The organism is Pseudoxanthomonas sp. OG2, assembly GCF_014192765.1.
In the GTDB taxonomy this organism is placed as follows: domain Bacteria; phylum Pseudomonadota; class Gammaproteobacteria; order Xanthomonadales; family Xanthomonadaceae; genus Pseudoxanthomonas_A; species Pseudoxanthomonas_A beigongshangi.
This window is the reverse complement of the sequence record NZ_JACHYM010000001.1, coordinates 1-57,671: the sequence shown is the minus strand read 5'-3', so window position 1 is coordinate 57,671 and position 57,671 is coordinate 1. Positions and strand designations below refer to the sequence as shown.

Annotated in this window: 44 protein-coding genes, 1 pseudogene and 1 riboswitch (1 of these 46 running past the window's edge); of the genes and pseudogenes, 20 read left to right on the top strand and 25 right to left on the bottom strand. The window is 67.1% G+C overall.

Annotated elements, in window-relative coordinates:
* Positions 1–2,301, top strand: partial view of a TonB-dependent receptor gene (locus FHW78_RS00225; RefSeq protein WP_183636250.1) — the 3' portion only. It extends 369 nt beyond the left edge of the window; only the last 2,301 of its 2,670 coding nucleotides appear in the window; its start codon lies beyond the left edge, outside the window; the stop codon is at positions 2,299–2,301.
* A gap of 88 nt (positions 2,302–2,389) precedes the next feature.
* Here the strand turns inward: FHW78_RS00225 and FHW78_RS00220 are convergent, their stop codons facing one another.
* From FHW78_RS00220 to FHW78_RS00210, 3 genes are all read right to left on the bottom strand, one after another.
* Positions 2,390–2,821 (bottom strand): CBS domain-containing protein, encoded by a 432-nt coding sequence (locus FHW78_RS00220; protein WP_183636248.1) that lies wholly within the window; start codon positions 2,819–2,821, stop codon positions 2,390–2,392.
* A 274-nt stretch (positions 2,822–3,095) separates the two neighbouring features.
* Positions 3,096–3,632: a DUF6151 family protein gene (locus FHW78_RS00215; protein WP_183636246.1), complete on the bottom strand. Its 537-nt coding sequence runs from the start codon at positions 3,630–3,632 to the stop codon at positions 3,096–3,098.
* 69 nt (positions 3,633–3,701) lie between these two features.
* The gene (locus FHW78_RS00210; RefSeq protein WP_183636245.1) at positions 3,702–4,664 is read right to left on the bottom strand and encodes an alpha/beta hydrolase; all 963 of its coding nucleotides are present in this window, start codon (positions 4,662–4,664) and stop codon (positions 3,702–3,704) included.
* A gap of 1,116 nt (positions 4,665–5,780) precedes the next feature.
* Between FHW78_RS00210 and FHW78_RS00205 the strand changes: the two genes are divergently transcribed.
* From FHW78_RS00205 to FHW78_RS00190, 4 genes are all read left to right on the top strand, one after another.
* Positions 5,781–8,327, top strand: a complete 2,547-nt coding sequence (locus FHW78_RS00205; RefSeq protein WP_183636243.1) for a TonB-dependent receptor — start codon at positions 5,781–5,783, stop codon at positions 8,325–8,327.
* Between the two features lie 222 nt (positions 8,328–8,549).
* Positions 8,550–11,144, top strand: coding sequence for a glycoside hydrolase family 3 protein (locus tag FHW78_RS00200; RefSeq protein WP_255443217.1), 2,595 nt, complete (start codon positions 8,550–8,552; stop codon positions 11,142–11,144).
* A gap of 52 nt (positions 11,145–11,196) precedes the next feature.
* Positions 11,197–13,539 carry a GH92 family glycosyl hydrolase gene (locus FHW78_RS00195; RefSeq protein WP_183636239.1) on the top strand — a complete coding sequence of 781 codons (2,343 nt, stop codon included), beginning with the start codon at positions 11,197–11,199 and terminating at the stop codon, positions 13,537–13,539.
* 146 nt (positions 13,540–13,685) lie between these two features.
* Positions 13,686–15,614, top strand: a complete 1,929-nt coding sequence (locus FHW78_RS00190; protein WP_225562398.1) for a CocE/NonD family hydrolase — start codon at positions 13,686–13,688, stop codon at positions 15,612–15,614.
* Positions 15,615–15,739: 125 nt separating this feature from the next.
* On the opposite strand, the gene cueR is transcribed toward FHW78_RS00190, so the two are convergent.
* Together cueR and FHW78_RS00180 are read right to left on the bottom strand one after the other, a co-directional pair.
* Complete coding sequence (gene cueR / locus FHW78_RS00185; protein WP_141452908.1) at positions 15,740–16,195, bottom strand: Cu(I)-responsive transcriptional regulator; 456 nt, start codon at positions 16,193–16,195, stop codon at positions 15,740–15,742.
* A gap of 12 nt (positions 16,196–16,207) precedes the next feature.
* Complete coding sequence (locus FHW78_RS00180; RefSeq protein WP_183636237.1) at positions 16,208–18,628, bottom strand: heavy metal translocating P-type ATPase; 2,421 nt, start codon at positions 18,626–18,628, stop codon at positions 16,208–16,210.
* Positions 18,629–18,784: 156 nt separating this feature from the next.
* Between FHW78_RS00180 and FHW78_RS00175 the strand changes: the two genes are divergently transcribed.
* Positions 18,785–19,045: a heavy-metal-associated domain-containing protein gene (locus FHW78_RS00175; protein ID WP_183636234.1), complete on the top strand. Its 261-nt coding sequence runs from the start codon at positions 18,785–18,787 to the stop codon at positions 19,043–19,045.
* A gap of 84 nt (positions 19,046–19,129) precedes the next feature.
* Here the strand turns inward: FHW78_RS00175 and FHW78_RS00170 are convergent, their stop codons facing one another.
* Positions 19,130–22,399, bottom strand: coding sequence for an autotransporter outer membrane beta-barrel domain-containing protein (locus FHW78_RS00170; RefSeq protein WP_183636231.1), 3,270 nt, complete (start codon positions 22,397–22,399; stop codon positions 19,130–19,132).
* Between the two features lie 412 nt (positions 22,400–22,811).
* Here FHW78_RS00170 and FHW78_RS00165 point away from each other — a divergent pair, with 412 nt between their 5' ends.
* The 6 genes from FHW78_RS00165 to FHW78_RS00140 all read left to right on the top strand — a co-directional run bounded on the left by FHW78_RS00165 (position 22,812) and on the right by FHW78_RS00140 (position 31,736).
* A complete protein-coding gene (locus FHW78_RS00165) occupies positions 22,812–23,648 on the top strand; it encodes a hypothetical protein (protein ID WP_183636229.1) in 837 nt (278 codons plus the stop codon).
* A 147-nt stretch (positions 23,649–23,795) separates the two neighbouring features.
* Complete coding sequence (locus FHW78_RS00160) at positions 23,796–24,443, top strand: sigma-70 family RNA polymerase sigma factor (RefSeq protein ID WP_183636227.1); 648 nt, start codon at positions 23,796–23,798, stop codon at positions 24,441–24,443.
* Positions 24,406–25,398, top strand: a complete 993-nt coding sequence (locus FHW78_RS00155) for a FecR domain-containing protein (RefSeq protein ID WP_203323022.1) — start codon at positions 24,406–24,408, stop codon at positions 25,396–25,398. The genes FHW78_RS00160 and FHW78_RS00155 overlap by 38 nt, the downstream gene beginning before the upstream one ends.
* Positions 25,399–25,489: 91 nt before the next feature.
* On the top strand, positions 25,490–28,759 hold the full coding sequence (locus tag FHW78_RS00150) for an outer membrane beta-barrel protein (RefSeq protein ID WP_183636225.1): 3,270 nt from the start codon (positions 25,490–25,492) through the stop codon (positions 28,757–28,759).
* 215 nt (positions 28,760–28,974) lie between these two features.
* A complete protein-coding gene (locus tag FHW78_RS00145) occupies positions 28,975–30,096 on the top strand; it encodes a hypothetical protein (protein WP_218533700.1) in 1,122 nt (373 codons plus the stop codon).
* A 2-nt stretch (positions 30,097–30,098) separates the two neighbouring features.
* The gene (locus FHW78_RS00140; RefSeq protein WP_343205564.1) at positions 30,099–31,736 is read left to right on the top strand and encodes an alkaline phosphatase D family protein; all 1,638 of its coding nucleotides are present in this window, start codon (positions 30,099–30,101) and stop codon (positions 31,734–31,736) included.
* 45 nt (positions 31,737–31,781) lie between these two features.
* On the opposite strand, the gene ptsJ is transcribed toward FHW78_RS00140, so the two are convergent.
* Complete coding sequence (ptsJ, locus tag FHW78_RS00135) at positions 31,782–33,080, bottom strand: transcriptional regulator PtsJ (RefSeq protein ID WP_183636221.1); 1,299 nt, start codon at positions 33,078–33,080, stop codon at positions 31,782–31,784.
* Between the two features lie 83 nt (positions 33,081–33,163).
* On the opposite strand from ptsJ, the gene FHW78_RS00130 reads away from it, so the two are divergent.
* The 7 genes from FHW78_RS00130 to FHW78_RS00100 all read left to right on the top strand — a co-directional run bounded on the left by FHW78_RS00130 (position 33,164) and on the right by FHW78_RS00100 (position 37,490).
* Positions 33,164–33,982 carry a YggS family pyridoxal phosphate-dependent enzyme gene (locus FHW78_RS00130; RefSeq protein WP_183636220.1) on the top strand — a complete coding sequence of 273 codons (819 nt, stop codon included), beginning with the start codon at positions 33,164–33,166 and terminating at the stop codon, positions 33,980–33,982.
* Entirely contained in the window at positions 33,979–34,881 is a 903-nt protein-coding gene (gene pdxK / locus FHW78_RS00125) for a pyridoxine/pyridoxal/pyridoxamine kinase (protein ID WP_183636218.1), read from the top strand. Before FHW78_RS00130 ends, pdxK begins: the two co-directional genes overlap by 4 nt.
* Positions 34,882–34,888: 7 nt before the next feature.
* Positions 34,889–35,122, top strand: coding sequence for a cytoplasmic protein (locus FHW78_RS00120; protein WP_183636216.1), 234 nt, complete (start codon positions 34,889–34,891; stop codon positions 35,120–35,122).
* Positions 35,123–35,176: 54 nt separating this feature from the next.
* Positions 35,177–35,887, top strand: coding sequence for a MarR family transcriptional regulator (locus tag FHW78_RS00115; RefSeq protein ID WP_183636214.1), 711 nt, complete (start codon positions 35,177–35,179; stop codon positions 35,885–35,887).
* 24 nt (positions 35,888–35,911) lie between these two features.
* Complete coding sequence (locus FHW78_RS00110; protein ID WP_183636212.1) at positions 35,912–36,148, top strand: thioredoxin family protein; 237 nt, start codon at positions 35,912–35,914, stop codon at positions 36,146–36,148.
* 74 nt (positions 36,149–36,222) lie between these two features.
* Entirely contained in the window at positions 36,223–36,792 is a 570-nt protein-coding gene (locus FHW78_RS00105; RefSeq protein ID WP_183636210.1) for a redoxin domain-containing protein, read from the top strand.
* Positions 36,789–37,490, top strand: coding sequence for a gamma-glutamyl-gamma-aminobutyrate hydrolase family protein (locus FHW78_RS00100; RefSeq protein ID WP_183636208.1), 702 nt, complete (start codon positions 36,789–36,791; stop codon positions 37,488–37,490). The genes FHW78_RS00105 and FHW78_RS00100 overlap by 4 nt, the downstream gene beginning before the upstream one ends.
* A gap of 42 nt (positions 37,491–37,532) precedes the next feature.
* Here FHW78_RS00100 and FHW78_RS00095 read toward each other — a convergent pair whose 3' ends face one another.
* Complete coding sequence (locus FHW78_RS00095; RefSeq protein ID WP_183636206.1) at positions 37,533–38,981, bottom strand: amidohydrolase family protein; 1,449 nt, start codon at positions 38,979–38,981, stop codon at positions 37,533–37,535.
* 138 nt (positions 38,982–39,119) lie between these two features.
* On the bottom strand, positions 39,120–39,737 hold the full coding sequence (locus FHW78_RS00090) for an ankyrin repeat domain-containing protein (RefSeq protein WP_318289350.1): 618 nt from the start codon (positions 39,735–39,737) through the stop codon (positions 39,120–39,122).
* Positions 39,738–39,905: 168 nt separating this feature from the next.
* On the opposite strand from FHW78_RS00090, the gene FHW78_RS00085 reads away from it, so the two are divergent.
* Positions 39,906–40,790, top strand: a complete 885-nt coding sequence (locus FHW78_RS00085; protein ID WP_183636197.1) for a LysR substrate-binding domain-containing protein — start codon at positions 39,906–39,908, stop codon at positions 40,788–40,790.
* A gap of 15 nt (positions 40,791–40,805) precedes the next feature.
* On the opposite strand, the gene FHW78_RS00080 is transcribed toward FHW78_RS00085, so the two are convergent.
* From FHW78_RS00080 to FHW78_RS00005, 16 genes and pseudogenes are all read right to left on the bottom strand, one after another.
* Positions 40,806–42,326, bottom strand: a complete 1,521-nt coding sequence (locus FHW78_RS00080; protein WP_183636195.1) for a tryptophan halogenase family protein — start codon at positions 42,324–42,326, stop codon at positions 40,806–40,808.
* Between the two features lie 84 nt (positions 42,327–42,410).
* The gene (locus FHW78_RS00075) at positions 42,411–45,497 is read right to left on the bottom strand and encodes a TonB-dependent receptor (RefSeq protein ID WP_183636193.1); all 3,087 of its coding nucleotides are present in this window, start codon (positions 45,495–45,497) and stop codon (positions 42,411–42,413) included.
* Positions 45,498–45,813: 316 nt separating this feature from the next.
* Positions 45,814–46,332: pseudogene (locus FHW78_RS00070) on the bottom strand (histidine phosphatase family protein); the annotation flags it as partial.
* 32 nt (positions 46,333–46,364) lie between these two features.
* The gene (cobU, locus tag FHW78_RS00065) at positions 46,365–46,898 is read right to left on the bottom strand and encodes a bifunctional adenosylcobinamide kinase/adenosylcobinamide-phosphate guanylyltransferase (RefSeq protein WP_183636191.1); all 534 of its coding nucleotides are present in this window, start codon (positions 46,896–46,898) and stop codon (positions 46,365–46,367) included.
* Positions 46,895–48,367, bottom strand: a complete 1,473-nt coding sequence (locus FHW78_RS00060; protein ID WP_183636189.1) for a cobyric acid synthase — start codon at positions 48,365–48,367, stop codon at positions 46,895–46,897. The genes cobU and FHW78_RS00060 overlap by 4 nt, the downstream gene beginning before the upstream one ends.
* A complete protein-coding gene (gene cobD, locus FHW78_RS00055) occupies positions 48,364–49,359 on the bottom strand; it encodes a threonine-phosphate decarboxylase CobD (protein ID WP_183636188.1) in 996 nt (331 codons plus the stop codon). The genes FHW78_RS00060 and cobD overlap by 4 nt, the downstream gene beginning before the upstream one ends.
* On the bottom strand, positions 49,352–50,278 hold the full coding sequence (gene cbiB, locus FHW78_RS00050; RefSeq protein ID WP_183636186.1) for an adenosylcobinamide-phosphate synthase CbiB: 927 nt from the start codon (positions 50,276–50,278) through the stop codon (positions 49,352–49,354). The genes cobD and cbiB overlap by 8 nt, the downstream gene beginning before the upstream one ends.
* Positions 50,275–51,573 (bottom strand): cobyrinate a,c-diamide synthase, encoded by a 1,299-nt coding sequence (locus FHW78_RS00045; RefSeq protein ID WP_183636184.1) that lies wholly within the window; start codon positions 51,571–51,573, stop codon positions 50,275–50,277. The genes cbiB and FHW78_RS00045 overlap by 4 nt, the downstream gene beginning before the upstream one ends.
* Positions 51,574–51,576: 3 nt before the next feature.
* Entirely contained in the window at positions 51,577–52,203 is a 627-nt protein-coding gene (cobO, locus tag FHW78_RS00040; RefSeq protein WP_183636182.1) for a cob(I)yrinic acid a,c-diamide adenosyltransferase, read from the bottom strand.
* Complete coding sequence (locus FHW78_RS00035; protein WP_183641002.1) at positions 52,200–52,724, bottom strand: hypothetical protein; 525 nt, start codon at positions 52,722–52,724, stop codon at positions 52,200–52,202. The genes cobO and FHW78_RS00035 overlap by 4 nt, the downstream gene beginning before the upstream one ends.
* Positions 52,725–52,834: 110 nt before the next feature.
* Entirely contained in the window at positions 52,835–53,407 is a 573-nt protein-coding gene (locus FHW78_RS00030) for a hypothetical protein (protein WP_183636180.1), read from the bottom strand.
* A gap of 12 nt (positions 53,408–53,419) precedes the next feature.
* Positions 53,420–55,381 carry a TonB-dependent vitamin B12 receptor gene (gene btuB, locus FHW78_RS00025; protein WP_183636178.1) on the bottom strand — a complete coding sequence of 654 codons (1,962 nt, stop codon included), beginning with the start codon at positions 55,379–55,381 and terminating at the stop codon, positions 53,420–53,422.
* 9 nt (positions 55,382–55,390) lie between these two features.
* A riboswitch (cobalamin riboswitch) is annotated at positions 55,391–55,626 on the bottom strand.
* Positions 55,627–55,688: 62 nt separating this feature from the next.
* The gene (locus FHW78_RS00020) at positions 55,689–56,303 is read right to left on the bottom strand and encodes an OmpH family outer membrane protein (RefSeq protein ID WP_183636176.1); all 615 of its coding nucleotides are present in this window, start codon (positions 56,301–56,303) and stop codon (positions 55,689–55,691) included.
* Between the two features lie 42 nt (positions 56,304–56,345).
* Complete coding sequence (locus FHW78_RS00015; RefSeq protein WP_183636174.1) at positions 56,346–57,101, bottom strand: SapC family protein; 756 nt, start codon at positions 57,099–57,101, stop codon at positions 56,346–56,348.
* Positions 57,102–57,150: 49 nt separating this feature from the next.
* On the bottom strand, positions 57,151–57,441 hold the full coding sequence (locus FHW78_RS00010) for a hypothetical protein (RefSeq protein WP_183636172.1): 291 nt from the start codon (positions 57,439–57,441) through the stop codon (positions 57,151–57,153).
* A gap of 110 nt (positions 57,442–57,551) precedes the next feature.
* Positions 57,552–57,671, bottom strand: a 120-nt coding sequence (locus FHW78_RS00005; RefSeq protein WP_183636170.1) for a putative porin, incomplete at its 5' end; no start/stop codon positions are given.

The following is a 57,671-nucleotide window of genomic DNA, read 5'->3' as shown; positions in this document are numbered from 1 at the left end:
GGCGACCCGGCCGTGGGCCTGCATGTGGCAGGCCTGTATTCCCCGCGCCCGCAGGGCGCGCTGGCGCTGATGTTCGACGTGGACCAGGTCGAAGTGCTGCGCGGGCCGCAGGGCACCCTGTTCGGCCGCAATTCGACTGGCGGCAGCATCAACATCATTCCGGCCAAGCCGCGTTTCGATTCCAGCTTCGGCAGCACCGAGATAGAACTGGGCAGCTACAACCTTCGCCAGATCAACCTGATCCAGAACCTCGCGGTAAACGATCGCTTCGCCCTGCGCGTGGCCGCCACCAAGATCGAGCGCGATGGCTGGATCGACCAGCAGCAGGACTTCACCGACGTCAACATTCCGGAACGGGGTTTCATCGCCGACGGCATCCCGGACGTGGACCAGCGTCGCAACGTCCGGGTTCCGCGCAGCAAGTACTACTACAACCGCGACGAATGGGCGGCCCGCATCGCCGCCCGTTTCGCCATCACCGACGATGTCGAGTGGCTGCTGGCCTATGAAAAGTTCCAGAACTCCGGCGCCGGCCAGGTGGGGCTGAAGGACTGCAAGCAGGCCGCTGGCACCCGCTTCGCCTGCACCGGCGGCAAGTGGGACGTGAAGATCAACGTGCCCGGCCGGACGGACATGTCCATCGACACGGTGCGCTCGAACCTCAACTGGTATCTCAGCGACACCAACAGCATCGAGTACAGCGTGGCGTTCGCCAGGCAGAAGCGCTTCCAGATCTCCGATGACGATGGCGGCTACCACGAGATTCCCTCGCAGGTCACCGCGACCCTGCCGGTGCCGGCCGAAGGCGACTGGGGCGTCTGGCCGGTGCGCGACAACACCTCCATAACCCTGGATTCGGAGTACAAGTCGTTCGTCCACGAACTGCAGTTCAAGCACCAGGGCGAGCGTCTGAAGCTGGTGTCCGGCCTGTTCTGGATGCACGAGAAGAACTCGATCGACTACGCCCAGGAAATGCTGGTCAACGCCCCGTTCGGTTATCCGATCAGCCAGTTCTATCACCAGCCCAACCGCCAGATCGACGCCAAGGCGATCTTCTCGCAGGCCGACTGGCGCTTCGCGCCCACCTGGACGGCGACCTTCGGCGCGCGTTTCAGCCGCGATTCCAAGACCGATCGCGGTGGCCAGGTGTATGGCGGCTGGGACAGCGAATCGACGGCCTACTACAACGGGCTTTACGACCCGGGCACGCCGGGCGAACCCGGTTTCCGCCCGCACAACGGCCGTGACCTGACCGAAGGGATGGGACCGTTCGCCGGCATCGGCGCCTACCGGCTGTGGGGACCGCCGGCGGAAAACGCCCATTCCGATTCGTGGCGCAAGTTCACCTACCGCCTGGGCCTGACCAAGGATCTGTCGGACAACGAAATCCTGTTCACCTCGCTGTCCACCGGCTACAAGGCGGGCGGTTTCGGCGACAAGGACGACGCCTGTGACGGCAAGGTCTGCGTGGACGGCCCCGCCGGCCCGCACTACACCTTCTTCCCCTACCGGCCGGAAACCGTCACCAACCTGGAAGTCGGCTACAAGGGCCTGCTGCTGGACAAGCGCCTGAGCTTGTCGGTCACCGCCTTCTACAGCCGCTACAAGGACATGCAGGTGACCGGCGACTTCTTCGCCGCCAAGGTGATTGTCAACGAGCCCTGCCCGGAATGGGATCCGACCTGCGATGTGGTCAAGAAATGGCAGACCGTCAACGTCGGCACCGTGAACATCCCGGGCGTGGAGGTGGAGTTCGACTACCTGCCCACGGCCAACACCCGCATTGGCGGTTTCTTCTCGTACATCAACAGCAAGATGAAGGACTATCCCACCTTCAGCGACGAGTGGAACTGCGGCGTGCGCGAGGAGTTCGGCGCGGTGCCCTGCCCGCCCCCCTACAACGGTCCCAATCCCGAGCTGGCGGGCCGGCAGATCTACGACATCACCGGCAACCACCTGCCGCTGACCCCGAAGTTCACCGCCGGCGTCAACGTGGCGCACACCTTCCGGTTCGGCAACGGCTATGAGCTGGTGCCCTGGATCAACGTCAAGTGGCAGGACAAGATGTACTTCACCCTGCGCAACCTGGACAACGCGCACGTCTCCGATGCGCAGGAAGCCTATGCCACGGTCGATGCCAGCCTGAGCCTGCAGTCACCCTCCTTCTGGCGCGCCGAGCTGTACGTGCTCAACGCCACCGACAAGATGACCAAGAACTGGACCGACGATGCCGGCGGCTTCATCCGTGCCTACTGGAATGATCCGCGCACCGTCGGCCTGCGCGTCCGTTTCGACTACTGAGACCGTCGGTGCCGATGCTCCGGCATCGTCACGGGTTGCTCCAAAAAACCGCCCGAAAGGGCGGTTTCTTAGTCTCGTGCCGCGCCAGTCAATGCGCGGCGATGTAGATGTCGCGCAACACGTCCCGTTCGAGCGAGAGTTCGTCCAGCCGGTTCTTGACGATGTCGCCCAGGCTGACGATGCCCACCAGCTCATCGTCGCTGATCACCGGCAGATGACGCCGGCGCGCATGGGTCATCATCGACATCGCCTGTTTCAGCGTGCTCTCGGGCGTGATGCTTTCGATGGCGGTTTCCACCAGCCGGCTCAGCGGCCGCTCGCCAGCCTGGGCGCCATGTTCCGCCAGCGCGGCCACGACGTCCTGTTCGGACACGACGCCAACCGGCTGCGCCAGGCGGGTCACGACCAGCGCCGCGATCTTGTGGGCGGTCATCTTCCTGGCGGCGGCGCCGATGGTATCCCCGATATCGATGGTGACCACATCGCCGGGCTTGGACTTCAGAAGTTCACGAATTTTCATGGGGGTCTCTGGCTGTTCGGGCTGCACCCATCCGGCGCGTTACCCGTGTTGTGTATCCGGACTCTATGACCTGCCCATCCGCCTCACTAGACGGCCCGAAGGGAATTCACCCTTCCACGGATGTGGGCAATGCGCGAATCCCTACACGCGGCGAGTGGTCCGGAACGCCATCCTGCGCCGGCGGCGCCGCCGCAATCCAGACAGCCCGGCCTTTGCAGCAGGCGTCGGTTCAGTTTTCCGCATCGATGCTCCTTCCCGCGTCTCCCGCCTGCTCTCAGGCATGGATCTCGCCGCCGACCTCGATGCGGGGACTGCGGAACCCCATGGCGATCCATGCGTTCAACAACCGGGCGAAGAACGAGAACGACTGGCGCTTGAAGTTGGGAACGTCGGCGGGCAGGAACGACGCGTCCGCCAGATCGCCGGTCATCGTGCGCATCTCCAGTGGCGGCAGCGTGGTATCGGGCCACAGCCCCCCATAAAGGCTCAACCAATGTCCGCCCTTGAATTCGAGGAACACGGGCGTATTGCAGCAGGACGCGAGAACGCGCCGGGTGCTGGCGTCGGATGACAGCCGAAAGGCCTTCAGGCGGTCCATGCCGGCGACAAAGCGGATGCGGTCTTTCCGGTAGAGAACGAACCGCGTCCCGCCCAACGGATCAAGCAGGGGCCGCGCGCAGGCCAACCGTTGCAGTCGCGCGCCGGCGGCACGGCAACTGTCGCAATGGCATGCGACGCTGGTGATGGGCTCTCCCCGGAGGGTCAGCTTGAACTGTCCGCAGGCGCAAGCGAGGCTCGTGGTCGGCGACATGTCTTTCCTTCCGTCGTGGATTCCATTCTTCGACGAACGGGCTGATCCGATTTCGACACGGTGATCGCGTTACGAAACACCCCAGAGCGCCCGCGCCTCCCCGGCGACCACCTCCGGCATCTCTTCCGGCCAGAACAGCCTGCCGCCCTCGACCCACCGGACCCCGCGGCTGCCAGGCAGGGCCTGGTCGAGCCAGTTCGCCCAGCGGACCGGAAACAGCGGGTCCGCCGTGCCCCAGACCATGCGCGTCGGCGTGTCCAGGCGCCGGAGGTCCGGTTCGATCGCCAGCAAGGGATTGGGGTCGAGATCGGCGAGATAGCGGTTGAGTTGCGACTTGCGCAGCGGCGACGACACGAGCGGCTTGAAGTAGTACTCGATCGTTTCGTCGGTGACGTTCGCGGGCGTCATGTAGGCCGACCCGATGATGCCCTTGTCCGAACGGGCGTAGACGCGATCGTCCAGGTGGCGCTGCATCTTCGGATCATAGTTGCCGGCCTTGGCCGCGTTGATCGAATTGCGCATCTGTTCCGGCGGGCAGTTCTCGTGGACGTCGCAGTTGGTCAGCAGCATCGTCCGGACCCGTTCCGGATGTTGCACGGCGAAGAGTTGCGCGATCGTTCCGCCGCTGTCGTTGGCGACGAGGTCGACGGACGAAACGTCGAGATGGTCAAGGAAGGCCACCAGCATGTCCGCCTGCGCCTGCGGGGAAAGATCCTGTTTCCCGGAGACCTCCGTATAGCCCAGTCCCATGAAGTCCGGCGCGATGCATCGCCGATGCGGCGCGAGGCGTTCGAGCGAACCGCGCCAATGGAAGCCGTTCAACGGAAGGCCGTGGAGAAACAGGGCCGCTGGGCCGCTTCCGACTTCCACGTGGGCGATGCGTCCGAACGGCGTGTCGGCGAAACGGCGCAGCGCGGTGAACGCCGCCGCGTCCAGCGTCGTCCCTTCCCTGCCCGGCGCCATCCGGTACGCGCTGAGGGCGGCGGTACCCGCAATCGCCGCGCATGCCTGCAGAAAGCTCCGTCGTTTCATCGTGGTCCCCTATCGTCAATGGCGTTGTCGGTCGAAGGAAATCGTGGCGTCGCCCGCGCGGTAATCCCTGCGGATAGTCGCCCCGATGCATGCCGTGGAACCCGTGGGTTGGCTGCCTCATCATCACCGGCGCCCGCTGGCGCGACCACGCGAATGCGTGCCGGCAGGCCAAGGCAGGTTGATGGTCGAACGCCTGTTGTTCGCGGGAGGGGGCGGTGCCGGAGCGCCCGTTCTCGCGGTAGCCGAAGGGTGTCGCCCATGACATGGGAGGCAGGGGGAATGGGTGAAATGGGGGGATTCCCGTCCTCGTCCACGCCGTCTTTCAGCGGTCTGTTGAAGCCTCCTTACCGGCCGGATTTTTCACCTCCGGATGGCTGTCCCCTGGCGCCGACGGCCCGAAAAAGAACTCATATGAAACGATCCCAATGGCCTGATTGCATTCAAATTCGCGATCAAAGTTCTAATTTTCTTAAATGAACAGGGCTCAATGAGTGCTATTACCCCTTCCTAGCAGCATCCGATGACAGGTCGTTGACATCTGAATTTATATCGATTCAAACTCGGCTCGCGTTGGCGCCCGTGCCGGCGCATCACGGGTGGGGCACCTTGCAATGGCTGTTGCATCTCGAACGGACGTACCGATCAACGATGTGCCACTTCTCACAGTGGACCTCGGTCATGCCGAAGCCGGTTCGCCACCCGCGCAGGCTTCGAACACCCCGCGCTCGCCTCGGCCACCCCGACGCGACCACGGTCCCTCCCCTTCTTTTCTCCAGGCCGCGGCATCGTTCGGCTCGACCCTCGGCGCGGCGCGCGACCGCCCGGTTCGCGAAATCAAATTCGAGTCACCCGCCTTTTTATTTGGCCGCCATTTGGTAGCGCTACCTGACGAGAACGAAACCCGGGCAAGTCGCCCGGGGCGAGCCACGGATGCAGGTCTGGGCACCGAGCGAAGCAACGCCACCCGCATCCGCCGTCCGACCGGCGGCGCACGAAAACGAACAGGACCTTGAAGAAAACGAAGGGGCGCGTCCCACGCCGGGGATGGGCACGGAACCACCGCAAATCGGCAGCAGGCAACCATCACAGCAACCACCCATTTGATGAGGAAAGGTCATGAAATACCGCAAGTCCGCACTGTCGGCAGCCGTCATTGCCTGCATTGCCTTCAACGCCCAGGCACAGGAAGCCTCGGATCTGGACACCGTCACCGTCACCGGCTATCGCGTTTCGCTGGAAAAGAGCCAGGCGGTCAAGCGCTCGGCCAATTCGATCGTCGATGCGATCAGCGCCGAGGACATCGGCAAGTTCCCGGACACCAATGCCGCCGAATCGCTGTCGCACCTGCCCGGCATCACCGTTGATCGCCAGTTCGGCGAAGGCGAGAAAGTCAGCATCAACGGCACCGATCCGGCCCTCAACCGGGTGCTGGTCAACGGCCAGACCATCGCCTCGGGCGACTGGGGCGGCAATCCCACCGACACCAGCGGGCGCACCTTCAACTACACCCTGCTCTCTCCGGAAATCATCGGCCTGATGGAGGTCTACAAGACACCGGAAGCGCGCATCGACGAGGGCAGCATCGGTGGCACCGTGATCGTGCATACCCGCAGGCCGCTGGACCTGCCCAGGAACACGCTGCGCGGCACGGTCGGCTACAACTACAACGACCGTTCGGAAGACGGCAATCCGCGCGCCTCGCTGCTGTGGAGCTGGAAGAATGCCGCCGAGGACCTTGGCTTCCTGATCTCGGCCACCCACGACAAGCAGAGCATTTCCCGCGCCGGCCTCGAATACTGGGGCTACACGACCGGCCTGCCCGACACCGCCGTCATCAGTGGCGAAGGCGACCCCGCCGCCGCCAAGCTGCCGGTCGGCATCAGCAGTTCCTACTTCCAGCAGGATCGCGAGCGTGACGGCCTGCAGGCAGCGTTGCAGTGGAAGCCCAACGAAAACAACGAAATCAACCTGACCGGTATCTACGTCAAGGGCAAGTACGACAACTTCAGCCAGGCGCGCTACATCTGCCCGGCCTGCAGCCTGGGCCAGATCACCAGCGCGACCATCGACAATGGCTACGTGGTCGCGGCCGAAGTCGGCGGCGACGCGTACGCGCAGCACGATTTCAACCTGCGCAAGAGCGAGGTCGAAACGCGCAGCATCAACCTGCGCCACGACTGGTCCGGCGAGAGCTGGGTATTCACCACCCAGGCCGGCGTGACCAGCGCCAAGGGCGGCAAGGATCCGGAATACCTGATGAAGACCCTGCTGCTCAGCGGTGGCTTCGATTTCGAGTACGACGCGCGGCATACCGTGGTGAACTACGACAACGACGCCGCGTCCAACTGGGGCCTGGCGCCGGGCCAGCAGTACGGCGGCCAGTACTACGAAACCAGCCGCGACAAGGAGCGCTACTTCCAGTTCGACGCGACCCATGACGTGGCCTGGGGTCCGATCAACCAGATCCAGGTCGGTTACAAGTACACCAACCACGACAACGGCGTGTCCTCGCGCGGCAACGCGGTGGACGTGGTGTCGGCGCTCAACCTGACCGAGATCCTGGGCGGCATGTCGCCGAGCGGGCTGTATGACGGCCTGGGCGCCGGCGGCGACCTGGCCTCCTGGCCGGTGGCCGATCTGGGCAAGGCCATCGCCTACTTCAACTCGCTGGCGCCGCGCGGCCCGTACACCTACAACTACGGTCCCTCGTTCAACGTCAAGGAGATCACCACGGCCCTGTACGCGCAGGCGAACTTCGAGTCCGGCAAGTGGCGCGGCAACCTGGGCGTGCGCTACGTGGATACCTCCGACAAGTCGCTGTACTGGGTCAGCAACGGCTCTGGCGGCTACGACCGGGCCCTGGCGAACCGCAGCTTCTACAAGCCGCTGCCGAGCTTCAATCTGGCCTACGAGCTGACCGACGACATGGTGGCCCGCTTCTCCGCCGCCAAGGTGATGGCCCGCCCCCGCTATGGCCAGTTGGCCGGCACGCTGGATCTCAACGACCAGGACTTCACCGGCGGCGGCGGCAACGTCGATCTCGAACCCTACGAGGCCACCAACTACGACCTGGCCTTCGAGTGGTACTTCGCCCCCAGCAGCATGCTGGCGGCCGAGGTGTTCCGCCGCGACATCAGCAACTACGTCGTGACCAATACCATCGAGCAGCAGCTGACCAACCCGATCTCCGGCGTGTCCGGCGTCTACTCCATCAGCCGCCCAATCAACGTCGCCGACGCCTCCGCCACCGGCGTGTCGCTGATCTACCAGCAGGCGTTCGACAACGGGTTCGGCATCAACGCCAACTACACCTATACGGACACCGACACCAGCACGAACCTGTTCCTGCCGTACGTCTCGAAGAACGCCTATACGGTGACGCCGTACTTCGAGAAAGGCCCGTTCAGCGTGCGCGTCAACTACAGCTACCGCTCGGAGTACTACAACCAGGTGGGACGCCAGAACGCGAGCGTGTTTGCCGACGCGTACAAGCAGCTGGATCTGATTGCCGGCTATCAGTTCAACGAGATGCTCGGCGTTACCTTCAGTGCCTCCAACCTGCTGGATGACACCTACTACTGGTACGACACCCAGAAGCGCACCCCGCTGGGCCTCTACAAGAGCGGGCGCAACTACCAGGTGGCCTTCACCTTCAAGTTCTGAGGCGGCCAAGGCACGCCATCGGTCCTCCCTCGATGGCGTGCCGTTCCGTGCGCGTGGCCGCCCCTACGGCCACGCGCTTTTTTCAGCGCCTCGTTCCAGACAGGCACCGTCCCATACCCGTTGTACATTGAGCCACGCTCCGGAGAACCCTTGCCCATGCCCGTGTTCCTTCGCCGCCAGGCCCTGCCGTTCCTGATTGCCGCGGGATGGACGCTGGCGACAATGTCGCTGGCAGCCCCGGCGCACGCGGACGAGGCCGAGCAGCGGGCGGCGGCGCTGGTGGCGAAGATGACGCGCGAGGAGAAAATCGCGCAGACGATGAATGCCGCTCCGGCGATTCCACGCCTGGGCGTACCGGCCTACGAGTGGTGGAACGAGGGCCTGCACGGCGTCGCCCGCAGCGGCCACGCGACCGTGTTTCCGCAGGCCATCGGGCTGGCGGCGACCTGGAATGTCGATCTGCTGGAACAGATCGGCACGGTGACCTCGACCGAGGCCCGCGCCAAGTTCAACCTGGCCGGCGGGCCGGGCAGCGACCATCGGCGTTATGAAGGGCTGACCATCTGGTCGCCGAACATCAACATTTTCCGCGACCCCCGCTGGGGACGCGGCATGGAAACCTACGGCGAGGACCCCTACCTCACCGGGCAGTTGGCGGTCGGCTTCATCCGCGGCCTGCAGGGCGACGATCCCCGGCATCCGCGCACCATCGCCACGCCCAAGCATCTGGCCGTGCACAGCGGCCCGGAACCGGGGCGCCACGGCTTCGACGTCGATGTCTCTCCGCGCGATCTGGAAGCCACCTACCTGCCGGCATTCCGCGCCGCACTGGTCGACGGCGGCGCCGGCGCGGTGATGTGCGCCTACAACTCGCTGCACGGCACGCCAGCCTGCGCCGCGGACTGGCTGCTCGATGGCCGCCTGCGCAAGGACTGGGGATTCCGCGGGTTCGTGGTGTCCGACTGCGATTCGCTCTACGACATGCTGCACTTCCACTACTTCCGTTCCGACGAAGCCGGCGCCAGCGCCGCCGCCCTGAACGCCGGGCATGACCTCAATTGCGGCAACACCTATCGCGCCCTGGGCCAGGCGCTGGATCGCGGCGAGACCGACGAGGCGTCGCTGGACCGGTCGCTGGTGCGCCTGTTCGCCGCGCGCTATCGCCTGGGCGAACTGGAACGCCCGCGGCATGACCCCTACGCTCAACTCGGCGCGGTTGACATCGATGCCCCCGCCAGCCGCGAACTGGCCCTCGAAGCCGCGCGGCAATCGCTGGTCCTGTTGAAGAACGATCACGCGACCCTGCCGCTGAAACCGGATGCCCGGCTGGCGATCATCGGTCCGAATGCCGATGCGCTGGCCGCGCTGGAAGCCAACTATCAGGGCACGTCCACCGACCCGGTGACGCCGCTGCGTGGCCTGCGGGAACGCTTCGGCCAGGCCCGGGTGAGCTATGCGCAGGGTGCGCCGCTGGCGGCGGGGGTGCCGGTGATGATTCCCGAGACCGCCCTGCGCAGCGATGGCCAGGCCGGACTCAAGGGCGAGTACTTCGACAATCCGGATCTGGCCGGCGCCCCACGCGTGGTGCGCCGGGATCGCGTGGTCAGCTTCAACTGGGATCAGGTGGCGCCCGCCGCCGGAGTCGATCGGAATCGCTATTCGGTACGCTGGACCGGTGAACTGCTGCCGCCCGGACCCGGCGAATACACCCTCGCGGTGCGCGTGGCGCGCTGCTTCGATTGCAGCGGGCACGATCCGGTGCGGTTGTACATCGACGACGAACTGGTGATTGCAGGCAACGCGCAAGACAAGCGCGTCGCCGCCGGCGTGCACAACGCCGATGGCCGCAATGTCGAAACGCGCCTGCATTTCACCGATACACGGCCCCGCCGCATTCGCCTGGAGATCGAGCATCACGGCCAGGATCAGGGCCTGCGGCTGGAATGGCTGGCTCCGGCCGACGCGCAACTGGCCGAGGCCGCGCGCGTGGCGGAAAGGGCCGACGCGGTGGTCGCTTTCGTCGGCCTGTCGCCGGACGTGGAAGGCGAGGAACTGAAGGTCGACGTGCTGGGCTTCGATGGCGGCGATCGCAACGCCATTGGCCTGCCGCCGGCGCAGCAAGTGTTGCTCGAGCGCGCCAAGGCGGCGGGCAAGCCGTTGATCGTGGTGCTGATGAGCGGCAGCGCGGTGGCGCTGAACTGGGCGCAGCAACATGCCGACGCCATCCTTGCCGCGTGGTATCCCGGCCAATCCGGCGGTACCGCGATCGCGCAGGCGCTGGCCGGCGACTTCAGCCCGGGCGGACGCCTGCCGGTGACGTTCTACCAGTCGACCCGGGATCTCCCTCCCTACGTCAGCTACGACATGAAGGGACGCACCTACCGCTACTTCGGTGGCCAGCCGCTGTATCCGTTCGGCCACGGCCTGAGCTACACCACCTTCGCCTATGACGCCCCCCGCCTGTCGACGCGGACCTTGACGGCCGGCGAGACGCTGCGGGTAAGCGCGCGGGTGCGAAACAGCGGCGGACGCCATGGCGAGGAAGTGGTGCAGGTCTATCTGCAGCCTCCGCAAGGGCCGCAGTCGCCGATCCGCAGCCTGGTCGGATTCGCGCGCGTGGCGCTGGCGCCGGGCGAATCGCGCGAGGTGACGTTCGAGCTGGACGCGCGCAGGCTCAGCGAGGTCGACCGCGCCGGCCAGCGAGCGGTCGAGGCCGGTGACTACCAGGTCTTCGTCGGCGGCGGCCAGCCCGGTACCGGTGCGCCCGGCGGTGCGGCCGGCTTCTCCATCCTTGGCCGCGCGCCATTGCCGCGCTGATCCGCCGGCTCGGACAGGCACAAAAAGAAACAAGGGAACGAGGAAACGGACGATGACGACACGACGTGGATTCCTGAAGGGCGCCGCCGCGCTGGGCCTGTCCGGCGTCGGTGGCCCCGCGATCGCCACTTCGGCGCGCATCGGCAGATCCGCCCTGCCCGCCGACAGTCGCGCGCGAATGGATTTGAGCCGGCACGTCGATGTATTCATCGGCACCGGCGGCCACGGCCACACGTTTCCCGGTGCGACCCTGCCCTTCGGCATGGTGCAACTCGGCCCGGACACCTACAACACGACCTGGGACGGATGCAGCGGTTACCACGAGTCGCAGGACTCGATCATGGGTTTTTCGCATACCCATCTGTCCGGCACCGGCATCGGCGACATGCTCGACTTCCTGGTCGTGCCGCGCACCGGCGGGGTCCGGCTGCATCCGGGGCCGCCGGATGCGCCGGAAACCGGCTACCGCTCGCGCTTCGACCGCGAGGACGAAGCCGCCTCGCCAGGCTATTACCGGGTAAGGCTGAAGGACACGGATATCCTCGCGGAACTGACCGCCACCGCGCGTACCGGCCTGCATCGCTATCGTTTTCCCGCAGGCAAGCCAGGCCACCTGCTGCTGGATCTGTGCCACGGCTACCAGGACAACGCCGACACGCCCACCCGGACCAGCGAGGCGCAACTGCGCGTCGTCGACGAGCGCACGCTGGTCGGTGGCCGTCGCGTCCATCAGTGGGCCAGGGGGCGCTACCTGTTCTTCGCGATGCGACTGTCGCGTCCATTCGCGCGTGCGCAGCTGTACGCCGATGACCAGCCGCTGGCCGAGGACGCGCGAAGCATCGATGGCACCAGGCTGAAGGCCGCCCTGCACTACCCGGATGCCGGCGCCGCGCCGCTGCTGGTCAAGGTCGGCATCTCGGCGGTCAGCGCCGAAAACGCGCAGGCCAATCTCGATGCCGAGTTGCCGGACTTCGACTTCGCCCGCGTGCATGCCGAGGCGGTCGATGCCTGGGAGCGGGAGCTGGCGCGGGTGCGCATCGATACCGGTGACGGCGGGCAGCGGCGCATCTTCTACACCGGGCTGTACCACAGCCTGCTGGCGCCGACGCTGTTCAGCGATACGGACGGTCGCTATCGCGGCATGGATCTGAAGGTGCACACCCTGCCCGAGGGTTACCACAACTACAGTACCTATTCGCTGTGGGACACCTATCGCGCGCTGCATCCGCTGCTGACCCTGGTGCAGCCCGAGCGCGTACCGGATCTGGCCCAGGGACTGGTGCGCGGCGCGGCCGAATGCCCGGACGGCGTCGGCATCTGGCCGCTGCAGGGCGTGGAAACCGGCACGATGATCGGCTACCACTCGGCGGTGGTGCTGGCCGAGGCGCACGCCAAGGGTTTCGACGGCATCGACTACGCCGCGGCCTGGCCGCTGTTCCGCAAGCGCGCAATGGACGACGACTTCAACGGCCTGGGCTGGTATCGCCGGCTGGGCTACATTCCCAGCGACAAGGTCAGCGAGGCGGCCAGCCGGACCCTGGAATACGCCTACGACGACTGGGCCTGCGCGCATCTGGCACGCGCAGCCGGCGCCTTGGACGATCATCAGGCGCTGCTCGCGCGCTCGCGCAACTATCGTCATCTGTTCAACCCGGACAGCGGTTTCATCCAGCCCCGGCTGGAGGACGGCCGCTGGGCCGAGCCGTTCGACCCGCGCGCGCTGGGCCACTCGGAGCGCTGGCACGATTTCACCGAATCCAACGCCTGGCAGGCCACCTTCCTCAACCAGCACGACCTGTACGGCTACATGGAGGGCTTTGGCGGGCGTGACGGGTTCGTGCGCAAGCTGGACGAATTGTTCGGCACCAGTTCCGAGCTGCCGGCCGGTGCGCCGCCGGACATCGACGGCATGGTCGGCCAGTACGCGCATGGCAACGAGCCCAGCCATCACGTGGCCTACCTGTATGCCTATGCCGGCCAGCCGTGGAAGACCCAGGCCATGGTCCGCCGCCTGATGCGCGAGCAATATCGCGATGCCCGCGACGGCCTGTCCGGCAACGAGGACTGCGGACAGATGAGCGCCTGGTTCGCGCTCAGCGCGCTGGGCTTCTATCCGGTCGATCCGGTCAGCGGTAACTATGTGTTCGGTAGTCCCTTGTTCCGCCGAGCCGAGCTGCACGTTGGCAACGGACGCCGGCTGCACGTCCTCGCTCGTCGCAACAATGCGCGGAATGTCTTCGTGCAACGGGTGCGCTGGAATGGCGAGCCGTATGCGCGCAACTGGATAAGCCACGCCGACCTGGCCGCGGGCGGGACGCTGGAGTTCGAAATGGGGCCGCGACCCAATCTTTCGTTTGGTACCGGTCCGGAGGATTTGCCGCCCGGATTCGGTTGATCCGGCTGGGCTTGCCGGCACGGGGTTGACGGGGCGTTCGCAAAGGCAAGCAGAGCGAGCTCCGCTCTACGGCGCATTCAGCACTGGCTGCGGGCCTCGCAGCGCGGTTTAATCGGCAGGTTACGACTCCGGAATCGAGACGCTCTATGAAGATGACTTGCAAGGCCCTCGGCTGCCGCAGGCTGGCGGCATTGGCGTTGTTCCTTCCCGCGGTTTTCGCCCAGGCCCAGACACCGGCGATCACACCGGACATCACCGGCAGGGAATTCGTCGTGCCGAAGCAGGATTTCGACTACGACAAGCGCGTGGTGATGGTGCCGATGCGCGACGGGGTGAAGCTCTACACCGTCATCGTCGTGCCCAAGGGGGCGAAGAACGCCCCCATGCTGTTGACCCGTACGCCCTACGACGCGGCGGGCCGCGCCCAGCGCATGGAATCGCCGCGCATGATCGACATCCTGCCGCAGGGCGATGAGGTGTTCGTGCGCGCCGGCTACATCCGGGTGTTCCAGGATGTGCGCGGCAAGTACGGTTCACAGGGCGACTACGTGATGACCCGTCCGCTGCGCGGGCCGCTGAATCCGACCAAGGTCGATCACGCCACCGATGCCTGGGACACCATCGACTGGCTGGTCAAGCACGTGCCCGAGTCCAACGGACGCGTCGGCATGCTCGGCTCTTCCTATGAAGGCTTCACCGTGGTGATGGCGCTGACCGATCCGCATCCGGCGCTCAAGGTGGCGGCGCCGCAGAGCCCGATGATCGATGGCTGGATGGGCGACGACTGGCTCAACTACGGTGCGTTCCGGCAAGTCAATTTCGGCTACTTCACCGGCCAGCTGACCAAGCGCGGCAAGGGAACTTCGGTACCCAGCGAGGGGCTGGACGACTACACCACCTTCCTGCGTGCCGGTTCGGCCGGCGACTATGCCCGGACCCATGGACTGGAACAGATTCCGTGGTGGCACAAGATGACCGAGCATCCCGCCTATGACGCGTTCTGGCAGGAGCAGGCACTGGATCGGAAGATGGCCAGCACACCACTGAAGGTCCCGACCATGTGGCTGCAGGGCCTGTGGGACCAGGAAGACATGTGGGGCGCGAACCACAGCTACCAGGCGATGGAAGGACGAGATACCGGCAACAACCTGAATTACCTGGTGATGGGACCGTGGCGGCACAGCCAGGTCAACTACGAGGCACGCAACCTGGGCGCGCTGAAGTTCGACGGCGATACCGCGTTGCAGTTCCGCCGCGACGTGCTCAAGCCGTTCTTCGATCAGTACCTGGTCGAAGGCGCGCCGAAGGCGGATACGCCGCCGGTGCTGGTCTACAACACCGGCGAGGACCGCTGGGACCGCCTGCCGAACTGGCCGCGCAGCTGCGCCCAGGGATGTGGCTCCCCCGCCCGGCCGTTGTACCTGCGCGCGGGCGGCCAGCTCTCGTTCCAGCCGCCGGCGGCCGGCGAGAGCGGATTCGAGGAATACGTTTCCGATCCCGCCAAGCCGGTGCCGTTCGCGCCGCGCCCGGTGCGTTTCGGCGATCGCGACATGTGGACGACGTGGCTGGTCAAGGACCAGCGTTTCGTCGATGGCCGGCCGGACGTGCTGACCTTCATCACCGAACCGCTGACCGAGCCGCTGCGCATCGCCGGCACGCCGTGGGTGAACCTGCAGGCATCCACCAGTGGCAGCGACAGCGACTGGGTGGTCAAGCTGATCGACGTGTATCCCGAGCAGGTCGCCTCGGCGACCGAGATGGGCGGCTACCAGTTGCCGGTCTCGCTGGCGATCTTCCGCGGACGCTATCGCGAGAGCTTCGAACACGCCAAGGCAATTCCCTCCGACCAGACCCTGCCCTATCGCTTCGCGCTGCCGGAGGCCAACCACGTGTTCCTGCCCGGACATCGGGTGATGGTGCAGGTGCAGTCGACCCTGTTCCCGCTGTACGACCGGAATCCGCAGACCTTCGTCCCGAACATCTACTTCGCCAAGCCGGAGGACTACCGCAAGGCGACGCAGCGCATCTGGCACACGCCGGAAGCGGCGAGCTCGATCGAGTTGCCGGTCTATTGAGTGCGGGCGAACGCGCGGCGGTGCGCTCGCGCCGCCGCGGCGTCCATCATCGACGCGCGCCGGGTCTACCGACCGGGCGACGCGCAGGCAAAAGGATGGGATGAGGCTCCGGACGCGCCTGAGACCTAGCGTTCGAGCGTCGCCAGATCTTCCAGGATCGGACAGTCCGGCCGATCGTCGCCGTGGCAACGCCGGGCCAGATCCAGCAGGGTCTGCTGCATGGCCTGCATTTCCCGGATCTTCCTGCCCAGTTCGTCCGCGTGTGCGCGTGCCAGTTCCTTGACCTCCGAACTGGCGCGCTCGCGGTTGTCCCACAATCCCAGCAGCACCTCGATCTGCTTGATCGGAAAACCGAGCACGCGGGCGCGTTTGATGAAGCGCAGGCGATGGAGGTCGTTGTCCGAGTAGATGCGATAGCCGGCGAAGGTGCGTTCGGCCGGCGACAGCAGGCCGATGCTTTCATAGTGCCGGATCATCTTGGCGCTCACGCCGCTGATGGCAGCCGCCTCGCCGATGTTGTGCAGGCCCTGCCGGCGGGCGTCGGCCAGTTCGGGGCGTGGTGCCTGGGTTCGTCTGGACATTGCGGAAATCTCCTAGGCGTCCAAGGTGGGTCGCCAACGGCGCAAAAGCAAGGTATTGGCGAGCACGCTCACCGAGGACAGCGCCATGGCCGCGCCGGCCAGCACCGGATTGAGCAGGCCCAGGGCCGCCAGCGGAATGCCGACGACGTTGTAGGCGAATGCCCAGAACAGGTTCTGGTGGATCTTGCGGGTGGTGCGGCGTGAAACATCCATGGCCGCGGCGACCAGCCGCGGATCCGGACGCATCAGGGTCACGCCCGCGGCGTGCATCGCCACGTCGGTGCCCGAGCCCATCGCCAGTCCCACCGATGCCGCCGCGAGCGCGGGCGCATCGTTGATGCCGTCGCCGACCATGGCCACGGTGCCGGCCTGCTGCAATTGCTGGATCACCTCGGCCTTGCCGTCGGGCAGCACGTTCGCGCGCACTTCGTCGATGCCCAGGGTCGCCGCCACCGCCCCGGCGGCGCCGGCGTTGTCACCGGAGATCATCACCGTGCGCAGCCCCATCGCATGCAGCCGCGTGATCGCGTCGGCCGCGCTTTCCCGGGGCTCGTCGCGGAATGCCAACAGGCCACGCAACCGGATCGTTGCGTCCCGCGCTTCCGCCAGCCAGGACACCGTATGCCCTGAATTGCCCAGTGAATCGGCCTGCACGGCCTGCGTGGAAACATCGACCTCCAGTTCACGCATCAGTTGCGCACTGCCCAGCCACAGCCGGCGTCCCTGCACCTCACCGGAAAGACCACGCCCCGGCAGCGCCTGCACATCGATCGCCAGCTGCGGCGCCGGGCCGGAGGCCGCGGCGGCCAGTACCGCCTTGGCGAGCGGGTGTTCGCTGCCGGCCTGCAGCGCGGCGGCCAGCGCGAGCAGATCCGAAGCGCTGCCCTCGGTGGGCAGTACTTCGGCCAGCAGCGGCCGCCCCTGCGTCAGCGTACCGGTCTTGTCGAACGCGACGATGGTGACCTTGCGGGCCGTCTCCAGCGCCTCGGCGTCCTTGAACAGGATGCCCGCGCGCGCCGCCACGCCGGTGCCGGCCATGATCGCGGTGGGCGTGGCCAGGCCCAGCGCACAGGGACAGGCGATGACCAGGACGGCAACCGCGTTGAGGATGGCCTGGTTCCAGTCGCCGGTGAATACACCCCAGGCCACCAGGGTCAGCAGGGCGATGCCGATCACCACCGGAACGAACACCGCGCTTACCCGATCCACGATCCGCTGGATGGGCGCCTTGCGGGCCTGCGCGTCCTCGACCAGGCGGATGATGCGGGCCAGCGCGCTTTCCGCGCCCACCGCCACGGTGGTGATCGCGATGTTGCCTTCCCCGTTCACCGCGCCGCCGGTCACGCGATCGCCCGGGTTCTTGGCCACCGGCAGCGACTCGCCGGTGATCATCGACTCATCGGCATGGGTGCGGCCTTCGAGCAGTTCTCCGTCCACCGGAATCTGTTCGCCCGGACGCACGAGCACCACGTCGCCCACGCGAACCTGATCGATGGGCAGTTCCACGTCGCCGTGGGCCTGGCGCACCCGCGCGGTGGCCGGACGCAATGCCTGCAACGCGCGGATGGCTTCGGTGGTCTGGCGCTTGGCGCGTGCTTCCAGCCACTTGCCCATCAGGATCAGGGTGATGATGACGGCAGATGCCTCGAAGTACAGCGGTTGCGCGGCATGCGACGAGGTGCCCGCCAGCAGGTGGTACACGCTCAGGCCGTAGCCGGCGCTGGTTCCCAGCGCGACCAGCAGATCCATGTTGCCGGTGCGCGCCTTGAGCGCTTTCCAGCCAGCCTTGTAGAAGCGCGCGCCCAGCCAGAACTGCACCGGCGTCGCCAATGCGAACTGCACCCAGCCCGGCAGCATCCAGTGTTCACCCCACAACAGGCCCAGCATCGGCAGCACCAGCGGAAGCGACAGCAGCGCGGCGAACCACAGGTGCCGGGCTTCGCGGGAAGCCGCGACCTGCGCGGCATCCGTGCCGGACCGTGCCGCGGCATGCGGCGTGGCGGCGTAGCCGGCCGCCGCCACCGCCGCTACCAGATCGGCTTCGCCCGCCTGGGAAGTGACCCGCACGCGTGCCTGTTCGGTGGCGAGATTGACGCTGGCTTCGACCACGCCCGGCACGGCGACCAGGGCGCGTTCGATGCGTGAGACACAGGACGCGCAGGTCATGCCCTGCAGCGCCAGTTCGATCTCGCGGGTGGCCATTTGATAGCCGGCGTCGCGCACGGCCGCGTCCAGCGCCTGCAACGGCAGCGGTCGCGCGGCGTGGACTTCGACGGTTTCGGTGGCAAGATTCACCGCCACGTCGGCCACGCCCGGGACCTTGCGCAGGCTGCGTTCGACGCGGCCGACACAGGACGCGCAGGTCATGCCGGATACGCCGAAACGGAACCGGTCCTGGATGGCGGCGGCGGCGTGGGACAGGGAGGAGTTCATGACGGCATCCATCGGTGGGGTTGCCGGCACGATGCGGCTTCCCACGATGGGAAGGTCAAACCACCACCATTTCCCGCCCCGGGATTGACCTTCCCACAGGGGCAAGCCCGAACGTGTGCGTGCCGGCGATGGGCCGGTCATCCTCTCCGAGGCATCATGAAACTCATTGTCGAAGGCATGACCTGTGGCCACTGCGTACGCACGGTCACTTACGCGCTGCAGGCGCTGGACGCCAATGCGTCCGTTTCCGTGGATCTTCCGGGCAAGACCGTCCTGGTCCGGGGCGACATCCGCGCGGCGGAAGCGACCCAGGCATTGGCCGCGCAAGGTTATGACGTCATCGCGACGGACGAAGCGGTCGCCGCGGCGCCGGCCGAATCCGGCAGCCAGTGCTGCGGCAGTTGCAAGGCCGCCTGACCGATCCGTCCGGACCACACCCGCGATCGCGGCGACGTGGCGTGAAAGGCGCGGGTCATAGGGATGCCCCGCGCCTTCCTGCGGTCACCAGTTGAAGCGCATGCCCAGATTGCCTTCCACCGTTTCGCGATCCAGACCTTCGTCGCCGGTATCGCTGGTGTAGTCTGCGGTGAAGTACAGGCTGAAGCGATCGCTGAACTTGGCCACTACCCCGCCGCCGAATTCCACCGCATTGGCCATCTGTCGGGTAACGACGGCATCGGTATCCATCCGCATCACGTCGCGGCCTTCGAAGCTGTGCCAGTAGTTGAGCTTCAGGTAGGGCTGCCACAGGCCGTGCGCGGTCGGGAAATCCGCGGCCAGGCGCAGGCCGACGCGTCCGGTCAGCGCACTGTCCATGTCGAACGCCACTCGGGCGAAGCGGTCGCGCTGATCGTCCAGATCCGTGCGTTGCCAGATGATTTGGGCCTGGGGTTCCAGCGACCAGCGCGAGCCTTCGCGCCAGCGCACAGGCGCGCCGATCTCCAGCGAAGCGGTCAGGCCGTCACCGTCCAGTTCGATGCCCTGGCCCCGGGTCGAACGTGCATCGCCGTCATAGCGGCTGGCCATCAGCACCGCGTCCAGATAGCCGCCGCGTTCGCCGATGCGCGTCCAGTACAGGCCCAGGTGGTCCTCGTCGAGCTTGTTCTTGCCCACGGTGAGGTTGTTCCAGCCGATGGCGAAACCGCGCACGTCGCCGTCGGCGCGGGTCCGACCGAGGAACAGGCCCAGATGGTCGCGGCGCCTGGCCTCGGTGTTCTCCCAGGCATGGATGTCCACGCCCGCCTGCACGCCGGTGATGGAACCGTCGAAAGTGGGCGAGACGGTTCCGCGCCAGCTCTGCTCGGTGTTCTGTCCGATCACCCTGCCCCAGGCGGCGCGGAAGGTGCCGTCGTTGCCCAGCAACGCCTGTTCGCCTTGGCGCTCGTGGAAGGTCCCCAGGCTGGCCAGCGAGACCTGGCGCAACAGTGGCGGCACCACCGCGTAGGTAGGCGTTTCCACGCGATACAGCGGGATCACTTCGCCTTCGGCCTCGGTGGCCCCGGGCGTAGGCGGTGTGCGGTCTCCGCCGGGCAGCGGCGCCGGATTCCGCGGCACCGGAGGTTCCGGTGGCGGAGGTGAAGGCGGCTGGACCGGCGGTGGTTCCGGCGGCGGCACCGGGGGCTCCGGCGTGGGTGCTTCCGGATCGGGATCGGGGATGTCCGGATCCCCCGGCAGTTGCGGCGGCGGCGGTGGCGGTGGCGGCGGCAATTCCGGCGGGGGTTGCGCCGGCGGCTCCGGAGGCGGAGGCGGTGGCGGCTCCGGCGGCGCGGGTTCGGTCGGATCCGGCGCGGGTGCCGGGGTGGAGTCGATGTCACTAAGCAGGGTGGAACGCAGATACCAGTTCTCGCTGCTGCCGTCGCTGGCGCCGCCCTTGAACAGGTAGTACTCGAATGCGCCGGCTGCCACGGGGCCGGTCAGCGCGAAGGCGCTGCTCGTTGACGTCGCGCCCTCGATCGACTGCACCACCATGATGCCGTCCAGCGCCGTCTGGGAACCCGGACCGCCAAAATTGATGATGTCCAGGCCGGTGCTGCCGCTGGCCTGCCCTCCCGAGAGGATCAGTCGATCGGAGGCGGAACTGTCGTCCCCCAGCACCGTCTGCAGGTGGACCACGCCATTGTTGCCGACATAGTTGCCGACGATGGTGAAGGTATCGCTGGCGTCACCGGTATTGCCGTTGGTCAGGTCGATGCGGCCTGCGTTGACGACATTGGCCAGTTGCGCCGCGTCGAACGCGCGCACCGCGGCATGGGTGCCATCGCCGGCATAGACCGTGCTGGTCGCATCGATGTTGAAAGTGCCGGTACCGCTGCCGGCGTCGCCGAGCACCAGGTCGCTGTCGAAACCCAGTTCCGTGTCGTTGAGCGCATCCACCCGTTCCCAGTTCTGGAAGCGCGAAATGCCGCCGGTGGTCACGTTCGACCAATTGAGCGCATCGTTGCCGGCGCCGCCGTCCAGCAGCGGCGTGGCGCCCAGGTGCGCCTGGTTCAGGCTGGTCAGGTTGGCGACATCATCGCCGTCGCCCAGATCGATGGCGCCATGGATCACGCCACCGCCATTCCATTCGAACACGTCGTTGCCCAGGCTCACGCGGACTTCGCCACGCACGGTGCCGCCGGTAACGGTGATGCGGTCGTCGCCGCCGCTGACGCTGATGTTGCCGCCAATGTAGCCGTCGGACAGGCGGATGGTGTCGCGGCCGAACCCGGTCACCAGGTTGCCGTCGATGGTGCCGCCGGACATGTCGAAGGTATTGTCGTCGAGCTTCATGTTGACCCGGCCGATGCGTCCGCCGGTCATCTCGGCGTAGTCGCCATCCTCGAACGCGCCGATGATGCGTCCGCCGGTCATTCGGAAGGTGTCCAGGCCATCGCCCTGGAAGAGCGCGCCGATCTCACCGCCTGTCATCACGAAGTCGTCGATGCCGCCGCCCTGCTGGACCGTGCCGGCGACGCTGCCTCCGTTGACCTCCATGCGATCCTGGCCGGCTCCCTGGTCGACCGGGCCGATCTGGCCGTCGTTCAAGATCAGGGTATCGTTGCCGTCGCCCTGGCTGGTGGTTCCGTTGATGGTGCCGCCCAGCATTTCGACCAGGTCGTCACCGCCAGCGAGAACCAGATTGCCGTTTATCGTGCCGTGGTTGATGAAATGCACCGCGCTGCTGCCGGACCCGCCAATCACGGTGCCCGTCGCCTCGATGACGCCGGTCCCGGTATTGGTGATCGTGTTCAACCCGGTCATGTTCTGTGACCAGATGGCTATCGCACTGGTCGCTCGGATGGTGCCGCTGTTCCGGATGACGTTGCCCGTACCCAGGAAGTTGACCGCCTCGGCACTGCCCTGCGTGCCCAGCGCCAGCACCTGACCGCCCGCATCGATGGTCAGGGTGCCGCCAGTGCGCATCTCGACAGTGTTGGCGCCGGCATTGAACAAGCCCGGGGCGCTGACCGCCGTGGAACTGACCACGGCATCCGTGCCCACGTGGATGCTGGCATTGTCGCGCAACGAAATCGCGTTGGCGTCGCCCACCGCGATCCGGGCACCGGCCTGCACGTCGACGGTACGGTTGTCGGCCGCGGGCACATTGCCCTCGCCCACGGTGGCAACCCATGGATTGGGCGCGGCGGTGGTGCAGACCGTGGTGGTGCCGGTGGTGACGCATTCGGCGGCGGCCAGCGCCGGCGCGAGCAGCGCCAAGCCCCCGAGCAACCGGCTGGCATGCAGCAGCCGGGCAATGTCCATCGACAACCGCTTGCGTTCGATCTGGGCCATACAGGGTGCTCCGTTCCGTGAGTCGCTCCCCCGCATGCGCGCATGGCGGGTTCGGGGAAGTTGTATGCGCGGGACTCGCATCATCTACCGCAGAGTGAGCGCGCGAGAGATTGCGCGAGTCCGGGGGGCGAATGTAGCGCACACCCGTCGGCGCCCGGAACACGGTAGCCTGTGACGAGATACGCAAATCGAAGCATCTATTCGCGGGTGGCGCGGTTCTTCCCCGTAACGCCATCGACGCGATGGCAATGCATGATCGACGCGCGAACCTCGCCATGCACATGCGCATCTGCATCGTTCGCGGCGCGGTTCGGAACCGGAGCATCGCGATGGTGCCGGATGCATGCGTGAAGACGGCCTTCACGCCGGATGCGTCGCCGTCCCTTCCCCACCACTCGACAGGTACAGCCACATGCAGGTGAACATCGATCAGGTCTGCCAGGGCATCTACGAACACATTCCCGGCGAGGACGTGGTCGGCTGCGTACGGCGTGGTGACGCCGTGCTGGCCTGGGCCATCGACGGCGCGACCACGCTGACGGAACATCCCTTCACCACCTTCCCCGACCTGACCGATGCGGGCTGGTTCGCGCGCGGCATGGGGCGATGGCTGGCCGAGCGCGGTGCGCTGGAAGCGTTCAGTCCTTCATTGCTGGAAGAAGGACTGCGAGTCCTGCGCGACGAGTACCTCCGCGCCGGTGGCGAGGCGCAGCCGCTCCACGCCTGGCCGGTCGCCGCCGCCGTCGTGGCCGAAATCAGCCCGTCCGGCCCTGCCCTGCGGATGCGGGTCCATCGCTACGAGGACTGCTTCCTGGAAATCCATTCCGCGCACGCATCGCCGCGGTCGATGGTGCCGGCGGTCCTGCCCGCGCAGAGCCACGATGAGTGGAAACCCCATTCCGGCTTCGGCTTGCCTGCCCTGGAGCGCATGTGGGAGCGCAGGCGCCAGCAACAGGCCAATACCGGAGGCACGGCGTTGACCCTGAATCCGATCAGCGCGCACAACGCGGTGATCGAGGAGCAGGTACTGACCGCACCCGTGCACGTCGTGCTGGGCAGCGACGGGCTGTCGCGGGTGTGGGATACCTACAATCTGATGAGTCGGGAACAGGCGCTGGCGCTGGTCGCCGAACAAGGATTGCCGACGCTGCTGGCCACCCTGCGCGAACACGAAGCCAGCACCCGCACCGGCGACGCGTCGCTCAAGCGCCGCGACGACGCCAGCGGTCTGCACTTGTTCCTGGGCTAGCGCGTCCTGGCGCGCGGCGACGCCGGCGAAGTGCCCTGGCTCGATTGGGTGCCGCCACGCGGGCAGACGACGCCGAACTCCGTGCCCACCGCAACATGACTGTCATGCGCGACGCCTAGCATCGCTCCTCATTTGCCGGAAGGACGGATGGCGGGGAACCGGGTGTCTGAGCGAACTGAAGCGGCGGGGAGCACGGAGGGCACCCTGGACGATGTCGAACGGACGCGCTGGTTCATGCACCACATCCTGCCGCACGAGGCGGCGCTGAGGAACTGGCTGTCCCGCCGCAGCACCTACGATGTCGAGGACATCGTGCAGGAAAGCTACGCGGTGCTGGCCGAGCGCGAGCGGGTGGACGACATCCTCAATCCCCGCGCCTATCTGTTCCAGGTGGCGCACTCGCTGGTGGTGCGCAACATCCGGCGGGCCCGGATCGTGCCGATCCACGCGGTCGAGGATCTGGGCATGCTGGATTTTGCCGACGAGGCCGCCACCCCGGAGCAGAGCGCCATCGCGCACGACGACCTGCGCCAGCTGGCGCGGGTGATCGCGAGCATGCCGGGGCAGACGCGCGAGGCGTTCGTGATGCGCCGCATCCGCGAAATCCCCCAGCGGGAGATTGCCTCCCGGATGGGACTTTCGGAGAACACGGTCGAGAAACACATCGCCCGGGGACTCCGCTGGCTGGAAGACTGGTTCGCCAGTGGCGGAAACCCACCCGCCAAAACCTCTAGTCAATTGGAGCGGGAAAGAAGGCGTGCCAGTGGAAGAGCGCGAAACCAGCCAGAACATTGACCAGACCGCCTCGGAATGGGTGGCGCGGATGGACCGTGCCCCCCTGTCGGCGGTGGAAAGCCACGAACTGAAGGATTGGCTCGCCGGCGATCCGCGCCGTCGGGGCGCCTTCATCCGTGCGCGCGCCGTATGGATGCGCAGCGAAGCCGCGCGCGCGCTCGGGCCGCACTACGACCCGGACGACTTCCAGCCCGCCGCCGTCGCGGCGTCCCGCCCCGCCCCGCCTTCGCGCCGCTGGATGCGCTGGGGCGGTGCCATGGCTGCCTCCCTGCTGCTGGTCGTGACACTGGCCGCAACCCTGCAGATGCCCACCGCCTACGCCACCGCCAAGGGCGAGATGCGCCGCGTGCCGCTGGGCGATGGCGCCACCGTCACCCTCAATACCGATACCCGCATCCGGATTTATCAGGACGATGGCCGGCGCACCATCCGCGTCCTGCGCGGCGAGGTGCTGATCGAGGGCACCACGGCGACATCGCCAACCCGGGTCGAAGTCGATGGCCGAAAACTGGATGCCACGCAGGCGACCTTCGTCGTGCGCAAGCTCGATGGCGACGCCACCCAGATCCTGGTCCAGGACGGCCGGGTAGACGTGGCCGGCGGCACGCCCGCCGAGCACGCTTCGCTGGCCGCGAACACCCGCTATGCATTCCGGCAGGGCACGCCGCAGGCCTGGCGGCTGAGTTCCCTGCGCACCGGCCAGATGGATCGCGAGCTGGCCTGGCGCGAAGGGAAGATTGCCCTGCAAGGCGAAACCCTCGGCGAAGCGGTCGCAATCTACGCGCGCTACAGCGACACGCCCATCGTCATCGCGGATCCAGCGCTGGCCCGCATGCAGGTCACCGGCCTGTTCGCGACCAACAATCCGCTGGGATTCAGCCGCGCCATCGCCGAAGTGTTCGATGCGGACGTTCGCCAGGAACGCGGACGCATCGTGGTGGCCCGCGCGCATTAAATTTTTTTGACAGGTAGCGGAAAGCGCATCCGTCGAGTCTCTCAGTTCTCAGTACCGCCACCCACGCAGATTTCCTGAGAACACACGGATCATGAATCGCTACGAGAAAGTCCTGTTGACCAGCGCCATCCTCGCCGCATTGGCCTGCACGTCCCCGGCCATGGCGCAGCAGCGCAAGTTCGAAGTGCCCGCGCAGCCCGCGGTGACGGCCATCCCGGAGCTTGCACGGCAGGCGCAACTGCAGATCATCGCGCCGGCCGGTTCGCTGGAAGGCATCCAGGCGCCGGCCATCGTGGGCGAGATGGATGCGCGCGAAGCCCTTCGCCTGTTGCTGGAAGGGACCGGACTGGAAGTGAAATCCGACGAGGGCAACATCATCCTGTTGCAGAAGGCCGACGACGCCGCGCCCGAACGTCCGCGTTCCGGGCCGCAGATCGGCACCGGCAGCCTGCGCGGCCGCGTGCTCAACACTGCCACCGGCGAATACGTGCGCAACGCCGAGATCCGGGTCGAAGGCACCACCCTTGTCACCTACTCCGAGGATGGCGGCAATTTCCGCCTGTCAGGACTGCCGGCGGGCGATGTCACCGTCACCGTCAGGTACACCGGCCTGCAGGAATCGAAAGCGGTGGCCAGCGTTGCCGCCGGCCAGGTGTCCACGCTGGATTTCGAACTCAAGGTGCCTACCTACGCCGGTGCCGGCGCCAGTGGCGGCGGCGAGGCGGTCGAGATGGACATGATCATGGTCACCGCCAAGCGCGAGGGCCAGGCCAGCGCGATCATGGAGCGCCGCGCGGCGATGAACGCGAAGAACGTAGTCGCCGCCGACAACTATGGCGCCCTGACCATGGGCGACGTCGGCGAGTTCATGAAGTCCATGCCCGGCATCTCGCTCGACTACACGGAGGTGGATGCCACCGCCGTGCGCATCGGCGGCCTGGATCCGAAATACTCGACCTTCACCATCGACGGCGCCCGCATGGCGACCGCGACCTCCAACAACAACACCGGCCGGCAGAACTCGTTCGAACAGATGTCCATCACCGGCATCGAGTCCATCGAACTGAACAACACGCTGACCGCCAGCATGGACGCCGACTCCCCGGGCGGCCAGATCAACCTGCGCAGCAAGTACGCGTTCAACCGCACCGGCCGCCAGATCGTGGCCCAGCTGGGCGGCGTCGGCACCTCCGACTCCACGCTTTCGCGCAAGTACTTTCCCGACGATCGCAAGCACTCGACCCTCTATCCCTCGGCCCAGTTCGGTTTCGGCGACGTATTCATGGAAGGTCGCCTGGGCGTGGAGTTCAATACCAGCTACAACGCCAACTACGTCCAGCAGGATCGCATCCAGACCGACTGGTCCTACCTGGCGGACGGCCGGGTCATGCCCTACCGGGTGATGTGGCGACCGGGTCCGAAGATGACCAGCCGCACCGCGGCCAACCTGAGCACCGACTACCAGCTCACCGACGAACTGGTCCTGTCCCTGCGCAGCACCTACTCGTTCTATGACGTCGAGTACTTCAACCAGTACACGTTCCTGTATTTCGGCACGCCCACGGCCTCCTATGCCACGCCGGATTCCACGCCCACCCATATCGTGGTCAATCCCAACGGCAACAACACCCGCCTGCGTACCGAGTACTCCCACCGCTATGCCGGCACGCCCACCTACACGATCGCGCCGAAGCTGGAGTTCAAGAACGATACCTTCGAAGCCACCCTGCGCAGCAGTTACTCGCGCTCAGAATTCAACTTCCGCGACAACGACGAGGGTTTCTTCCAGCGCACCGACAGCTGGCTGACCGGCATCGGCTTCACCATGGACCGGCCGACCGAGGGCTCCAACGCGTGGACGCTGGCCCAGACCGCCGGCCGTCCCTGGGGGGATCCGACCAGCTACAACCGCGATGCCGACATCGGCAACAACGTGCGCACGGCCCAGTCCGACGCGGTGAACGATCAGTACGGCGCCTACCTGGATCTGAAGAAGCACCTGACCATCCGCGACCTGCCGATCACCCTGATGGGCGGCTTCGGCAGCCGCAGCAACGACTGGCGCACCAACGAGGGGTCCTACCAGCAGTACCAGTACGTTGGTCCCAACGGCGATCTGAGCCAGCGCGATCCCGCCGCCGTGATCCCGTGGACCCAGCACTACCAGTTCGGCATCCTCGGCTTCGACGCCGGCAACATGAACCAGCAGAACTGGCGCGCCGACAACAACTACGCGGTGTACGACATCTACCGGGAACATCCCGAGTATTTCGTCGCCGACACGGTGGGCAACCTGAAGCGCCGGCTGGACAACAACAAGCGTATCCAGGAACAGGTCGACGCCGCCTACATCGAGGCCCAGACCCGGATTGGCAAGGCCCGTTTCGATTTGGGCCTGCGCTACGAGAAGACGCGCACCGCCGCGCGCGTGGCGAATGTTCGCCCGGCCAGCGAAGTGACCGAGGCCGGGTTGTCGGTCAATACCGTCGAAGGGCTGCTGTACCAGTACAACAACGGCGCCTACTCCATGCGCCGCGGCCAGTACGAGGACTGGTTCCTCAGCGGCGGCATCAAGTACGACTTCACCGACAGGCTGGTCGGCCAACTGGCCTTCAGCGAATCCATCCTGCGCCCGGACTACGGCAACCTGGGCGGCGTGGTGTCGGTCAACGAGGACACGATGGTCGTCAACGTGCCCAATCCGCTGCTCAAGCCCGAACACTCCACCAAGTACTTCGCCAGCCTGCAGTACTACCTGGAACCGTCCGGCATTGTTGGCCTGTCCTACTACAAACTGGACATGAAGGACATGCAGGTCACCGGCATCACCGTCAATCCGGAGGATGTCGGCTTCGATCCGGACGAGTATTCCGGCTACACCTTCCGCAGCGCGCAGAACCTGCCCGGCACCAGCACCAACGAAGGCCTTACCCTGGAGTACAGCCAGCAGCTCACCTTCCTGCCCGGCGCGTTTCGCGGGCTGAGCCTGTACGGCTCCTACACCAAGGTCAATCCGGACGGCGAGCGCCAGAACATGCCGGAACAGGCGGCCAACTGGGGTATCCGCTACAACTACGGCCGCTTCGATCTCCAGATCAACGGCAACCGCCAGGGCACGTACCGGGTCAGCGCGCTGAGCAACACGCCGACCACCGCCAACAACGGCATCCTCTACCACACCCCGCGCGAGCTCTGGAACATCAGCGCCAGCTACAAGCTCACCGAGAACATCGAGTTGCAGTTGGCCGGACGCAACATCTTCAACGAGCCCGACATCATCTATTCCAACGTGCCCGGCCGGGTCCAGCAGTACACCGTCTACGGCTCGATGTGGAATTTCGGCATCAAGGCCAGGTTCTGAGGCCGCGCGAGGCCGGCGACCGCTCCCTTCCCGCGACGTGCACGGATCCGGTCCGGCGTCGCGGGCCCTCTCCGCACCGGTGGCTCGGCGCGGATTCCGCCTCGACGGACGTGTTCATGCACCCTCCCCGTTCCTTGCCTACCTGCATGCGCCGTGATGGCCATCGACTCCCGCACCGGATCCGATGGTTCGCCGGCCTCTGCCTGATATCCATCGTGTCCGGCGTGTCCATCCCGGCGTGGGCCGGCACCGCGAATCCCGTGCCCGCGCCGCGGCTGCCGTCAACGCAGAACGGCGGCACGTGGGCTTCCGGACATGTCCAGGGCATCGCGGTGGACCTAGAACGTGGCCATGTCTATTACTCGTTCACCGATCTGCTGGCGAAGTACGACTTCAGCGGCAGGCTGATTGGCACGCTGGTGGGCTGGAGCGGCCATCTGGGCGATCTCGACTTCTATCCGGACGACGGCAAGCTCTACGGTTCGCTCGAGTACAAGGCTGACCAGGCGTTCTATATCGCCGTCATCGATGTGGACCGCATCGACCGCGTCGGCGTCTCAGCCGACGGCACGGATATCCTGCGTACCGTCTACCTGCCGGAGGTGGCCGCGGACTACACCGCCGACCTGGACGGCAATGGCCGCTTCGACGGCAATGTCACGGCCACGCCCGATCACCGCTACGGCTGTTCCGGCATCGACGGCGTCGGCTTTGGTCCGGCCTTCGGCCGGGTGGACGGATCGCGCCTGCTCACGGTCGCCTACGGCATCTACGGCAACACCGCCCGCGAAGACAACGATCACCAGGTGCTGCTGCAATACGACATCCAGGGATGGGACGCGCTTGCCCGCCCACTGGATGAAGCCGCGCCACACCACAGCGGTCCGCGTGCACCGCACGGCAAATACTTCGTCCGTACGGGCAACACCACCTATGGCGTGCAAACCCTGGCCTACGACGGCGCATCGCAACGCTGGTTCATGGGCGTGTATCCCGGCAAGAAGCCTTCCTTCCCCAACTACGGATTGTTCGCGATCGACGCGCGCGCCGCGCCACGCCTGGACGATCTGGTGGGTGTTCCCGCTCGCGACGGGGATGGCTGGGAACGGGGCCCTCTGCTTGCACTGGCCGATGAGGGATTGAACGACGAGGCCAGCGGCGTGCGCGGCTGGCATCAGAAAGCCGACGTCGGCTTCCAGCCGGTCGGCCGGGGCCTGTTCTATCTGGCGATCAATTCAGGCGCCAAGGGCGCGCAGACCGCTGAAATCAACCTGACACGGTGGACGGGGAACGTGGACGCGCCCTTCACCCGGGTCGATACGGAGAAACAACCTTGAGCGTGAACATCGAACGTCGTCGCCTGATCGTCGGCGGCACCCTGGGCCTGGGCATGCTGGCGCTGCCGGGCGGCCGCGGCCTGGCGATGGAACTGCTGGGCGCGCGGGGATTCACCCACAGCGTCGCCAGCGGCGAACCCGGACCGGACAGCATGCTGCTGTGGACCCGCTACGTGCCGGCCGGCGGCGCGGACGAAGCGCGGTTGGTCGCGGAAGTGGCGCTGGATCGCGAATTCACCCGGGTGGTCTCGGGCGGCCAGTCCAGCACCGGCGCCCATCGCGACTGGACTGTCAAGCAGACCGTGGACGGACTGCGGCCCGGCACGACGTACTGGTATCGCTTCATCGCGCCGGACGGCACCCAATCGCCGGTCGGCCGCACCCGCACCCTGCCGGAAGGCGAGGTCGAAAGGTTCGGACTGGGCCTGTTCTCCTGCTCCAACCTGCCGATGGGCTGGTTCAACGCCTATGCGCACGCGGCGGCGAGCGACGATCTCGACTTGTGGCTGCACGTGGGCGATTACATCTACGAGTACGGTATCGGTTCCTACAAGGAAAAGGATCGCATCGCCGTGCGCGAGGTCCTGCCCGCGCACGACCACGAGATGATCAGCCTGGCCGACTACCGGCTGCGCTTCGCCTGCTACCGGGCGGATCCGGATTTGCGGCAACTGCACCGCATGGCGCCAATGCTGGCGCTGTGGGACGACCATGAAATCACCAACGACAGTTGGGAAGGCGGCGCGCAGAATCACCAGCCGGCCGCCGAGGGCGACTGGAACACCCGGCGCATGGCGGCGATGCAGGCCTATCGCGAGTGGATGCCGATATCGGAAGAACCGTGGAAGGCCTATCCGATCGGCTCCCTCGCGACCCTGTACCGCACCGAATCACGGGTGCTGGCGCGCACGCGGCCACCGGCGGCGGAACTGGCCGAGGCGCACCAGTCAGCGGATCCGGACGCGGCGCTGCGGCGTTTTCGTGACGGTGCCTGGCAGGATCCGGCGGCGACCATGCTCGGTTCGGATCAGGAACACTGGCTGTCGCGCGAATTCGCCCGCAACGCCGCCAGTTCCACCTGGCAAATGGTGGGCATGGGCACGATCCTCGGCCGCACCCTGATGCCGGAGCAGATGCCGGGCTGGCTCCGGCCCGAGGCCGGCGAGCGCGTGGCCGACAAGTTCCGCCGCGACGTGCGCGCGTCGCGCCAGGGTGTGCCGATGTGGATGGACCGCTGGGACGGCTATCCGGCTGCGCGCTCGCGCCTGCTGCGCGCAGCCCAGCAGGCGGACGCGGATCTGGTGATGCTGTCCGGCGACAGCCACAACGCCTGGGCGTACTCGCTGGTCGAGGACGGCCGCCCCGCCGGCACCGAGTTCGCCGGCCACAGCGTGAGCTCGCACGGCATGGAGGGAAACATGGCCGTGGACCCGAAACAGGTCGCCGCCGCCTTCGTCGCCACCAATCCGGAACTGGCCTGGGCCGACACCAGCCAGCGCGGCTACATGCGCCTGGACATCACTCCGCAGCAGGTCACCGGCGAATGGCGGTTCCTGCGCACGGTGAAGGAACGCAGCCTGGCGCTGGCCGGCACCCATCGGCTGTCGGTGGAACGCGGCCGGCGCGGCTTCAAGGCATGAACCTGGCGCCGGCGATCAGCCGGCGCGCGGTCAGCCCGCGTGCAGTCAACCCGCGCGCCCCAGCGCACCGCGCAGGTCGGCGGCGAAGCGCCGGGCCTGTTCCGGCGTCAGCGTCGATATCGTCACACGCAGGCCGCGCGCCGGCCCGCCGACCCCGAAGGCTTCACCCGCCCGCACCAGCCAGCCGTGGCGGGCGAGATCGCCGGCGATTCGGCCGCCATCCGTGGCCAGCGGCAACCAGAGATTGAGGCCGTCCGCCGCCGGGGTCGCGATGTTCTCGCCGCGCAGCGCTTCGGCCAGCTGTTGCCTGCGGCGCGCATAGTCCTCCCGCGCCCCCTTGATCTGCCGGTTGCGCGAATCCAGCAGGCAGGCCTGCGCGATGTCCTGCAGGATGTGGCTGACCCAACTGGTACCGCCCGCCAGGCGCAGGCGCAGGCGATTCGAGGTCCGCGCATCGGATGCCACGAACGCCAGCCGCAGATCCGGCCCCAGCGCCTTGGACAGCGAACGCACCAGCGCCCAGCGCTGCGCGTTCTTCGGAATCACGTCGTGGTACGGCGCCTTGGCCAGCAGCGCGAAATGGTCATCCACGATCACCAGCACATGTGGATGGCGCACAAGCACCGCGCGCAGCGCCTTCGCGCGGCTGGCGCCCAGGCTGCAACCAGTGGGGTTGTGCGCGCGCGGCGTGATGATCACCGCCTGTGCGCCCTGCTCCAACGCGGCTTCGAGCGCGTCCGCGCGCATGCCCTGGCCATCGATGGGCACACCGATGGCTTCGAAGCCGGCGGTGCGCAGGGTGTTGATGCTGCTGAGGAAGCACGGATCCTCCACCGCCACCCGATCGCCCGGCGCGAGATAGGCGGCGAGCAGGCGCTCGACCGCGTCGACCGCGCCGTGGGTCAGGTCGATGGCCGGCCCGGCCGGGCAATCGGGCGACAACCATGCGCGGCCATAGGCCTCCAGCTCGGGATTCATCAACGGCGCGCCATAAAGCCGCGGCGGTCGCCGTTGCGAGGCCAGCGCGGCGGCGGGATCGGGCAGCCAGTCCGGATTCGGATTGCCGCCGGCCAGATCGATCAATGGCGTGGCATGCGGTGTGCCCTCCTGCTCGCCCAGCACCTCGTCGCCGCGGATCACCGTGCCCAGCCTGCCCTGGGTGGCGGCGATACCCGCCGCGACCAGGCGCTTGTAGGCGGCGGCGACGGTGTTGCGGTTGACCTCCAGGTTGAGCGCCAGTTCCCGCACCGGCGGCAGCGAATCGCCCGGTCGCAATTGCCCGCTCCGCACCAGCAGGCGGATGCGCTCGAAGATCTCGGCGGCGGTGTTTCCGGTGATTTTCATATTGTCCTATGACAATATAGAATCTGGCCTGTGTCAACGGCGCCCGTACCAACCGCGCGCTCCACGCAAAGGAAACCATCCCGGTGAACACCTCCTCCCCCGCTCCCGTTCCGTCCACTTCCACCTCGCATTCGCGGCACGGTCGCTATCCGCGCGCCGAGAGCGTCGAGGACTTCCGCCACAACCTCGCCGCAGTCGATGCACGCATGCGGGAGGCCTGCGCGCGCGTCGGCCGCGATCCCGCCGGCGTGCGCCTGCTGCCGGTCAGCAAGACCATCGACGAACCGCACATCCGTCTGGCCCACGCCGCCGGCTGCCGCCTGCTGGGAGAAAACAAGGTGCAGGAAGCGCATCGCAAGTGGGAGGCGATGGCCGACCTCACGGACCTGCGCTGGTCGGTCATCGGCCACCTGCAGACCAACAAGGCCAAGCTGGTGGCGCGGTTCGCCGCCGAGTTCCAGGCGCTGGACAGCCTGCGCGTGGCCGAGGCACTGGACCGGCGCCTGCAACTGGAAGGACGCGGGCTGGACGTGTTCGTGCAGGTCAATACCTCGGGCGAGGCCAGCAAGTACGGCCTGCCGGAGGAGGAGGTCGCCGCCTTCTTGCGCGAACTGCCCGCCTTCTCCGCCCTGCGGGTACGCGGCCTGATGACCCTGGCGGTGTTCTCCGAGGATGCCGAGCGGGTGCGCCGCTGTTTCGTGCAGCTGCGGGAACTGCGCGATCGCCTGCGCGATCAGGCGCCGGCCGGCATCGAACTGCATGAATTGTCGATGGGCATGTCCGGCGATTACGAGATCGCGATCGAGGAAGGCGCCACCGTCGTGCGGGTCGGCCAAGCCATCTTCGGCGCCCGCGCCCTGCCCGACAGCCACTTCTGGCCCGGCGAAGGCAGCGCGGCATGAGCCTGCGCGACGACGGCGGCGCCGGACTGACGGAGCGGCTGGCGACGGTGACCCACCAGGTGGACGCCGCGTCGCTGCCATTGCGGCTGGACGTGGTGTCCGTGCAGTCACAGGTCGTCTATGGCCGGGTCGGCAACGCCGTCGCCGTGCCGGCCTTGGAGGCGCACGGATTGAGCGTGGCTGCGGTGCCCACGGTGCTGCTGAGCAACACGCCGCACTATCCCAGCCTGCATGGCGGCGTCATCCCGCTGCCGTGGTTCGAAGGCTATCTGTCGGACCTGCGCGCGCGCGGCGCGCTGCGGCAACTACGCGCGGTGGTGATCGGCTACCTCGGCGAGCCCGCGCAGGCCGCGGCGCTGGCGGTTTGGATCGCCCGGCTTCGCGTGGAACTGCCGGAGCTGCAACTGTTTGTCGACCCGGTGATCGGCGATCACGACAGCGGCATCTATGTCGACCCCAACATGATCGACGCATATCGGCGCCATCTGCTGCCCCTCGCCGATGGCATCACCCCGAACGGATTCGAACTCGCGCAACTGGTGCCGGATCATGGCCGCGCCCCCGAAAGCGTGTTCGCCGCAGCGCGCCGCCTGTTGACCGGCCGCACCCGCTGGGTGGTCGTCACCAGCGCGGCGCCGGAGGCATGGGAAGCCGGATGCATGTGGGTGGCGGTCGTCACCCGCGACACCACCCGCGTGATCCGGCATCCGCGCCTGTCCGCCGACACCAAGGGCACCGGCGATCTGTTCAGTGCGGAACTCGCCGCGCGCCTGCTGGCGGGAATTCCGTTGGACGAAGCGGTCGCGCAGGCATGCGAACGCATCGTCGCGGCGCTTCGCCACACCCTGCTCCATCGCAGCGGCGAGCTGCTGCTGCCCGCCTCCTCCCTTTCTCCCTGAGATCACCATGTCTAGCTATCGCCTTCTCGTCCAGCAGCAGGACCGCCACCTGGGTCATTTCGATGCCGAGGGCGCCGAAGCGCTGCAGGCGATTCACCGCATCGCCGCGCTGCTGCGCCCCGAGGACGGTTTCCAGTTGGAGTTGCTGGTGGCGCATGACGAGCGCCGCCTGCTGGAAAGCGGGCCCGAAGGGCTGCGGGTATTGAGCCGGGAGCCGCTGTTCCAACCGGCCTCGCTGTGAGCGCGCCGACGAACGGTCATTGAACGATATAGTTAGGACTCCTACCATATTGCCATGTCCGATCCTTCCCACCAGCGTGAACAGGCGGCCGCGGGCCTCGAGCAACTCGCCTCGCTGGTGCGCGCGCAGGCCTGGCGCAGTGATGCGGGCGCCGCCCTGCCGCCGACCCAGGCGCAGGTATTGCGGATGCTGGCCGCTGCGCCCGACGGGCTGCGCGCGCGCCAGATCGCCGAGCGCCTGAGCGTATCGCCGGCCAGCCTCAGTGATTCGCTCAAGGCGATGGAAGCCAAGGGCTGGATCCGCCGCCGCGCCGACACGGAGGACCGCCGCGCCAGCATCGTCCGCCTGAGCGCGGCCGGACGCACGCAGGCGAACCGGTTGAAGCATCCCGCCCATGGCCTGGCCGCCCTGTTGCAGGGCCTGGAATCCGACGACGTGGGCGCGCTGCTGCGGGTGAGCCAGTTGCTGATCGCACAGGCACAGCAGCAGGGACTGGCCACCGGCCTGCGGACCTGCCTGGGCTGCCGGTTCTTCCGTCCCTTCGCCAGCGACGATGCGGCGAAACCGCATTTCTGCGCCTTCATCGGCGCCCCGTTCGGCGACGCCGAACTGCGGATCGATTGCGGCGAGCAATCGCCCGCCGAAGACGAACTTCTGGCCGCGAACCGCGAACGGTTCCGGCTTCCCCTTCCGCCCCAGGCGGAAACGAGTGGGCGGCGATCGACTGCCATCGATCGCCGCCCGGTTCCCCCAACGACCCTGTGAAGAGCAGCAAGAGGAGATGCAAGTATGCGCCAGAAAGCCATTTTCTATCACGCCGGTTGCCCGGTCTGCGTCGATGCCGAGCAGCAGCTCGCCACCGCGCTGGATCCCTCGCGGTTCGATGTTGAAATCGTCCATCTGGGCGAACAGAAGTCCCGTCTCGGCGAAGCCGAAGCGGCCGGGGTGAAATCCGTGCCCGCGCTGGTGCTGGGCGGCCTGCCACTGCACGTCAACTTCGGCGCCGCGCTGGCCGATCTGCGCTGAGCCGGAAAAACCGTTCGCCCCCACTGACAGGAGAGCGGCGCCCGCATCGCAACGGTGCGGGCGCCCCAAGCCATATGGACAACACCTACCATCCCCCCGCGCCCGCCTGGCAGGTGGAACGCTGGTTCAACACGCCCACGCCGCCGAGCCTGGAATCCCTGCGGGGCAAGGTGATCGTGCTCGAAGCCTTCCAGATGCTCTGCCCCGGCTGCGTTTCGCACGGCCTGCCGCAGGCGCTGCGCGTCCACACCGGCTTTCCACGCGATCAGGTCGCCGTGATCGGACTGCACACGGTGTTCGAGCATCGCGAGGTGATGACGCACGAGGCATTGCAGGCTTTCCTGCACGAATACCGCATCCCCTTCCCGGTCGGCGTGGACCGGCCCGCCCCGCGCGGTCCGATTCCGCAGACCATGCGCGCCTACGCCATGCAGGGCACGCCGACCCTCACCCTGATCGATCGCCTCGGCCGGGTCCGCATGCAGCATTTCGGCCAGGTCAGCGACCTGGTGCTGGGCGCGCAGATCGGCGGCCTGCTGGGCGAGCCCAGGACCATCCCGATGGACGATGCGGAGGCTCCCGCCAGCGCCGGCTGTACCGACGAAGGCTGCGCCATCGATGACAACGCGCGGAAAGCCGAATGAAGAACGCGATCGTCATCCAGCACGTGGAATTCGAGGACGCCGGGCACCTGGCGCCGCTGCTGCAAGAACGCGGTTACCGCGTCACCACCTACCGGCCACCGGGCGACGAAGTGTGGTCGATCGATCCGCTGCACGTGGACCTGCTGATCATCCTGGGCGGACCGATGAGCGCCAACGATCATCGTCATGACCCGGCCATCGCCGACGAATTGCGACTGGCATCGATTATCGCCGAGCGCGGTATTCCCCTGCTCGGCATCTGCCTGGGTGCGCAGATCATCGCGCTGGCGCTGGGCGGCACGGTCGCACCGATGCCGGCACGCGAGATCGGCCTGGCGCCGATCAGGCTTACCCCGGCGGGCCTGCGGTCGCCGCTGCGGCACCTGCCGGCCGGGCAACCGGTACTCCACTGGCACGGCGAAGCCATCACCCTGCCGCCACAGGCCGAGCGGCTGGCGGAAACCGACGCCTGCGCGGTCCAGGCATTCCGGATCGGAACCCGCATCCTCGGCCTGCAGTTCCATCCGGAAGCGGAACTGCATCGCCTGCGCGAATGGACCGAAGGCCATGCCGGCGAAGTGCGCGACAGCGGCGTGGATGCGGCCGCGATGCTCGAGCTCGCCGGCCAGCACGACGAAACCATGCGCGTGCGGAGCCGGCAGGTGTTCGGCGAATGGCTGGACGGCCTGCCCGCGTGAGCGGGGTGGCCGGGCGCGGTCAGTGCCCGGCCGCCCTGAGGTTCAGGGTGCGCGCTGCGCGTTCCAGGCGGCCACCTGGCGCCTGGCTTGGTCCAGCATGCGATCCAGATCGGCGCGTTCGTGGACGGCACCACGCAGCACCACCGCGTGGATCGCGCGCGTCGCACGGATGTCTTCCAGCGGGTTGACGTCGAGCAGCACCAGATCGGCCGCCTTGCCTGCTTCGATCGCACCGTAGCGGTCCAGCCGGCCGAACCAGGCCGGGCCGGCACGGGTGGCGGACGCAAGCGCCTGTGCCGGCGTCAGCCCTTCCTTGACGTACAGCGACAGTTCGTCGTGCAGGCCGATGCCGGGATAGTTGTACGAATTGAGGAATCCCGCATCGGTACCGGCCATGATCGTGACGCCGGCTTCCTGCAGCAGCGGCAGCACCGCCGCCAGTTGGCGGTAGTGCGCGTGACGCGCGGCGATCTGCTCTGGCGTCGCCTTGGCCGCGCGTTCCACCCGCCACGCGTAGGTCGCCCGCAGGCCCGGGCCGATGTAGGCCAGGTAGTCGTCATCCAGGTGATCGTCGACATCCAGGAAATCGATGATCCGGCCGCCGTTGAGGGTGGGCGTGACGAATACGTCCTTGGCGGCCAGATTGCGGTAGGCGGCCAACGCCGTCTGGCGATCGAATCCCTCCCGCAGGCGCCGGTTGGCCTCGGCGCGATCGATTTGGCCAGCGGCGAAATCGGCCGCAATCGCGGCCTCGCCCTTCACTCCTGCCTTGTACGCATAGTCGATGTGCTCCAGCGAACGGATGCCCGCATCCACCGCCTGCGCGACGGTCAATGCCATCGGAATGTGGCCGGACGTGCGCAAGCCGGCTTCGCGTGCGCGGGAGAGCGCGTACAGGAACAGCGGCGGCGTCAGGGTGCTGTCGGTGATCTTGACGAAATCGACCCGATCGCGCCGCAGCCGTTCCAGCGCCGCGTCCACGCCGGCCTCGTCGCCGACTTCCAGTGTGCCCTTCCAGACCGGCCGGATGCCCTCGATCTTGGCCCCGGAGGTGAACAGCTGCGGCCCCGCCAGTTTCCCGCTGCGGATCGCCTCGCGCCATTCCAGCACCTGCACCGGCAGATCCCCGGAAGCATCGCGGATGCTGGTGATGCCGTGGGCGATGTACAGCGGCAGCAGCGCCTTGTTCTCCTCGATCAGTGCCGGACCGCCGCCGAAATGCACATGCATGTCCCACAGGCCCGGAATCAGGAACCGCCCGCGGCCTTCGATGCTGCGCCCGGCCTGCCAGCGGGCAGCGATCTCCGCGTCCGGTCCTACCGCGACGATGTCCTCCCCGCGCAGCACCACCGCCTGCCCGGGCAGCACGCGCGCACCGGCAACGTCGATGACGGCGGCGTGGCGGATGATGACGTCGGCGCGCTCGGCGGCGATGGCCGGCGTCGAGAATGCCAGCGCCAGCGAGAGTGCGGAAAGCAGTGACTTGAGCATGGGGTGTCCAGGTTCGCGGTGACTGCGCGCCGTTGCCGGGCGCGCGTGAATCGAAAGGGTTGGCTGCGCGCCAGGAGATGCGCGCAGCCAACCGATGCCGGGAGGAAAAACGACAGGCCGGACCACCCGGCCGGCCTGCTATCCGCGCGCGCCGGCCCGCACGAGAAGATCGACGATGCCGTGCTGCTGGCGACGACGCGCGTGCTGCAGCGGGGTGACGCCTTCACCGTCGGCAAGATTCACGTCGGCGTCCGCCGCGATCAACGCCTCCACGATGCGCACGTGCCGCGGGCCGCCCTGGCCGAGGATGATCGCCTCCAGCAGCGCGGTCCAGCCGAGCCGGTTGACGTGGTCAACATCCACGCCGGCCTCGATCAAGGTCTTCACCGTCTCCACGTGACCGCGTTCGGCGGCCGGAATCAGCGCGGTTCCACCGTAGCGGTTGGTGCTGAGCAGATCCGCGCCGTGGGCCAGGGTCATCCGCAGGATTTCCAGATGCCCGCGCGCGCCGGCATAGAGGTAGGGGCTGTCCTGGATGGCGTCCTTGGCATTGACGTCGGCGCCGGCCTGGATCAGCACCCGCGCGGCTTCGATCTGGTTCGCGTGGGTGGCAAGCAACAACGCGGTGCGTCCCTCGCCATCGCGGGCGTCCACCGCGGCGCCTTGCCGGATCAGGGTATCGACACCGCGCGCATCGCCGGCGCTGGCGGCCTTCCACAAACGGTTTTCCAACTCTCCTCCCTTCACGCTGGCCATCGCCGCCAACAGCAGCAACGTGGCGGTCAGGACGACCGCACCCAGGCGGAACAACGATGGCATCGGCAACTCCCGGCGAAATCCGCGGCATGGCTTGCCGGGCACGCTTGCCCGGACCTGCGACCGATGCTAGAACGCGCATGCTCCATCGGGAAATTAAATATTCGAATGGCCGGAATCCAGAAAACGAATAGGCCGCTGATCGAGCTGGATCTGCTGCGGGCGCTGCTGATGGTGGCCGACTGCGGCAGCTTCACCACCGCCGCCACCCACCTGCATTCCACCCAGTCGACCATCAGCCAGAAAGTGCGCCGGCTGGAGGAGCTGACCGGCCACCGCCTGCTGACCCGCGGCACCCGCGACGTCCAGCCCACCGAGGCCGGACACGTGCTGCTCGGCCACGCCCGGCACATGCTCAACGTCAACGACCAGTTGTTCGACAGCCTCGCCGGCGTCACCGTGGCGGTGACCATCCGGCTGGGGGTGCCGGACGATTTCGCCGGCACCCGCGCCACCCGCATGCTGGCCGCGTTCAACCGCCGCCATCCGCAGGTGAAGCTGGAAGTCACCACCGGACTGAGCCGCGATCTCACCCAGGCCTATGACCGGGGCGAGCTCGATCTGGCCCTGGTCAAGCAACGCCGCAATACCCGCGAGGCGGTCCGGTGCTGGCCCGAGCCGTTGCACTGGATCGACAGTCCGCAGCGTCCCTGCCTTCGACAGGATCCGGTGCCGCTGGTGACCTTTCCCATGCGTGGCCTGTACCGGGAAGAGATGATCAGCGCCATCGAAGCCGCCGGGCGGCGCTGGCGCATCGCCTTTTCCAGTTCATCGCTGGCCAGCATCCAGGACGCGGTCGCCGAAGGCATGGGCATCAGCCTGCTGCCGCGTCGCGCCATCACCCGCCAGCATCGTGTACTCGATCGGCGCCACGGCCTGCCACCGGTGGACAGCTACGAAGTCGCCCTGTTCCACCGGCCCAGCGCGGACGCGCTGGTACAGGTGCTGGCGACCGAACTGGGGCGGCTGGTGGAGGCGCGGCCACGCGGCTAGGCAGCGGCCCGCGGCTCAGTTCATCTGCGCCTTGCAGTAACGGTCGATGTAGTCCTGGTGGGACGGCATCGTGTCCACGCATGTCGCCAGTGTCCGACGCACCCGTTCGACGAATCCCGCCAGTTCCTCCTCGGGCATCTCGTCCACGATCGGGTGGTAGCCGCGCGGCACGACACGCTGGCCCAGCATCACCTGCACCCAGCTCGGCAACGCGAAGAAATCCTCGCCGTTGCGGAAGTAGCGTCCGTCCAAGCGGAACAGGTCGACCGTTTCGCGCAGGCTGTCCGGGATCGGCATCGTCCGGCAGTAATCCCAGAACGGGCTGTCGTCGCGCTCGGTGGCGTTGTAGTGGAGGATCAGGAAATCGCGGATTCGCTCGTACTCGAAAATCGAGTCCCGGTTGAAGCGTTCGATCAGCAAGGGATCGAACGTGCGATCCGGGAACAGCCCCAGCAAGCGCTGCAGGCCCGACTGGACCAGGTGGATGCTGGTGGATTCAAGCGGCTCCATGAAGCCGCCGGCCAGACCCAGCGCGACCACGTTGCGGTTCCAGAACCGCCTGCGCCGGCCGGTGGTGAAGCGCAGTGGCCGCGGTTCGATCAACGGGCGGCCATCGAGATTCGCCAGCAGGGTCGCGGCGGCCTCGTCGTCGCCCAGGTGCTCGCTTGAATAGACATAGCCGTTGCCGACGCGATGCTGCAAGGGGATGCGCCACTGCCAACCCGCCGCCCGCGCGGTGGCCCGCGTGTAGGGCGTCAGCGGCGCGCTGCCTTCGCAGGTCACCGCCATCGCCCGGTTGCAGGGAAGCCAGTGCGACCAGTCCTCGTAGCCGGTCTTCAACACCTGTTCGATCAACAGGCCGCGAAACCCGGAGCAATCGATGAACAAATCGCCTTCGATGCGTTCGCCGCTTTCCATCACGACCGCATCGACGAAACCATCCTCGGCGCGCTGGACCGCGTCCACCACCTTGCCCTCGATGCGTGTCACGCCCCTGCGCTCGGACAGGTTGCGCAAATAACGTGCATACAGCCCGGCGTCGAAGTGATAGCCGTAGGCGATGTCCTCCAGTGGAGAACCGGCCGGAGCGCCTTCCGGACTGTTGGTGAACCGGCACAGGGGTGCGGCCACGGTCGGCAACGAATAGGCGCCGATCGCCGGCGCGCGGCCGGCCAGGAACAGTTTGAGCCAGAACTGGTGGAATGGCAGCGGTCCCAGCGAACGCCCCAGCGTGCCGAACCCGTGCACATAGCTGTCGCCGATGCGTGCCCAGTCGTTGAACCGGATCCCCAGCTTGAAGGTGCCCTGGGTATGGGTGACGAAATCGGCCTCCTTGATGCCTAGCACATGCGCGTTGAAGATGCGCATGTGCGGGACACTGGCCTCGCCCACTCCGATGATGCCGATCTCCTCGGACTCAATCAGGCGGATGTTCGCGCCCTTGCCGATGAACGTGGCCAGGGTCGCCGCCGCCATCCAGCCGGAACTGCCACCGCCGACCACGACCACGCGCCGGATGCGGTTGTCTGTGTTCATTCCTGCACTCCCCTCCCCGGGAACGCGCTGTCGCCAACATGGAAAATCCCCCTCACCCGAGGGTGAGGGGGCGGACAACTCGACTCAGAACTTGTAGGTCAGGCCCAGGTACAGGATGCGCCCGGAGTAGTTGTTGGAGTACGTGCGGGCTTCGGTGTCGTTGCCCAGATACTGCCGTTGCTCAGACTTGGTCGCATTCAGCACCGAACCGGTGAGGGTCAGGTAGTCGGTGATGTTGTACGCAGCGTTCAGATCCAGCTGATCGTAAGGCTCGCTGTAGACCGTGAGACCATTGTCCAGGTTGCCGATCACCTCGCCGCGACGATTGTAGGAAGCACGGGCCAGGAACCGGTCGTTCTCGTAGAACACCGTCAGGTTCGCCTGGTTCTTGGCGCTGCCCGTCAGCGGCGATTCGCCGATGTTCTCGCCGTCGAGAACGATGGAAGCCAGGTTGGTGTCGTTGTACGTGTAGTTGGCCTGGAAGCCGAATCCCGAATCGAAGGTGTGCTGGGCATACAGCTCCACGCCCTGCGACACCGCGTCGCGGCCGTTGGCATCGGTGCTGTATCCCTGGATGGTCACCGTCTCCCCACCCACCACGAGTTGCTGGTCGCGGACGACCTCGACGGTGAAGTTCTTGACGTTCTTCCGGAACAGTCCTGCGCCCAGCACCGAACCCGGCTTGTAGTACCACTCCAGCCCGACATCGAACTGGGTGGCCTCGAACGGCTGCAGATCCTTGTTGCTGCCCGAGCCGTACCAGCCGGGGTTGGTGGTGCCGCCGGCGACACGCCGGTCGTTGCTGTATTCCTCGCTGTAGAACTGCAGCCCGCCCGGATAGGCAATGCTGGTGTAGCCCGCACGGGAAATGACCTTGGAGGCCGCGGCGCGCAGCACCAGGTTCTCGGTCAGGTCATAGGCGATGTTGAAGCTCGGCAGCACGTCGGTGTAGGTCTTGTCCAGCGAGGCCAGTTCGTAGGTCTTCTCGCGCACGTCGCGGCGCACGAAGCCCGACTCGCAGACGGTTCCCGCGGGCGGTTCGCCGGCGGGACACGCCAGCGGGTTGCCATCCGGGCCATCCACGAAGTAGTCCATGAACCGTTCCACCGAGTCCGTGGATTCGGCGCTCTGCTTGGTGCGCACCACGCGCACGCCGATGTTGCCGCGCAGGCGCTCGGTGCGGAAATTGGCCTGGAAGTAGCCCGAATAGATCTTCTCGCCGACGTTGTAGACGAAGTCGGGTTCGCGACGGTTCTGCATGCCGCCATAGCGGCTGTTGAGATAGTTGATGTAGGCCGGGAAGTTGATGCCGGGGAAGACATTGGCATTGAAGCCGCCGGCGATGTTGCCGATGGGCTTGGAGTAGAAGAAGCCTGGCTGGGCGATGCCCTTTTCCGGATCGGCGCAGCCGCTGCTCTGGTAGCGGGCGTCATAGTCGTCGGGCGAGGCGCCCTGGCAGACCCAGTAGGTATTGCCGGTGTTGCGGTGCACCTTGCCGTCCCGGTACTTCGCGCCGAACTGGATCGAATCCAGCCAGCCGTCCTCGAACAGCTTGGTGAAATCGGCCTGGAAGTAGTTCTGCTCGAGTTCGGTTTCCATCCAGGACGAATCGGTCGAGCCGGTGTCGATTTCCGCCACGCCCGCCATCAGCATCTCCTGCAGATTCGGCGAGAAGGTCGCCGTCGGCGTCCCGCTCAGATCCCAGGCGCTGTAGGTATTGCCGGCCTGCCACACGCCGTCGACCTGGCGACGCGGTTTGGCCGACATGCGGAAGTTCATCGACGGGCCGCCTTCGGACCAGGTCCGGCCGCCCTTGAACGATGCCTTCCACAGCGGGCCGATATCCCATTCGATCGCCAGATCCGCGGTCTGTGATAACGCCTTTTCGCGGCTGTAGCCGCCGGTCAGCTGCGGAGTCGGGATGGTGCAGTCATCCGGTCCCCAACCGCCGCGTTCCAGGCCGGCTGCCACTGCTTCGTCCTCGCTGCAGTAATAGACCTTGCCTGGCAGCTTTTCGTACTCGGCGCCGGTCACGATGGTGCCGCTGCGATCGAAGGTCAGCCCATTGAGCAGGCGGCCGCCGGGCCAGTTGCCGTCGCCCGAATAGCGGGCCAGGTTCCATTCCGGGATCTTCAGCATGTTCAGGGTGTAATCGCCCTGGAGTTCGAAGCGGAAATAGTTGGCGGTCAGGGTCAGGTTGTCGGTTGGCTTGAACTGGAAGGTCAGCTGCGCGCCCTCGCGCTCGCGCTCTTCCTCGCGCACGGCGAAGTTGACCGAGGTCGGCAGGAAGAAGTTGGAGTAGTAGTCGCCCGTCTGGTTGTAAAAACCCGACTGTCCCCACCAGTATCCAATGCCGTCCTGGGTGAATGGCCTCCCGTTGACATCGGTCGCGGGCGAACCTTCGTAGTCATCTCCGTACCACTGGTAGTCCTCGGTGCTGACCTCCATGCTGCGGTTTGTGCGCTTCTGCTTGGTCACGCCCACCAGCACGCCGAACCGGTCGTCGTCGCTGTGCCAGGAATACATGGCCGACAGCTGTGGGTCGGTGGTCTTGCTGGTGTCCGAATAGGTTCCTTCGACGGTGGCGAAGCCCGAATTGCTCTCCAGATCCAGCGGGCGCCGGGTATGCAGGATCACCGTGCCGCCGATGCCGCCTTCGTCGATGCGTGCCTCCGGGGTCTTGAACAGTTCCGCGCTGGACAGCATGTTGGCCGGCAGCAGCGTGTAGTTGAACGAGCGCGACGCTTCGTCGTTGGTTTCCGACGAGGCGACGTAGTTGCCGTTCAACTGGGTCAGGGTGAGGTCCGAGGACAGGCCGCGCACGCTGACGGTTTTTCCCTCGCCGCCGTCGCGGGTGATGATCACGCCGGGCACGCGCTGCAGCGCGTCGGCCACGTTCTTGTCGGGGAATTTGCTGACGTCTTCGGCGGTGATGACTTCGACGACCGCGTTCGCGTTGCGCTTCTGTTCCAGGCTCTGCTCGATCGAGTAGCGGAAACCGGTGACGGTCACCTTGTCGAGGTCGGTGGCGCTGGCGGGCGCGTCGGCCTGCTCCTGGGCTGGCGCCTGCTGGGCGAATGCGCTGCCCGGCAGCGCCGCGGTTGCGGTCAGGGCGATGGCGATCGCCGTGGATAGTGAATTCCTGATGCGCTTGCGTGGAACCTGGTTCATTTCAATCACCCTCTCCTGGATTGAATAACGGTTGCTGACGCGGAATTTTTATATCGATCTAAATTTCTGTAGCGATTTACCTCGTTGCAAATGCGCGCACTCACTCCGTCGCCGGAATGCCGTATGCACTTCGATTACCCGCCGTTGTTCCCCAACAGTGACCGCTTCCTTATTTGGATCGATTCAAGCGGGTAGGCGCGAGATTAGTACCACAGGGTTTTGCCTGGCGCATGCTGCCTTGCAGCAAGCCTGGGCCCGCTCCCCGCCCTGCCTGCCATCGCCGCCAGCCGGACGATGGCGTTTCATCGCCCGGTAGCGGCCAGGCCAACGGATGCAGCGAGGCGTGATCCACGGGGATGCCCGCCATCTCGCCGAAATCGCGGCCCTCCACCAGACACCGCAACAGGCGAATCGCCGCACCGTGGGTCAGGACAAGGACGCGCCGTCCGTGTGATTCGGCGGCAATTTCGTCCAGCGCGGCGGACAGGCGTTCACGGAACGCTGCGAAGGGCTCCGCGCCCGGCGGGGGGAAACGCACCGGATCCGACCAATACGCGTGCAGCGCGTCGGGAGAGGTCGTTTGCAGTGTTTCGATCGGCACACCCTGCCATTCGCCGAAGTGGTACTCGGCCAGTCGCGCATCCAGCCGCAGCGGCAACCCGCGCCGGGCCGCCAACTCGGTCGCGAACGCCGCGCAGCGCCGCAGCGTGGAAGCCACGATCACATCCCAGTCCCGGCCGGCGACCGCCGCGCGCAATTGCGCCCAGCCCATCGGCGAAAGCGCATCATCGAGTTGTCCGCGATAGCTGATCCGGCCGGTGTCGCCGTGCCGCATCAACTCGACACCGGGCGCGTCCGCGCCAAGGCTCACGGCAGGCTTCCCTTGAGCGCCAGCGGCAGACCCGCGGCGACGAACATCACCCGTCCGCAACGCTCCGCCAGCGCCTGGTGCAATCGCCCGGCCTCGTCCACGAACCGGCGGCTCAGTTCGCCCATCGGCACCACGCCGGATCCGACTTCATTGCTGACCATCAGGATCTCGCCCGGCAAGCCGGGCAGCGTGTCCAGCAGCGCTTTCCGCTCGCGTTCGAAACCCGTGCCTTCCGCGTCGATCAGCAGGTTGCTCAACCACAGGGTGAGGCAGTCCACCAGCAGGCAGCGATCCGCTGCCGCATGCCGGGCCAGGGTCGCGGCGAGTTCGATGGGCGTTTCCACGCAGGCCCAGTCGGCCGGACGCCGGGCGCGATGGTGGGCGATGCGCGCGGCCATTTCATCATCGCCGCTGCGCGCGGTGGCGATGTAGGTGACCGCATGCCCGGAGGCCCGCGCCCAGCGTTCGGCCAGCGCGCTCTTGCCGGATCGCGCGCCCCCCAGAATCAGCGTGTGTCGTGGATGGTTCATGCGTTCTCCTGTCCCAGCAGCCGGTGCAACGCGGCGGTGTCCAGGTGCGCTTCCACCGCGTCGGCCAGACGATCGATGGCGCTCTCGCGCAGTGCCTGCATGTCCACGGGGGCGGCCCGCTCCAGACCCGCCCATCGCAACAGCGCGGCCAGCGCCGGTGGCGAATCGAACAGGCCATGCAGGTAAGTGCCGAGGATCTGGTCGTCGTCGGAACGCGCGCCATCGGCGCGTCCCTGCTCCAGCGTGATCGGCGCGGACGCCAGCGCGACACCGCGACTGACGCCGCAATGGATCTCGTATCCACTGACAGGCGCCGCGTCGTCCGCCAGGGCGAGCATGCCGCGCACGTTCCGCAGTTGCTTGCCGGCTTCCAGGGTCGTCTCGATATCCAGCCAGCCCAGCCCCGCGCTGGATCCCGGCGCGCCCTCGATGCCCTCGGGATCGTGGATGCGCCGGCCCAGCATCTGGAAGCCGCCGCAGATGCCGATCACCTTGCCGCCGTAGCGCAGGTGCCGGGCCAGTGCCACCTCCCATCCCTGTTCGCGCAGCCAGGCAAGATCGGCGCGGGTGGACTTGCTGCCCGGCAGGATGATCAGGTCGCAGTGCGGCGGCGATTGCCCCGGGCCGACGAACCGGCAATCCACCTGCGGATGCGCACGCAGCGCGTCCAGATCGGTGTGGTTGCTGATGCGCGGCAATGCCGGTACCGCCACCCGCAGGCGGGCTTCGGGCTTGTCGGCGACGGCGACGGGCAGTGCGTCCTCCGCTTCCAGATGCAGGCCCTGCAGGTAAGGCAGCACGCCGAGCACCGGCTTGCCGGTTTCGCGCTCCAGCCAGGCCAATCCCGGTTCGAGCAGGGAAATGTCGCCGCGGAAACGGTTGATGACGAAACCCTTCACCCGCCGCCGTTCGCTTTCCGAAAGCAATGCGAGGGTGCCGACCAGATGCGCGAACACGCCGCCGCGATCGATGTCGGCCACCAGGATCACCGGGCAATCGACGGCTTCCGCATACCCCATGTTGGCGATGTCGTTGGCGCGCAGGTTGATTTCCGCCGGGCTGCCGGCGCCCTCCACCACCACCGCGTCGTAGCCGGCGCACAGCCGCGCGTGCGAGGCGAGCACCGCTTCCAGCGCCACCCGCTTGTAGTCGTGATATGCGCTGGCTCCCAGGCGCGCGACCGCGCGTCCGTGGACGATGACTTGCGCACCGGTGTCGCTGTCGGGCTTGAGCAGCACGGGATTGAAATCCGTATGCGGCGCCAGCCCGCACGCCTGCGCCTGTACCGCCTGCGCGCGCCCGATTTCGCCGCCGTCCATCGTGACCGCCGAGTTGAGTGCCATGTTCTGCGGCTTGAACGGCGCCACCCGCACGCCCTGGCGTTGCAGCCAGCGGCACAGCGCGGTGACCAGCGTGCTCTTGCCGGCATCGGACGTGCAGCCCTGCACCATCAGCACGCGCGCGTTCATGCGATGGCTTCCGCGTGGATGCCGGCGAGTGCGTCGCGCAGGCGCAGGAACCCCGCCTCATCCGCCGGCAGGCCGAAGCGCAGGCTGGCCGGCGTGTCGAACAACCGGGTCAGGATGCCGCGCCGCGCCAGCGCCTCGTGCAATGCGCGCGCATCGGCGTGATGGCACCACTGGAACAGCGCGCAACCGCCGGCCGGTTCGAGCTCGGCCGCACGCAGGATTCCGGAAAGCCGCTCGCCGGCGGCCCGCAAGCGTGGACGCGCCGACGCCTGCCAGGCCTTGTCGGCCAGCGCCAGCCGCAGCGCATGGCGGCTGGGACCGCTCAACGTCCAGGGTCCCAGCCGTTCGCGCAATGCGTCCAGCAGCAGGGGCGATGCGCAGACGAATCCCGCCCGCGCGCCGGCCATGCCGAAGAACTTGCCGACCGAGCGCAGCACGATCAGGCCTTCCCGCGCGGTCTCGGCGCACAGGCTGGCGTCCGGCTCGACATCGATGAAGGCTTCGTCGACCACCAGCCAGCCGCCACGCGCGGCCAGGCGCGCGTGCAGTTCGAGCAACTGCGCGGAGCCGAAGCGCTCGCCGCCGGGATTGTTGGGATGAATCAGTACCACCACGTCGAAGCGATGCGCCTGCGCCAGCAGTTCCCCGGCAGGCAGGGTCGCCACCTCGTGCCAGGCGCGCCGCCATGCATGCGCGTGTTCGGCGTAACCGGGGGCGATGACGCCCACCCGCGAGGGAACCCGCAACTGCGGCAAGGCCTGGATCGCCGCCTGCGACCCGGCGACCGGCAGCAGATCCGGCGCACCGTAGTAGGCACGCGCGGTTTCGATCAGGCCATCGTCATCCTCCGGCAGTCGGTGCCAGACCGATGCCGGCAGTTCCGGCACCGGCCACGGAAACGGGCTGACGCCGGTGGACAGGTCCAGCCAGTCCGACGCCGGGATTCCGTATTGCCGCGTGGCGCGCAGCAGGCGTCCGCCATGTTCAAGCATGCAGCATCTCCCATCCGAGTCCGATGATCAGCGCGATCGCCAACCACAGCACCACGCCGCGGTTCACCAATCGTCGCGCCGCCGCGATGCCGGCCCGGTCCGCCGCCCTGCCCTCGCCCAGTGGCGGACGTTGCTGCCAGACACCGTGATATGGCGCCGGTCCGCCCAACCGGACTCCCAGCGCGCCCGCACCCGCCGCCATCACCGGCCCGGCGTTGGGACTCTTCCATTGCCCCGCCTGCGCACGCCAGCAACGCAGCGCGCCGGTGGTCCGGCCCAGCAAGGCATAGCTCAACGCGGTCAGCCGCGCGGGCAGCAGATTCAGCAGGTCGTCCAGCCGCGCGGCGGCCCAGCCGAAACGCAAATGGCGCGGGGTTCGATAACCCCACATCGCGTCGAGCGTGTTCGCCAGCCGATACAGCACTACGCCGGGCGCGCCGAGCACGGCAAACCAGAACAACGCACCGAACACCGCGTCGCTGCCGTTCTCCAGCACCGATTCGGTGGCCGCCGCGGCCACCTGCGAGGCATCGAGTCCGCCGGTGTCACGGCTGACCATGCGTCCGACCGCCTGGCGCGCGGCGTCCAGCTCGGCGGCCGCCAATGCATCCTCCACCGCACGCGCGTGCTCGCCCAGACTGCGCCGGCCGATGGCCAGGTACAGCATGACCGCCGCAAACGCGGTCGCGAGCCACGGGAATTCCTGTCGCAGCCAGACGTCCACGCCTGCGACCACGGCCACCGGCGGAAGCACCGCCACACTCCACGCGAGCGCTCCCGCGCCGCGCGCATCACGATGCAGGCGACGTTCGAGCCAGTCCGCCCAGCGGCCGAATCCCACCAGCGGATGCCAACGGCGGGGTTCGCCCAGCAAAGTGTCCAGGCCGACGCCGGCCAGCATCGCCAGCACCGGCGTCATGGCAGGAACAACCGCAGCGCGGCCTGCGGATTCGACGGGAAATAGAAGTGGACGAAACTGGCGGTGAGGCGGCGATCCCGATGGACGGTTTCCCGGCTGGGACCACCATTCGGGTTGCTGGCGACGGCGAGCGGAACGGAGGCCAACTCCGCGCGGGCATAGTGGAACGTGTGTCCGCGCAGCACGCCTTCGGGCAGTTCGACCGATTGCAGGCCCAGCGCGGCCAGTCGCGGCTGCATGGCCGCTTCGCCCGTCATGAGTCCGGCCATCGCGGCACGCTCGCCGTCCTTGCCGGTCAGTGCCTCCAGGACGAACAGCATGCCGCCGCATTCGGCCAGCATCGGCTTGCCGTCATCGCGATGCGCACGCAGCGCTGCGTGCAATTCATGCTGTTGCGAAAGCACCGCCAGATGCAGCTCCGGATAACCGCCGGGCAGCCAGACCGCGTCGCAGTCGGGCAAGCACTCGCCCGCCAGCGGCGAGAAGAAGCGCAGGTCCGCGCCCGCCGCGCGCAGCAGATCCAGATTGGCCGGATACAGGAAGCAGAACGCCGCGTCGCGGGCGATCGCGATGCGCAGGCCACGCAGCAACGGCGGTACGGGTTCGATATTCACCGGCGCGAATGCCACCGGCGGGGGCAAGGTTGTGGCCGCATGAACACCCCAGGCATCGGCCAGCGCATCCAGCCGCGCGTCGATGTCGCCGAGTTCACCGGCCGACACCAGACCGAGGTGACGCTCCGGCAACGCCAGTTGCGCATCGCGCGGCAACGCGCCCAGCCAGTGCAGATCCGCCGGCAGGCTGCCGCGCAGCAGATCGGCGTGATGGGCGCTGCCGATGCGATTGGCGGCCACGCCATGCACGGCCAGACCTTCGCGATAGCGCGCCAACCCCGTCGCCAGCGCACCGAAGGTCTGCGCCATCGCCGATCCGTCGATGACCGCCAGCACCGGAACGCCCAGCGCCTGCGCCAGATCCGCGCTGGAGGGCGATCCGTCGAACAGACCCATGACGCCCTCGATCAGGATCAGGTCGGCTTCGCCCGCCGCCGCGTGCAGGCGTGCGCGCACGTCGGCCTCGCCGGTCATCCACAGATCCAGTTGGTAGGCCGGCGCGCCGCTGGCGCGTTCCAGCACCATCGGATCCAGGAAGTCCGGACCGGTCTTGAACACCCGCACGCGACGGCCCTGGCGATGGTGCCAGCGGGCCAGCGCGGCGGTCACGCTGGTCTTGCCCTGCCCCGAAGCGGGCGCGGAGACCAGCAATGCCGGACAGCGGAAGGTTTCGGAATCCATGGTCTACAGTTCAATACCGTGCTGGGCCTTGATACCCGCCTTGAACGCATGCTTGATCAGGCGCATCTCGGTGACCGTGTCGGCCGCGTCGATCAGTGCCTGCGGCGCGCCGCGTCCGGTGACGACCACGTGCTGGCGCGGCGGTCGCGCGGCCAGCGCGGCGAGCACCTGGTCCAACGGCACGTAATCCTTGTTAAGGGCGATGTTGAGTTCGTCGAGCAGGACGAAATCATAGGCCGGATCCGACAGCATCCGCGCGGCCTCTTGCCAGGCCGCGCCGGCCGCGGCGATGTCGCGCTCGCGATCCTGGGTTTCCCAGGTGAAGCCCTCGCCCATCACACGATAATCGACGTCCTCGTCGAAGCGACGGAAGAACGCCTCCTCTCCGGTGGAAAAGCTGCCTTTGATGAATTGCACGACCCCGCAATGGAAGCCGTGTCCCAGGCTGCGCGCCAGCATGCCGAAACCGGAGGAACTCTTGCCCTTGCCATTGCCGGTGTTCACCACCAGCACGCCGCGGTCGATGGTGGCGCGGGCGACCCGGCGATCGACCAGTTCCTTCTTGCGCTGGGCGCGTTCGCGATAGTGCTCCTCCTCGCTGAGCCCGCGGCGTTCCGAACCGCGGCTCATGCCGGGCTGCCCTGGCGGGAGGCGGCGCGTGCGGCCAGCCCGCGCAGGCATGCGCGAACCAGGAAAGCGACGCCCACGTAACCGGCCAGCGTGCCCAGGGCGCGCGGATAGTAGTGCGGAATGCGGGCGAGAAAGCCGTCCAGGGTCGGCTCCGGATAGCGCCCGGAGAAGAAATAGAAACCGCCCTTGGACAACAGGTAGGCCACGCTCGCCGTCACCGCCAGCGTCAATGCCAGGCGGGGTACCGTGCCCGCGTGGTCCCGGTGCAGCCCGCGATACGCATGGCCGCCCAGCCATAGCGCCGCGTAGGCGAACGCCAATGCCCAGTAGGCCGGCGACAGGCACCAGTCGGTGATGGTGCCGTTGGCGAGGCTGCCGAAGTCCAGCAGCGACGACAGCACGAAGAAGGCCGGCAGCGTCCACATCGGCCGCAGCAGCGCGCCGGCCAGGAAGAACACCGCCCACGATGCGCTGGGCAGCGCATCCACGCTGGCGAAGTGCTGGCCGCGGGTGGCGATCATCAGCAGCGCCAGGGCGATGCCGGTGAGGAGCTGCGCACGCGTGGACGTCAGCGGCAGCGCGGGTTCGGATGTGACGGACAGGTGCTTTGCGGACATCGCGGTTCTCCTGATCAGGTGCCGAGGGAGGCGGGACGACGACGGGTAGCCAGCAACAGGCCATGCACCAGCAATGCGCTGGCCACGTAGGTCAGCGTGGTCCGCACGAACAGCGGTCCCCACTGCCAGATCCGCGCCAGGTACTGCGACCATTCCGGATTCGGGTAGCGCCCGCCCAGCCAGTAGAACGCGCCGTTGGAAATCAGGAACGACAGCGAGGCGCAGGCCAGCGCCACCAGCAGCGCGCCGCACAGCCCGCGCCAGTCTTGCGCCATCCTCGGCGCGTAGGCGCGGCCGCCGTACCAGAGCACCGCGTAGGCCGGCAGCAGGAAGGCGTAGGCAGGTGTCACGCAGAAATCACTGACGCCGGCCAGTTCCACCGCCGCCCAGTCGATGCCCACCGCCAGCCCCAGCAAGCCCAGGAACGGCAGGTGTCCGCGCAGGTACAGGCCGCCCAGGAAGAAGATCGCCATCGACGCGTCCGGCAGATGCAGGACATCGCCGAAGTGATGGTAACGGGTGGCGATCATCAGCACCGCGAAGGTGGTGAGCAGACCGAGATGGAAAGGCCGTGACAGTGGTTTCATCTTGTGCTCCGGTCAGTGGGTTGCGGGCTGGTAGCGGACAGTCAACAACCAGGTCCGTCCCGGCTGGTTGTAGAGCGCGGCGGTTTCGTAGCGCTTGTCGAACACGTTGGAGGCCGCCAGTTGCAATTGCCACGCCGGCGTCAGCGTGTAGCCCATGCGCAGGTCGACCAGCCCGTACCCGCCCAGGCGGGTGGTGTTGGCGAGGTTGTCGTAGCGTTCGCCCACGCCGATCGCGCTGGCGCCCACGCTGAACGCGCCGAAGCGGCGATCGGCATCGATGCGGGCGCTGCTTCGCGCCCGTCGCGGCAGCAGGTTGTCGCGGTTGGGATTGTCGCCATCGTTGCGCGGATCCAGCCGGGTCAGGCTGGCGCGCAGATCCCAGTCCGCCAGCCGTACCGCGCCTTCGGCCTCGATGCCGCGGATGCGGGCGCGATCAATGTTGTTGGGGCCGCCGGAGTCTCCCAGCGAGGCATCGAACGCGATCATGTCGTCGATGCGCGTCTCGTAGGCATGCAGCGCCCAACGCGCACGCCCGTGATCGCCACGCAGGCTCAGCTCGACGCTGCGCGAGGTTTCCGGACCCAGTTCCGGATTGCCGTAGCCCGGGAAGTAGAGTTCGTTGAAGGTGGGCGCCTTGAAGCCGGTTCCGTAGCTGGCACCCAGGCGCAGCTGTTCGGTGAAGTCCCAACCCCATTGCAGGCTGCCCGTGGTCTCGCCGCCGAACTGGCTGTCGTCGTCGCGACGCGCACTGGCCTGCAACGACTGCCGGCCGAATTCCTGCTGCCATTGGCCGAACACGCCGCGATTGATCCGGCGATCGCGCGCGTAACGGGTATTGCTGTCCACCTCGTCGCCGGACCAGTCGTAGCCCAGGGTCAACAAGCCCGCGCCGCCCCCCAGGTCGGCCTGCAGCGAACCCAGCTTGCGGCGGGTGTCGAAGTGGGAGGAATACGCGCCATCGAGGAAGTTCTCGCTCAGATCCGCGCTGGCGCCGGCGCTGGCGGTGATGCGCAGCCGATCATTGGCCGCGTAGCGCACGCGCCCGCCAACCACCTGCTGGACCGTATCGGCCTCGTTGTTGAGGCTGCCGTCGTATTCGTTGCGGCCTTCGGCGCGGAACAACCGCAGTTCCGCGTCCCAATGCTCGTCGAAGCGATAGCCGCCCTGCACGGTCAGCGAGGCGTTGCGGTAGCCATCGCGATCCGGATCGAAGTTGCGCCGGCCGCGATAGGCGTTGATGCCGTCGGTGTCCTGGTGCGCGGCCTGGATTGCATACCAGCCGCCCCGCTCGGCATCGCCGCTGCGCCCGCCGATGCCGGCGGAGGCGCGTCGGGTCCTTTCGCTGCCGATGCTGGCGCTGAAGTTGGGCTGGAACGGCCCCTGCGGCCGGCGGGTGAAGATCTGGATCACGCCGCCCAGCGCCTCGGAACCGTACAGGCTGGAGAATGGCCCGCGCACGATTTCGATGCGCTCGATCTGCTCGACGGGAATGTCCTGCAGCGATGCGCCGCCACTGGTGGCCGACCCCAGCTTGATGCCGTCGACCAGCACCAGCACGTGATCGGATTCGGTGCCGCGCAGGAACAGCGACGTGGACTTGCCCGGACCGCCGTTGTTGGCCAGCGACAGGCCCGCGCGGCCAGTCAGCAGATCCGGCAGCGAGGCCGGCTGCAGGCGCTCGATCTCCTCGCGATCGATCACGGTGACCGCGGCCAGGGTCTGATCCTGGGTCCGCGCGGTACGCGTCGCGGTGACGATCACGCCATCCAGATCGGTGGCCGGCGCTTCGGCGAAGGCCGGGGCGGTGAAGCAAAGGGAAGGCAACAACGAAACCGCCAGGATCTGGCGGTGGAACGACGACTGCGGATGCACTGACACACTCCTTGACCGCGCCTGCCCGCGCGGAAGCGATGGAAAAGGACAGGCGGAAAGAGAGTGGTATGGCGACCGGGAACGAGCCGGCCTCCATGACATCGCCCACCGCATGTCACGCCGCTCAAAGGCCGGTCTCCGGGCTCGCGAGTGAAGCCGGGAAAGATCCGTGCTTCCGGTCCGCGCCTTCCCATGCATCAAGCACAGTGGCTGTTGCGGTACCTTGTCTCGCCTACCGTTGCGGGGGCAGCTCCGGAATTGCCGATCGTGCGAACACGATCCGGCGCACCGGATTCCCGTTTCAACCACCGGCCAGGCCGGCGGTCACCTCAGGCGGCGCGAGTATAGCAGTTGATAGCAGTGTGGCCCCGGCGCCGTGGCGTGCGCCGGAGCGGCCGCGCGTCGCGGCTCAGCGCTTGCCCGGTGCGGGCGTCGCGGACTCGCGTTGCAGCGTGACCGGGATCGACTTGACCCGCGCATCCAGCGCCTTGACCACGTCGGCGGTCAGATCGTGGCTCATGTTGCCGGCCAGCACCATGCCGCGATCCAGCAGCACGCCGCAGCCGTGGCGCTGGTAGGCCTCGGCGATGAGCGGCTGGGCGGCGGTGGAGATCCGTTCCAGCACCGACGCGCGGGTCGCCTCGATCTCGCGCGAGCGCTGGCTGGCGCGCTGCTGCACGGCCTGCGCTTCCTGCACCGCCTTGCTCTGCTCGGGGGTGAACTTGTCAGCGGAAATGTTGCCGCGCACGCCCACGCGGATCAGTTCCGCCTCAGCGCGGCTCTTGTCGCGTTCGATCTCGGCCTGGGCGTCGGTCACCAGTTTCTGCAACTGCACGCCCGCGTCCTTGCCGGCGGCCGCGTTGGAGAACACCGCTTCGCGGCTGAGGTAGCAGACACCGGCGACGACCGGGCCTTCGAGCGAGCCGGTCGCGCCGCCAGCCGCCTGCGCGCAGACGCCATTGGCCGCAGTGAGCGTCACGGCGAGAGTGAGGAAACGGAGTGTGTTGGAGGAATTCTTGCACATGGGAATGTTGTCGTCGTCCGGTTGACGGAAGTGGGGTTTCAATCAGGGGGCCAGCAGGTCGTTGAAGCGGCCCAGCGACGCCAGGTGGAAGTGCACCAGCGCCAGCCAGCCCTTGCGATGCCAGTCGACGATCACCGCGTCCGGCAGCGCGGCGAATTTTTCGCCATCGACCACCTGGAAGCCATCGACGCTGCTGCGGCGCCCATCCGCGAAGGCGATGTTGGCGCTGCGTTCGATCAGCAGCCCCTGCTCGGCCAGCGCGGCGGCAAAGGTACGGGTGGCCTGGTCCTCGCGGGTGAAGGTGTCGCAGAACTGCAGCGCCTGCCTGGTCAGCTCGCTCGGCTCGCCGTTCTCGAACAGCGGATTGCCCTCCTCGCCCGACGGGATCACCGCGTCGGAGCCGGCATCGATGGCCAGCACGTAGCCTTCCGGATCCCGGGTCTGCACGAACACGAACGGATAGCGGCGCACGTAGGCCGGCACGTACGCGCCGTCGCTCCAGGTGTCGCCGTTGACGAAGCGGTTGCGTCCGGCTTCCACGCCCAGCACCGCCAGCGGGGTGTTGTCCGGGCCGGCGAACACCAGCGGATAGTTGCGCGCGGCGGCGGCGAACTCGCCGATCACCACTGGTACGGAATTGCTGGCGGCGGCGAAGCCGACGCCGGTCGGGCGCACCCGCCACTGGGCGTGTTCGACCGAGGACAGTACGCGCGGTTCGCGATAGAACAGCGGCCAGGCATTGGCTTCGGCGGCGCCGTTGGATGCGACGGTGGCGGATTCGGGGTTCTGCGTGGTCATGGGATCTTCCATTCGTTTCTGTGATCGGGTTCGGAGGTGGATGCCTGCTTCAGCCGGGCGGCTCGAACCGGCCGCGCATGGCGTACAGGATCTGCTTGCCCTCGACGAAGGACTCGATGCATTCGCCGATGTCCTCCGGTGTCTGCCCAGATTGCCGCAAAACCATTTCAACCATATGCCGGCAGATGTCCGAATCGTGCTGCGCCCCCCAGACCTTGATCGGCAGGTAAAAACCCAGCGGCACCTTGCCGCGGGTGAGCAGGACGGGACCGTCCGCCACCAGTACGACCTCGGCGAACTTTTCGGTGAATTTTCTCAGCGAGATGAAGCCTTCTTTCACTTTTTCACTTCTTGGTTCGGGGGAGACGATCCATGCCCTCCCCATCAAGGCGGATGCCTGTGCGGATGCCGGCCGCTTCCGTGCTGCGGAAGCGGCCCCGGCGGGCGGCGTCAGAACCCGGCATTGACCTCCAGCTGGAAGACATCGATGGACAGCGGGGCGCCGCTGACTTCCTTGGCGGCCATCCAGCGGCCGGTCAGCCAGACCTTGCGGTCGAAGGCGTAGGAGGC

What these genes read in the sequence shown, in the direction of transcription:
- FHW78_RS00165 (WP_183636229.1), top strand. Translation starts at nt 22,812, where the DNA reads ATGCAGGTGAACATCGATCAGGTCTGCCAGGGCATCTACGAACACATT.
- FHW78_RS00110 (WP_183636212.1), top strand. Translation starts at nt 35,912, where the DNA reads ATGCGCCAGAAAGCCATTTTCTATCACGCCGGTTGCCCGGTCTGCGTC.
- FHW78_RS00015 (WP_183636174.1), bottom strand. Translation starts at nt 57,101, where the DNA reads ATGACCACGCAGAACCCCGAATCCGCCACCGTCGCATCCAACGGCGCC.
- FHW78_RS00220 (WP_183636248.1), bottom strand. Translation starts at nt 2,821, where the DNA reads ATGAAAATTCGTGAACTTCTGAAGTCCAAGCCCGGCGATGTGGTCACC.
- FHW78_RS00080 (WP_183636195.1), bottom strand. Translation starts at nt 42,326, where the DNA reads ATGAACACAGACAACCGCATCCGGCGCGTGGTCGTGGTCGGCGGTGGC.
- FHW78_RS00075 (WP_183636193.1), bottom strand. Translation starts at nt 45,497, where the DNA reads ATGAACCAGGTTCCACGCAAGCGCATCAGGAATTCACTATCCACGGCG.
- FHW78_RS00195 (WP_183636239.1), top strand. Translation starts at nt 11,197, where the DNA reads ATGACGACACGACGTGGATTCCTGAAGGGCGCCGCCGCGCTGGGCCTG.
- FHW78_RS00095 (WP_183636206.1), bottom strand. Translation starts at nt 38,981, where the DNA reads ATGCTCAAGTCACTGCTTTCCGCACTCTCGCTGGCGCTGGCATTCTCG.
- FHW78_RS00210 (WP_183636245.1), bottom strand. Translation starts at nt 4,664, where the DNA reads ATGAAACGACGGAGCTTTCTGCAGGCATGCGCGGCGATTGCGGGTACC.
- FHW78_RS00160 (WP_183636227.1), top strand. Translation starts at nt 23,796, where the DNA reads ATGGCGGGGAACCGGGTGTCTGAGCGAACTGAAGCGGCGGGGAGCACG.
- FHW78_RS00215 (WP_183636246.1), bottom strand. Translation starts at nt 3,632, where the DNA reads ATGTCGCCGACCACGAGCCTCGCTTGCGCCTGCGGACAGTTCAAGCTG.
- FHW78_RS00170 (WP_183636231.1), bottom strand. Translation starts at nt 22,399, where the DNA reads ATGGCCCAGATCGAACGCAAGCGGTTGTCGATGGACATTGCCCGGCTG.
- ptsJ (WP_183636221.1), bottom strand. Translation starts at nt 33,080, where the DNA reads ATGAAAATCACCGGAAACACCGCCGCCGAGATCTTCGAGCGCATCCGC.
- FHW78_RS00115 (WP_183636214.1), top strand. Translation starts at nt 35,177, where the DNA reads ATGTCCGATCCTTCCCACCAGCGTGAACAGGCGGCCGCGGGCCTCGAG.
- FHW78_RS00190 (WP_225562398.1), top strand. Translation starts at nt 13,686, where the DNA reads ATGAAGATGACTTGCAAGGCCCTCGGCTGCCGCAGGCTGGCGGCATTG.
- FHW78_RS00105 (WP_183636210.1), top strand. Translation starts at nt 36,223, where the DNA reads ATGGACAACACCTACCATCCCCCCGCGCCCGCCTGGCAGGTGGAACGC.
- FHW78_RS00020 (WP_183636176.1), bottom strand. Translation starts at nt 56,303, where the DNA reads ATGTGCAAGAATTCCTCCAACACACTCCGTTTCCTCACTCTCGCCGTG.
- FHW78_RS00085 (WP_183636197.1), top strand. Translation starts at nt 39,906, where the DNA reads ATGGCCGGAATCCAGAAAACGAATAGGCCGCTGATCGAGCTGGATCTG.
- FHW78_RS00030 (WP_183636180.1), bottom strand. Translation starts at nt 53,407, where the DNA reads ATGAAACCACTGTCACGGCCTTTCCATCTCGGTCTGCTCACCACCTTC.
- FHW78_RS00120 (WP_183636216.1), top strand. Translation starts at nt 34,889, where the DNA reads ATGTCTAGCTATCGCCTTCTCGTCCAGCAGCAGGACCGCCACCTGGGT.
- pdxK (WP_183636218.1), top strand. Translation starts at nt 33,979, where the DNA reads ATGAGCCTGCGCGACGACGGCGGCGCCGGACTGACGGAGCGGCTGGCG.
- FHW78_RS00100 (WP_183636208.1), top strand. Translation starts at nt 36,789, where the DNA reads ATGAAGAACGCGATCGTCATCCAGCACGTGGAATTCGAGGACGCCGGG.
- cobD (WP_183636188.1), bottom strand. Translation starts at nt 49,359, where the DNA reads ATGCTTGAACATGGCGGACGCCTGCTGCGCGCCACGCGGCAATACGGA.
- FHW78_RS00205 (WP_183636243.1), top strand. Translation starts at nt 5,781, where the DNA reads ATGAAATACCGCAAGTCCGCACTGTCGGCAGCCGTCATTGCCTGCATT.
- cobU (WP_183636191.1), bottom strand. Translation starts at nt 46,898, where the DNA reads ATGAACCATCCACGACACACGCTGATTCTGGGGGGCGCGCGATCCGGC.
- cobO (WP_183636182.1), bottom strand. Translation starts at nt 52,203, where the DNA reads ATGAGCCGCGGTTCGGAACGCCGCGGGCTCAGCGAGGAGGAGCACTAT.
- FHW78_RS00090 (WP_318289350.1), bottom strand. Translation starts at nt 39,737, where the DNA reads ATGGCCAGCGTGAAGGGAGGAGAGTTGGAAAACCGTTTGTGGAAGGCC.
- FHW78_RS00060 (WP_183636189.1), bottom strand. Translation starts at nt 48,367, where the DNA reads ATGAACGCGCGCGTGCTGATGGTGCAGGGCTGCACGTCCGATGCCGGC.
- btuB (WP_183636178.1), bottom strand. Translation starts at nt 55,381, where the DNA reads ATGTCATGGAGGCCGGCTCGTTCCCGGTCGCCATACCACTCTCTTTCC.
- cueR (WP_141452908.1), bottom strand. Translation starts at nt 16,195, where the DNA reads ATGTCCAGACGAACCCAGGCACCACGCCCCGAACTGGCCGACGCCCGC.
- FHW78_RS00035 (WP_183641002.1), bottom strand. Translation starts at nt 52,724, where the DNA reads ATGATCGCCACCCGCGGCCAGCACTTCGCCAGCGTGGATGCGCTGCCC.
- cbiB (WP_183636186.1), bottom strand. Translation starts at nt 50,278, where the DNA reads ATGACGCCGGTGCTGGCGATGCTGGCCGGCGTCGGCCTGGACACTTTG.
- FHW78_RS00175 (WP_183636234.1), top strand. Translation starts at nt 18,785, where the DNA reads ATGAAACTCATTGTCGAAGGCATGACCTGTGGCCACTGCGTACGCACG.
- FHW78_RS00180 (WP_183636237.1), bottom strand. Translation starts at nt 18,628, where the DNA reads ATGAACTCCTCCCTGTCCCACGCCGCCGCCGCCATCCAGGACCGGTTC.
- FHW78_RS00150 (WP_183636225.1), top strand. Translation starts at nt 25,490, where the DNA reads ATGAATCGCTACGAGAAAGTCCTGTTGACCAGCGCCATCCTCGCCGCA.
- FHW78_RS00045 (WP_183636184.1), bottom strand. Translation starts at nt 51,573, where the DNA reads ATGGATTCCGAAACCTTCCGCTGTCCGGCATTGCTGGTCTCCGCGCCC.
- FHW78_RS00200 (WP_255443217.1), top strand. Translation starts at nt 8,550, where the DNA reads ATGTCGCTGGCAGCCCCGGCGCACGCGGACGAGGCCGAGCAGCGGGCG.